Genomic DNA, 57,671 nt, shown 5'->3' with positions numbered 1-57,671 from the left:
ACGTGCACCGCGTGTTCTGGCGACTATCTCGGCAAATCGGATTACGGCAGGAGGGGAAACGAGATGGCCCACGGATTCATGATCTTCGTCACCGTTTCGCCGTCCAGACCCTGATCAACTGGCATCGCGCCGGCGAAGATGTGGAACGCGAGCTGCCGGTTCTCTCGACCTTCCTCGGCCATGCGAATGTTCGCGACACCTATTGGTATCTGTCCGCCACGCCGGAACTGATGAACCATGCCGTACGGCGATTGAATAAGCGCTGGGAGGTACGGTCATGAGACGCACGAAAGACCTGGCCGTGCTGATCGAGCGGTGGTTCACAGATCGGCTCATGAAGCATCGAGGTGTAAGTTCTAACACCATCGCCTCCTATCGCGACACCTTCAGGCTCCTGTTTGCGTTCGCACAGACGCGCCTTGGGAGATCCCCATCGGAGTTGACGCTGCGGGATTTGGACGCTCCCTTCATCGGCGCATTCCTGGAGGATCTTGAGACGAAGAGATCCGCCTCGGTGCGGACCCGGAATCTCCGCCTTACAGCCATCCGCTCTTTCTTCCGATATGCGGCGTTCGAGGAGCCGGCACATAGCGCCCACATTCAGCGTGTGCTCGCGATCCCCAGCAAGCGATGTGACAAGCGGCAGCTTCAGTTTCTAACTAGGCCCGAGATTGAAGCGATCCTGGACTGCACGGATCGAAGCACGTGGCTGGGACGCCGCGACTACACTCTGCTGTTACTGGCCGCCCAAACGGGGCTGCGGGTCTCGGAGATCATCGACCTTGACCGAGATTCGGTAATGCTCGGCCGCGGTGCGCATGTGCAATGCATCGGCAAGGGCCGCAAAGAGCGAAGTACGCCGCTCACAAAGGTTGCACAGCAAGCCCTCCGTTATTGGCTCAAGGAACCAGGGAAGCGAGGCTCAACAGCCCTCTTTCCGAATACGCACGGTGGCAGGCTCAGCGCCGACGGCGTGCAGGCACTGCTGAACAAATATGTCGCCAAAGCACGTGAGCACTGCGTCTCCCTTCGCTCAAAGCGGGTGTCGCCCCATGTCTTGCGGCACTCTGCTGCCATGGAGTTGCTGCAGGCGGGCGTCGACTGCTCCGTCATTGCCCTGTGGTTGGGCCATGAAGCGATGGAAACGACGTTGACCTATCTTCATGCGCATCTCGAACTGAAGGAATCTGCACTCGCAAAGCTGAAGCCGTACGAAGGCGCCAAGGCCGAGCGATTTCGACCAAGCGACCGGCTTCTGGAATTCCTGAACACCCTCTGAGCATGAGAACTATGCCGAGTGCCAAACAACGGCGACCCGCCAAACTGGCTCGGAACGCACGGTTTGCCGTTCCTGCCAGAAGACGCACTCGGCATAGTTCGCCGGTCGGCATAAACGTGTAAGCTCAATACTGTCGATCCGCTTGCCTATTTGACCTGCACACTCACCGCCATTGCCAACGGTCACAAGCAGCGCCAGATTGAGGGTCTCCTGCCGTGGAATTACTCCTTAGCATAATGGGTGTTTGAAGGCTTTCGTCGGCCCGTTAGCGAAACGACGACGCAGCTATGTGTTTGGCTCTAGATTCGGTCTCCAGGAACTGGGTAAAATTGATCCTGTGCCTTTAACGACCTGTTTCTTGATCACCGTTACCCTGCCCAGGTGGCCGTTCGGCGCTAACCAATACAGTTCCAGAGAGGCGGAGCGTGCAGCAGATTCATTATCGCTTATTTCGCTGTGTGCTTTTTGCTGGCCTTCTCGTGGCGGCTTCGTGCTCGGACAACAGGGCGACCGCAGTAGTGAGCAAATTTGCCGAAAGCGAACTTCACTACATTGGGACTGGATGTGAGGGGCCATTCTGGGCCATTCGAGACGGCAACTTCGTCGCCTTCGACGGGGCGGCGTATCGGGTCCAGATGGAGAATGTCACCCTTGAGGATATCGGTTCGCATCGCGTTTCCATGTCCTCGCCATTGCCAAAAGGGAACCTTGTTACGACATTTGTTGGTTTCCACGCAGAACTGAGCCGGTTAGGCGCATAATTTCCATTGAGAATTGAGCCATGTGAACCTTCCCCCAACGCGGAGAGCGACGGGGGCAACGGAGTGATCCACATGGGACTTTTAAACATCATCCGTCGGATGGCGCTGCGCGAGAAGCAGTCGATCCGCGAGATCAGCCGGCGCACTGGACTGTCACGCAACACGATCGCGAAGTATTTGAGTGCCGGTACGATCGAGCCGACGTTCACGGTACCGGAACGACCGAGCAAGCTTGATCCTTTTGCCGACAAACTTGCTGGCTGGCTGCAGACCGAGGCCGGAAGGTCGCGCAAGCAGCGCCGAACGCTGAAGCAGCTTCATGCCGATCTGGTGGTTCTCGGCTTTACCGGCTCCTATGGACGGGTCGCCGCGTTCGCCCGTGAGTGGCGGGTTGAGCAGCAGACGGCGGGCCGCGGCATATTCGTTCCGCTGTCTTTCCGCCCAGGCGAAGCATTCCAATTCGATTGGAGTGAGGACTATGCCGTAATCGGCGGCGAGCGCACGAAGCTTCAGGTCGCCCATATCAAGCTATCACACAGTCGCGCCTTTCTGGTCAGAGCTTACCTGCTGCAGACGCACGAGATGCTCTTCGACGCTCACTGGCACGGGTTCCGCGTGTTCGGCGGCGTACCTGGTCGCGGCATCTATGATAACATGAAGACCGCGGTCGATCGTGTTGGCCGCGGCAAGGAACGGCAGGTCAACGTCCGCTTCCAGGCGATGACGAACCACTACGTCTTTGCGCCCGAGTTCTGCAATCCCGCCGCAGGCTGGGAGAAAGGCCAGGTCGAGAAGAACGTCCAGGATGCCCGACCACGGCTGTGGCAACAGATGCCGGACTTTCCAGATTTAGCGGCGTTGAACGCATGGCTGGAACAGCATTGCCAGGACCTGTGGCGCGAGACACCGCATGGCACCTTGTCCGGTTCGATCGCAGATGTTTGGGGTGATGAGCAGCCTGCCTTAATGGCATTGCCCGCCATGTTTGACGGCTTCGTCGAGCAGAGCAAGCGCGTCTCACCGACATGCTTGATCACCTTCGAGCGTAATCGTTACAGTGTGCCTGCATCATTTGCGAACCGGCCCGTCAGCCTGCGGATTTATCCCGAGCGGCTGGTCGTTGCAGCCGAGGGCAATATCCTCTGCGAACATCCGCGGATCATAGAACGCAGCCACGACAAACCACCACGGACGATTTATGACTGGCGGCATTACCTTGCCGTCATCCAGCGCAAGCCCGGTGCTTTGCGCAATGGCGCACCCTTCCTGGAATTGCCGCCGGGCTTTCGACAACTGCAGGATCAGATGCTTCGCCGCCCCGGTGGTGATCGGGAGATGGCCGACATCCTCGCTCTGGTTCTTCATCACGACGAACAGGTTGTCGTCAGGGCTGTGGAACTGGCTCTGGATCAAGGCGTCGCGACCAAGACGCATGTGCTGAACCTGCTGCATCGTCTGATCGATGGGAAGACGACTGATGGTCCTGACATCGACACGCCACAGGCGCTGACCTTGCTGCTTGAACCCAAGGCCAATGTAGAACGCTATGACGGTCTGCGGGTCCGGATCGTAGGAGGTCGTCATGCGTCATGATCCTGCCAGCGCCGCCGTCGTCATCATGCTGCGTAGCCTGAAGATGTATGGCATGTCTCAAGCCGTCACGGACCTGATCGAGCAAGGGGCTCCAGCGTTTGATGCAGCCGTGCCGATCCTGTCCCAATTGCTGAAAGCCGAAATGGCCGAACGCGAGGTCCGCTCCATCGCCTATCATATGAAGGCTGCCCGCTTCCCGGCCTACAAAGACATCTCCGGATACGACTTCGCCGCCAGCGAAGTCAACGAAGCGACGGTGCGCCAACTAAACCGATGCGAGTTCATCGACGGAGCGCAGAATATCGTGCTTGTCGGCGGGCCGGGCACAGGCAAAACACATGTCGCGACCGCCCTCGGTGTCCAGGCGATCGAGCATCATCGCCGAAAGGTCCGCTTCTTCTCGACCATCGAATTGGTCAATGGGCTCGAGCAGGAGAAGGCCAAAGGAAAAGCAGGCCAGATCGCCGAGACACTGGTTCGCCTCGATCTGCTGATCCTCGATGAGCTGGGATACCTTCCGTTCAGTGCTTCGGGTGGAGCGCTGCTCTTCCACCTCTTGAGCAAGCTTTACGAGCGCACCAGCGTCATCATCACCACCAATCTCAGCTTCAGCGAATGGGCCACGGTCTTCGGCGACGCCAAGATGACGACCGCTCTGCTCGATCGCCTGACCCACCGTTGCCATATCCTGGAAACCGGGAACGACAGCTTCCGCTTCAAAGCCAGCTCGGCCGCCGCGGCACAAAAGAGAGGAGAAAAGGCCAACCCATTGACCAAAGCATGATCAGAAAACCATACTTAGAGGTGGCTCACTTCTCGGTGGAAAAACCGGCTCAGTTCCGCGTGGAAACCAACAGACATTCTTGCTCAAGCACGATGATACAGTCGCCATAATCGAAGGCATTCGCCCGGTTCCAGATTTCACGCCTGAGCAATGGGCATCGGCTTATGGCGCTCAGATGCGACAAGCGTCAGAGACATTAAGAGCGAGCCCCTCATTGGTTTTATGCCCGGCTTCGAAAAGCTAGAGTAGGACTGCAATTGGCGCGATGCAGTCGTCCCCGGCCTCGCAAGACAGTTCGAAACGCCTAAAGCATCTTGATCGAGTGCGACCGGGACCCCGCTTACTCTTCCATCACTGATGAAACAACGTGACATCGCCCCCCCCGGCGCGCAAAATACCACGCTCCATCCATGAGGGCGCTCGCGACATGGCTCGCGATATCGCCAAAACGGAAGCCTATGTCACTTCGAGGCGGGAGAGGAAAAAGGTCGAGATGCTCTTTGCTCACCTCAAACGCATCCTCAGATTGGATCGCTTGCGACTACGAGGGCCGAATGGAGCTAGAGATGAGTTCCACCTCGCAGCCGCAGCCCAAAACCTCCGGAAACTCGCAAAGCTACAAAGCTAATCCCGACGCCGATGCCGAAACCAGCATAAAGGGAGCTACACCTTGGCGCGCCAGCCGCAATCCAGATGCTGCCGCACGATCTCGACGCGACTTTATCAATGGTATCGGCCCATTACCGCCATCCCGACTATTTCTAGGGCATTGGCTTCTGATTGGGATTCGCGGCCAGGAATTCGCCAAGAGCCCGGTCCTCGGCATGGCGTTTCTGCTGATCGATAATCACGAAGTTGGTACCCAACTCGACCTGAAGCAAAAGCAGAAGCTGGTCCACATCGCTATTGAAGCGGTCGCACCTGGCTTGCGTCCAGAGGCTTGGATCAGGTGGATACAATGGGTTGAGGTAGCTAAGATATTCTTGATCAAGACGGTTGATGAGCGAGTGAACGTTGCTTGGCAATAAAAGCCGGGGGAAGTGCGACATCCCCTTGAAGGTCATACACGGTCGCATCAAGCGGTCCGACGCCTAATTTGGATCGGGTAGCATCATCACCCGCCCACAAGCATCCGCCAGCCCCAAAATCAAAGAAAAATCGTAGTGTACCTTTTGTCATGGTGGGAACAGTCATGTTTTACGAAATGTCCGCAAGTGGCGCATCGTTGCCATCTCTATCACAGCGGTATTACTCGAAACAGCAATACGCGCACGGTCAAGGTGCGAGGCAAACAGCGCTAACTCCGATGTGTGGGCGCCTGTTCGTGTTCCGCGGGCGTGGCGGCGGCCTGATCAAGGTCATCTGGCATGATGGTCAGGGAGCCTGCCTGTTCACGAACGATCGGCGTTCATACTACACCTCTTTCCTCGCCAGTTGATGTTTTTGGCTCAGTTTGCGTTTCTCGATACGCAGCAGCGCGATTCTTGAGGGGTTCCATCGGCTGCATTGCTTTTGCGGCAGGTCTCCATCGGCGATTTCGTACAGGCTATAGTGCCCGTTATAGGCATGTCTGGTGATGAGGCCAAATTTGGCCCATCTGGCGACGGTTTGCTCGCTGATATTGAGATGCGCTGCCGCTTCCTGTCTTGTCAGCATTCCCCGCTGTCGCAGTCGATCATATCGTGATCGCAGCTTATATTCGTGGATGAGATAGGCGACTTTGAGGGGTGTAAAGCGGGCGTCCTGGCAGCCGCGACGTGCGGTTCCACCTGGGCGATGTCCCTGCTCGTTTAGAATCTCGGCGATCTCGGGATAAATGTAATCGTCGAGAAGCCTATCGACCAGTTCAATGATACTGGGCTTTGTCTTGATCTGCTGAGGAGAGGATTTTGGGTTCATGGTGGTGAGCGTCTGGATTTTGCCGCCCTTGAAGCGAACGTGAAGCTTGGTGGTTCCTTCCGCTGGCAGCTTTAAGAGAGTGACATCCTCAATGATGTGGGCCAGTAATCGCTTGCGTTCGCGGCTTAGGGTATCCGGCTCTTTCCAGAGCTGGTTGAAGTCGGCCGTCATCGCGACTAACCGTTCGTGGACAGCTTTATCGAGGATGAATTGATCGTGCTCTCGGCCACGTTCGCGCTCTTCGCGGGCACTGGCCAGCGTGCGAAGCTTCTCGTTCCATTCACCTTCGAGCGTGTCGGCGACGAGGCGGTTACTAGGATCGACAAGCATGAAGCGGCGCTGAGCGAGCTCGGCTTCCGTTTGGGCGCGTTCGATTGCGCGACAGCGCAGCCGGTCTGCTTCTTCATGCCGGGCTTGGATCTCCTTGCGGACTTCGAGAGCGAGTTCGACGGCCGCCGGCGTCATTTGCTCGGCAATCAGCATACCGATGGCTTCATCGACGGGAGGCCCGGCGATCGACTGACACATAGGCTCCCCACGATAAATGCGGGCACGATTACAAATGTACCAGGCTTCCTGCCGGCCACGCCGCGCCGCATAGCGAACCCTAAGATGGCTGCCGCACTGCCCACATACGGCCCGGCCTTGCAGCAGTGCCGGTCCCTCCCTTGGGATTGAAGCTCGTGCCGCTTCAAATCCACGGCCATTCGCCTTGAGGATCTTCAGATTCTCCTGATGTCGCTCCCAGCTGATATAGCCGGGATGAGCATCGGGAATGCAGGCCGGCCAGTCATCAATGTCGCGCGCACGCAGAGTCTTTTTGCCGTCGATGGTGCGTCGAAACTGTCGTCGGCCATAGGTATAGGCGCCAGCGTAGCGCGGATTGTTCAGGACACGCATCGCCGTCGATGCGGTCAGCGGCCGAAACAGCGTGCCGCCGTTGTGTAGGCGCGATGGAAACAATAGGCCTTCATTGCGAAAGACCTTGACGGTCTGGGAGGCGGACCCGAGGCGAGAGAACATCTCAAAGAAATGAATGATCGTTTCTCTGACTTGCATGTCTGGATCGAGCGTCACATTGCCGAAATGGTCATAGACCAACCCAGTCGGCAGGAGGCAACGAAACTCGCCGCGCCGCACCTTGTTGAGAATGCCGCCGCGTAGCCGGGCTTTGATCACATGCAGTTCGGCCTCACTCATTGTTCCCTTGAGGCCGAGCAGGAGCCGGTCGTTGAAACTTGCCGGATCATAGACGCCGTCCTCGTCGAGGATCAGGGTGTCGGCAAGGGCGCAAATCTCCAGCAGACGCTGCCAGTCGGCATTGTTGCGCGCCAGACGCGAGACCTCCAGGCCCATGACGATCCCGGCATGTCCCATGCCGACGTCGCTGACCAGCCGCTGAAACCCCTCGCGCCACACCGCCGATGCACCGGACTCTCCTTGATCGTTGTCGATGACGATAATCTGCTCGTCGCGCCAGCCGAGGGCGACAGCGCGTCCCCGAAGCGCATATTGCCGCCTGGCGCTCTCGACGTTCTCGACGACTTGCCGCATGGAAGACTGGCGGATGTAGAGGTAGGCGCCACGTTCGAGGTGATGAGGCTGGACTTTGAGATGTACATTCATGGTGACCTCCGATCGTTGGTGCTCATAGCGATTGTCGCAAGGACGTGAACGACGGCGCTGTGTCCGCCGCGCAGCGGCCAAGCCATTGACGATGGGTAATTCTGCTCTGGCGGGGTGACTGCTGTTGCGGTCAGCGCCTGAGCCCATCCCCACATGCCCCGGCGCAGAAAGAGCATCAGGCCGCTACGGGCCATAAGTGGCAGCGCTGCGCCGAAGGCGGCCTTGCGCAATACCTCGTACTGGGACGCGATGGTCGACGGTTGGGTCGGGCATGCCGCCGTCGCGGCAATGTTTACGTGTCGCTTTTTTTAGAACCCGCTCGATCGATCTGGGATGAAGCTCGATATCGAGTTCCTGGCGGAGCAGCTTGGCCAGTTCCCGGGCGCGAACGGGTTCTCCTGGGGCGGTCTGCGCCTGCAGAAATGCCAGGACTTTGTCGTCGATCTTGTGGGGACCGCGGGGGCCCGGCTTTGTCGGCACCAGTCCGGCAATCCCGGCCATGTCGAAGTTCACCTTGGCCTGGTAATAGGTTGGCCTGGAAACACCGTACTCGTCGGAGGCCTCCGTCACCGACACCTTGTCGATGGACACGCGACGCAGCATCTCGTATTTGACCTGCACGGCGTCGTGCGGATCGAAGAACTCGCTGCCCCGAAACTTTGGATCGCGCACCTTCTCGGGGGTGGGATTGAACGTGCCCTCTTCGATGAGGACATCCATCTTTGTGCGCTTGCTCTCGTACTTCGCAGACATCAATGGCTCCGAGGACATGAAGCGGCGTTAGCGTAATGCTAATTATGCCGCATTCTGCTACCTCGTCAAGGCGATGTTTATGGTCTATCTGACGCGATATCTCGTATTTGCAGGCGTACCATCTCATAAAAACGACCTCTTGCGGCATAATCCACTTTACAGATGCGACATATTTACCTTTACACTTCAGCGCGTCAGCGCGGGCTCGATTTGCTCGAAAGGCGCTCCACCAGAGTGGCCAACTCCATTAAGTCGACAATCCGCAAGAGCAATCGTCCGTTGCTCATGACGACTTCGGGATCCAGGCTCACAAGATCAGTCCATTGCGGAGGAACCGACCAAACAGTGGCGTCCTCGGTCTGCAGCAAAAGGCGTTCACCATGCCGGTTGTAGCGCTTGCCGATGCACGGCAACTGTCGTGGGAATAAAGGATGAAACGGATGCGTTACCCGCACTAACTGCGTATCTGCGTTGGCAGTGGCTGCATTCTGTTGTGAGGTACAAGAAGTTGGAACGTGGACGTTTCATATGGCCGTCGGCGGCCGATGGAACGGTCGTGATTACGCCTGGGCAGCTCGGTTATTTGCTGGAAGGTATCGACTGGCGGATGCCGCAAAAGACCTGCGACCAACCTCGGTCGGATGAGCAAAAATACTGGAATAGCGGGGGCGAATATGATTCCATCTCGCCATGAACAGCCCTGTCGACCAGCTTCCAGATGACCTTGCCAGTGCGCTCGCACTGCTGGCCGAAGAGCGAGCGCTGCGTGTTGCTGCCGAGGTGGAAGCGGCGACAGCCAAGGCGGAAGCTGCCAGCGCAAAAGCGCTCGTGTCACATTCCGAGGCGCTGATCGCGCGGCTGAAGCTGGAGATCGAGAAGGTCCGCCGAGAGCTTTACGGCAGCCGCTCTGAGCGCAAGGCGCGGCTTCTCGAACAGATGGAACTGCAACTCGAAGAACTCGAAGCTGATGCCGGCGAAGACGAACTCGCGGCAGAGATGGTTGCCAAAAGCTCGACCGTCAGGGCCTTCGAGCGCAAGCGTCCGTCACGCAAGCCCTTTCCTGAACACCTGCCGCGCGAGCGCGTCGTTATTGCCGCCCCATCCAGTTGCCCATGCTGTGGATCGGCCAAGCTGTCGAAGCTCGGCGAGGATATCACCGAGACCCTGGAGGTCATTCCGCGTCAGTGGAAGGTTATCCAGACGGTGCGGTAGAAGTTCACCTGCCGCGAGTGCGAGAAGATCACGCAGCCGCCAGCACCCTTCCATGTGACACCCCGCGGCTTTGCCGGCCCGAACCTTCTGGCGATGATCCTGTTTGAGAAGTTCGCGCAGCATCAGCCGCTCAATCGCCAAAGCGAGCGCTATGCCCGAGAGGGGATCGATCTCAGCCTGTCGACGCTTGCCGATCAGGTCGGCGCGTGTGCCGCAGCCCTGAAGCCCATCCATTCGTTGATCGAGGCCCATGTCCTGGCGGCCGAGCGGCTGCATGGCGACGACACGACCGTGCCGATCCTGGCGAAGGGAAAGACCGATACCGGCCGCATCTGGACCTACGTTCCGGACGATCGGCCGTTCGGCGGACAGTCACCGCCCGCCGCCCTCTACTATTCCTCTCGGGATCGGCGGCAGGAGCATCCAGAGCGACATCTGAAGACCTTCACCGGCATTCTGCAGGCGGATGCCTATGGCGGCTATAACCCGCTGTTCAAAGCAGATCGCGATCCCGCGCCTCTGCGCCAAGCACTCTGCTGGGCACATTCGCGCCGCAAGTTCTTCGTGCTGGCCGACATTGCCACGAACGCCAAACGTGGCAGCAAAGCCGGACCGATCTCACCGATGGCATTGGAGGCCGTCAAACGGATCGATGCCCTGTTCGATATCGAACGGGAGATCAACGGTCTTAGCCCCGAGCAGCGCCAGGAGCGCCGCCGCAAAGACAGCCAGCCGCTCGTCGAAGAACTGCATGACTGGCTCCAAACTGAGCGGGCAAAGCTGTCGCGCAGTTCTCCTGTCTCTGAGCCGATCGACTACATGTTGAAGCGCTGGAACGGCTTCACGGCCTTCCTCGAAGACGGCCGGATTTGCCTGACGAATAATGCCGCCGAACGCGCGCTCAGAGGCTTTGCTCTCGGAAGAAAGTCATGGCTCTTCGCCGGATCGGATCGTGGCGCTGATCGTGCCGCCTTCATGGCCACGCTGATCATGACGGCATTATGCCGCGCGCGGCATAAGGCAGTTTATGCCGACCGGCGAACTATGCCGAGTGCGTCTTCTGGCAGGAACGGCAAACCGTGCGTTCCGAGCCAGTTTGGCGGGTCGCCGTTGTTTGGCACTCGGCATAGTTCTCATGCTCAGAGGGTGTTCAGGAATTCCAGAAGCCGGTCGCTTGGTCGAAATCGCTCGGCCTTGGCGCCTTCGTACGGCTTCAGCTTTGCGAGTGCAGATTCCTTCAGTTCGAGATGCGCATGAAGATAGGTCAACGTCGTTTCCATCGCTTCATGGCCCAACCACAGGGCAATGACGGAGCAGTCGACGCCCGCCTGCAGCAACTCCATGGCAGCAGAGTGCCGCAAGACATGGGGCGACACCCGCTTTGAGCGAAGGGAGACGCAGTGCTCACGTGCTTTGGCGACATATTTGTTCAGCAGTGCCTGCACGCCGTCGGCGCTGAGCCTGCCACCGTGCGTATTCGGAAAGAGGGCTGTTGAGCCTCGCTTCCCTGGTTCCTTGAGCCAATAACGGAGGGCTTGCTGTGCAACCTTTGTGAGCGGCGTACTTCGCTCTTTGCGGCCCTTGCCGATGCATTGCACATGCGCACCGCGGCCGAGCATTACCGAATCTCGGTCAAGGTCGATGATCTCCGAGACCCGCAGCCCCGTTTGGGCGGCCAGTAACAGCAGAGTGTAGTCGCGGCGTCCCAGCCACGTGCTTCGATCCGTGCAGTCCAGGATCGCTTCAATCTCGGGCCTAGTTAGAAACTGAAGCTGCCGCTTGTCACATCGCTTGCTGGGGATCGCGAGCACACGCTGAATGTGGGCGCTATGTGCCGGCTCCTCGAACGCCGCATATCGGAAGAAAGAGCGGATGGCTGTAAGGCGGAGATTCCGGGTCCGCACCGAGGCGGATCTCTTCGTCTCAAGATCCTCCAGGAATGCGCCGATGAAGGGAGCGTCCAAATCCCGCAGCGTCAACTCCGATGGGGATCTCCCAAGGCGCGTCTGTGCGAACGCAAACAGGAGCCTGAAGGTGTCGCGATAGGAGGCGATGGTGTTAGAACTTACACCTCGATGCTTCATGAGCCGATCTGTGAACCACCGCTCGATCAGCACGGCCAGGTCTTTCGTGCGTCTCATGACCGTACCTCCCAGCGCTTATTCAATCGCCGTACGGCATGGTTCATCAGTTCCGGCGTGGCGGACAGATACCAATAGGTGTCGCGAACATTCGCATGGCCGAGGAAGGTCGAGAGAACCGGCAGCTCGCGTTCCACATCTTCGCCGGCGCGATGCCAGTTGATCAGGGTCTGGACGGCGAAACGGTGACGAAGATCATGAATCCGTGGGCCATCTCGTTTCCCCTCCTGCCGTAATCCGATTTGCCGAGATAGTCGCCAGAACACGCGGTGCACGTATTGATGCAGCAATCTGCCGCCCTGTTCGGCGACGAAGAAATAGGGACTACGCGGCGTACCAAGGTGTGCATCGCGTCGGGCGGCATAGCCTGAAAGGACAGCAATTGTCGTGGCATGCAGCGGCACCAGCCGTGACTTGCCAAACTTTGTCTCTCGGATGGTGAGGACGCCCTGGTCGAGATCTACATCGGCCCGGAGCAGGCTGAGCGCTTCGGAATGGCGCAGTCCGGCGACCGCTATCAGCCCGAACAGGCAGTGATATGTCCAGCGCCGCAGGGCGTTGGCCGGCGGCAACGACAGTGCTGCCGCCAGAAGTGCCTGAATCTCGACCTCACTATAGATGTAGGGTTTTGTCCGCCGTGCCGGCGCCACAGCGTCGCTCGGTGGCACTTCCGTCAAAGGATCGAAATGACTGAGGTGCTGGGCAAAGCAGCGCACATCAGCCAGTCGGATTGACCAACTCGGCTGCCGGCCCATCGAGGTGACCCACTCCATTGCCAGGTCCGCCGTGATGGTCTCGGCGCCGCGGGCTTCCATGAAAGCGACGAACTCCGACAATCGTTTTGCCGGACCGTCATATTCGTATCCCAGCCCTTGGCGCATGCCGATGTAGCGCTCAAGCGCGGTGCGAAGCCGGCTCATTGGACACCTCCCGGCCAGGGTAGGCTCAGTTCCCGCAGCTTCTCAATATCGAGCTTTGCATAGATTCTTGTACTGTCGATGCTTCGATGGCGGAGCAGTTGACCGATCTCGGCAAAGCTGGCGCCCGACCGCAAAAGGTCGGTCGCAAGGCTGTGGCGGAAAAGATGGGCACCGTGATGCGCATAGCCGTCAATGCCTGCCCGTTCGAGTGCCTGCTTCGCGATCATCGTGATGGCGCAGCCGGAGGCAAAGCCCACATGCGGCGCAAGTGTTCGCAAGAAGACTCGCCGACATGCCGAAGCTGGGCGCCCATGCCGGATATAAGCGACGATCGCTGTTCCGACGTCGTGACGCAGCGGCATAGTCGCTTGTCGTCGTCCCTTTCCGTGTACGAGGATCGTGCCCGACTGCCAGTCGATATCGTCAAGATTGAGGGTGGCCACTTCGCTGGCGCGCAAACCGAGCTTGGCGAGGATCATCAGAACCGCATAGTCCCGACGACCCATTGCCGTCGTCCGATCGCAGGCATCGAGAACCTTCTGGACTTTCTCGGGCGGCAGGAAGGTTGGAAGGCCGGCAAGTCGCCAGCGGCGGATGGACGGCACACAGTCAGCGAGCGGCGTCGAGATGAAGCCCTTCAGATGCAAATAGCGCAGGAAAGCACGCACAACCCCGCACATGGCTTTGCCACTGTCGGCGGAACCGTCGAGCGCATGTCGCTCGACATAACCGATAACGATCTCCGGGGTGAGCGCTGCAAACTCGTCTGCGCCGAAAGGACACACCTCCCGGAGAAATCGAAGCGACAGAAGCTTGTGGCTCCCCACTGTCGCGGCGGCGAGCCCTCTCTCATTCGAGAGATATTGCCCGAATACATCGACGATCATCTCGTGCTCACTGCGCTGAATCGGAAGCGCGGCTGGTATTAAGCCTTTCTCCCGTAACGCCAAAAGCAAGCGGCGGAGCGCCGATCGATCGCCCGAGTCGGGCTTCCAGTGTTTGAAACGATGCTCAAGAAAGCGGTCGGCGTGAACCTCATTCAAATCCTGCGGAGCATGTCCATTGCCAACATGCCAGTCCATCAGATCCCGAAACAGGCTCAGCGACCGCCACGTGCATTGCCGCCCCAAACCTTCGTTCGACATTTTGGCGGCGTAAACGCCCGCAAACTCCCGATACGGACCGTAGACCAGCTTCCGGTATAGGGCGCTGCGATTCAAATAGTCAGTTGCGTTCATGTGTCCTCTCCTTCGCGACAATTGCGACGGAGAGACCCTAAGCTATGCCGACTAGGCGGCCGCTATGGTGCTGGAAACGTTGGCAAAAAGTTGATTAATCGGCATAGTTCGCCGGTCGGCATAAACCGCCAAGCTCAATGACATCGACCCACAGGCTTGGCTCGCCGACGTTCTCGCCAACATTGCCGACACGCCGATCAGCAGGCTGGAGCAATTGCTGCCGTGGAACTGGAAACCGACGCAAACAGCAGCCGTTGCGGCATAGGATCAACGATGGATCGCAAAGCCAACCGAGCTATCATTCGGAAAATATTGCTCACCGAGTGGGACCCCATCGGGGTGTCGGACATTCCTGAAGCGCAAGACGAATATGATGCCTATGCCGATACCGTCTATGGCATGCTGGCCAATCAAACCGCCTCAGTTGATGCCATCGCGCAGTATCTCTTCAAGATCGCGACCGAGCACATGGGGCTCTCATACCCAGAACTTTCAGAGCGCTGCGACAAGGCGGCAAGAGCCGTCGGGGCACTTCAGTCAGACCGCTGAACCTACACACCATCAGCGCCAGGTGCGGCAATCACCGGATGCTTACGAAAGCAGATCCGGCCCAACGACTTCTCCGTGTTGGGGTCCAGTATCGCGATTTCTTGAAAGCTAAGCGAACGAGCGAGACAACAAAGAGCCGTAGCCTGCAGATCAGTCCGAAGTACACGGTCGCGTTCTGGCGCGGCCTCGAACTGGATCCCGACAATCCGAAACAGGAGGAGTGGCTGAAAGCAGTCGATGTCCTAAGGGATCGCATACAGGGCCGATTTATCAAGCCAGCGCAGACCCTGATCGATGTCGATAAATCTAACCACCAGCAAACATATGGCTTTGCGATCCTCGCCCTGGATTGCCTCGTTCTCGAAACAATTCAAGGTTTCCGTGAGGGCATGACCAACCATACACGTCAAAGCGGTCGGCTGTTTAGAGAGTTCCTGAGCAACTGGCAGCCATTTATCAATTGTCTCGGCGCTGGCATGGTGGCGACGAAGAAGGCTGACGAGTTCTATAGCCAAGGGCGATGCGCACTCCATCACAGCGGGCGACCGAAAAGATGACGGTCGGGGTCAGCGGCCCAATAATGCGCTTCGATAATGGTCAAATCACTGTGAACCGCACACTATTCCACACAGAATTGGAAGCGGAGTTTGATCGATATCTGGCAACCTTGGCCGGCCCGCACTCTGTAGATCTTCGAAAGAAGTTTCTCCTAAAAATGAACACCATATGTGGACTATAATAGCTGCGACGGCATCCGGTCCGTCGCACCTGCCAACTTTGGAACCCAAGCCGTTGCCGTCGTAGCATTCTCATAGACCAATATATCACCGGACGGCCTTTGCCGAAGCCCCAAACGAGAGTAAGGATAAGGTGCCGGAACACCTGACCTGACGTCCGAGCAGGGCTCTAGTAGCCGTTCGCAACGAGGCTCTCATACTCCGAGACAAAGTCCTTTCTCAGATAAAAGCTGAGATATGCGTTCTTTAAGGTGTCGAAATACGCCTCCTTGTCCTGAAAAGCATTCCGCACCATCAAAGGCGCGGCCGGCCCTTCGTCACTATGATAGTCGTTGTACTTTACAATATCAGCAAAGCTGAAGCCAAGCTTCTGCAGATCGCGATAAATCGCAGACCTGCTGACCTTGCCCCCAAGTTTTATCCAGTTTTGCGTTCGCTCCAGCGGTTTTTGGTTGCTGTTGTTGGTTCGGTAGCGGCGGGTTGCGGTGCGGAGCCATTTCGGCTGCGCAGCACCGCATCACGTCGCGGGTTGAGTGTCTGAGCGAATTCGGCCGGTGTCAGCCAGCCAAGGCCTGAATGCGGGCGTTGATCGTTGTAATCGCTACGCCAGTTTGAAAGCGCAGACCGGGCGTGAGCGAGCGACGAGAACAGAGTTTCATTCAAGAACTCGTCTCGCAGCCGCCCGTTGAAGCTTTCGATAAAAGCGTTCTGGATAGGCTTGCCAGGCGCAATGTAATGCCAGTCAACCTTGGTCCGGTCCGCCCATTGCAGGATCGCGTTGCTGGTGAACTCGCTGCCGTTGTCGGAGACGATCATCCTCGGCTTGCCGCGCTCCTCGATAATCCGGTCAAGCTCCCGTGCGACGCGAAGACCGGAAAGTGATGTATCGGCGACGAGCGCCAGGCACTCCCTCGTGCAATCATCGACGACGGTCAGAATCCGCAGCCTGCGCCCATCGGTGAACTGATCCGACACGAAGTCTAGCGACCAACGGTCATTGGCCACCATCGGCACCAGCATCGGCGCTCGCGTGCCTATCGCTCGCTTGCGACCGCCGCGCTTGCGCACCGTCAGTTTCTCCTCCCGATAGAGCCGGAAGAGCCTCTTGTGGTTCACGAGGTGACCCTCCCGCCTCAGCAGCACATGAATGCGTCGATATCCAAAGCGGCGGCGTTCATGCGCCAACGCCTTCATTCGCTCGCGAAGCTCATGATCATCGTCGCGCCTGGTCTCGTAACGAATCGTCATTCGGCAAAAACCAATGGCTTTACACGCCCGCCGTTCGCTCATCTCATGATGGATCATCAGATGCGCGACAGCTTTCCGCTTGGCCGCGGGCGTCACCACTTCTTTCCCAAAAGGTCTTTCAAAGCGGCATTGTCGAGCATGGCATCCGCCAGAAGCCGCTTCAGCTTCGTGTTCTCGTCCTCCAGCGTCTTCAGCCGCTTGGCTTCGGATACCTCCATGCCGCCGAATTTGGCCTTCCATTTATAGATGCTGGCATCGCTGACGCCGTGCTTGCGGCAAAGCTCCGAGACCGGCGTGCCAGCCTCGTGCTCCTTCAGAATGCCGATGATCTGTTCGTCTGTGAAACGATTGCGCTTCATTCCCTGGTCCTCTCAATGGGCCAGAGCTTACTTCAAAATGGATTATTTCAACGGGGCAAGGTCACTGCTGTCGGACATTTCAGCAGGAGATGGGTCGCGGGAGTTCTCAGCAGGTAAGAAAATACCATCGAGATCTTGCGAGAGCTGCTTGTAGCTGAGGTAGGCTTCCACTTCTCTACGATCAGTCAAGGGACTGCTTCGGAGCTTCGAAGCCGCGTCAACAAAATCCTTGTAGATCGCAAAATAAGCGAGGCTGACACCTGACCGCAGAGCGAACGCAATTGTTTCGTTGGCGCTCTCGGCGCTGTCATGTTGCCCACCGAGGATGAAGTACCCTTTAGTCTTAATTCCTGCGGCTTTGAGGCGTAGAATCAATGCACATATGTCGTCATTACTGAGTGCCGTCGAAGTCTTGTTTGCTTTCAGCTTTTTCCGCTGCGTCTCATTGCCATGTTCGATCCCGAAGGCCAACATGCTACAGCCCGATCTAACAAGTTGGCCGATAAAGTCGGGAACCTGCTTCTCATATTCGATGAAATCCTCAAAGCGGAAGATGCCCCGCCAACCAAAGCCGCAGGGCGCGCCTTCACGAACGTCGACAAGACCCGCCAGGAAGTCCTTTGCCCATTTGAGATCGTGCAACACGGCAAGCTCACTGTCAGGAGGTCGAGCGGCGATCTGGGGCAGAAGATTGTCGTCGATGAACTGGATACGCAGGTCTTGATGCTCTTGTGCCAACGCCATCAGTTCACTCAGTACAGATCCGGTGGAGCGCCTTCTTTCGCCCCCGCTTAGATTCCTGCGTTCGGTGCAAAAAGTACACTTCCATTCGCAGCCTCGCGACATGACGACGTGCGCTTCTTTATAGGTGCGATTCTTCTTGCGGGTGGGCGCTGGCTCGTAAGCGCCATCTGGACCTCGGAAGACGCGCCTGTCGAGCATCGCAATCGGTTCCCAGGCGTCCGGCAAAGCGTTCTCGATTGCTTTAGGATAAAAGTGCCATTTCTCGCAGTGGGTGTCTAAGAGTCGTTGATTCTTTGGATTTGCGATTACGTCGGCGATTTCCGGCCACGCGCCTGCACTACCCGTCAGAGCCACCAGATCGACGAAATTCTGCTCCGCATTTCCCCTGACAATGAAATCCCAGTCAGCTTGGCCTGCTCCTGAAACCGAAGTTTGCCAGACGCCAAGATTTGCTGCCGGTCCGCCTATGGCAATCATGACATCGGGGGATCGAGCCTTGATGTCGGCAACGATTTGCTGAGTGGACTTTACGGTGCTCAAAACAACATTGAACCCTACCCAATCGAACTCGCCCGCTCGATCCGCTAACTCTTTGGTCAGTGATGGAAAGCGATGACAGTCGGCAATCTCGACAAAATGTCCGGCACGACTGAGCGCGCTCGCAATGAGACCGAGGCCCAACGGGGGCGTGGTGGTGCGAGATGCATTTTTTCGTTCGGCGCTACCTGCGATCTCGATCGGCGGTAGCACGAGCAAGATTCGCCTCACATCTGCAGCTGCGGCTTTTCGAACATCTTCGACTTCCGGGTGCAGCTTCGGTCGAGCTTTGTCCGTCGTCCGATAAAAACTCGCGCCCAGCAGCTCACGCGACCTCGGAAAGTCATTCAAAGTGAAAGGCGTGAAGCCGCCGCGCCAACCTTGCTTAACCTCCTCGTGATAGAGCCTAATGAACTCGCGCTGAAGCCACGGATGAGATCCATCGTAGCGTACAGCGGAGTCAATAATTTCGCCCAGACGCGTTGTCAGGTTCGTACCGGCTATGAACGGTCGGCTCTTATACGTAGCCTCGACACGCGAGCGAAACGAGCGCGAGAACGCTACATCGACGCACGCCCAGCGAATAGTCTCGTCTTCATCGGTTGAGAATGCCCCAAGCACGCGAAGCGCTTTGTCGACCGGCAGGGCACTCAGCATTGCCGCCACCGGGAAGCGCTTATCGCCTCGCCAACGTCTAGGAATTGAACCGGTTCCGAGCGCCTCCCTGATGAAGTCCAGCGTGAAGTCAGGGGAGTATATCCCTTGAAGGGCGCTTTCGCTTGCTAGCCACAGGAACGTAGCAAAGTGCTCAGGTTCGACTTCTGCAAAATCCAGCTGCTGAGCCTGAAAGGCAGTTATTACGGCGGCGAACCTAGGCAACTGGCTGTAGTAATCGCTCTGTCTCAACACGTCTAGCAAAACTGAATGCTTAAGGCCCAACCGGGCAAGCCGTGTCTGAAAATCGCCATCCGCCAGTCCCCGTCGAATGACCTCCTCGATTTTTGTGGTCACCTCATAGTCGTGGGACTGGAAGTCGTTGTCAAATCTGCAGAGGTAGAAAAAGAATTCCCGTAGCAGGAAACCATCGCTGCAAATCTGCCGCCAAACATTAGGCCTTACGAGATTGATAAAATCGTTGATCGATCCCGACACGCTTGACGCGGCCGCCAGGAAGCGCCAGATGACATCCAGTTCCCCCGAGCTGCGCAGGGAGAAGGTCACTCCCCGTTGACTTTCCAGCATTGTATCAAGCGTCAGCGACAATTGGTCGAGATATGCAAGAGCTTCAAGCCCGACTACTCCGTGTTCGATCTTTCCTCGCGCACTAAGTATGTTGAGGGCGGTACAAACGCGCTCCCACTCGGCATAGACCAAGCCGTTCGCGACGATTTCCTCCGCTTGGCGTATGAGCCCGTCTTCAGTTTCAGGATCCTGCAGGGTGATCTTGGCGACTGCCTGTCTTTCCTGCCATGCGACTGATGTCGCAAGTGGCCAATCGCACGCGCTCGCGAATGCTTTCGCGCAGGCTGACCATGTATAGTGCGCTCTCAAGAACGATGCGAGTTCCATGGCACCATGCTTGCGTCGGCTATAGTTCCCAGTGAGGCCAAGGATAGCTTTGCTCATGGTCTCAGCATCGACGGCCTTTTCGCCCGTGAGGGAAATTTCAACCACCCCCTCGCTGCTAACACCGACATTTCCGCCCCAAACGTTGGCCTTCAAGAACTGGAAGAGGCCGGAATGGCTGGAACAGATCAGTGGTACGCCGAGACTGAGAGCTTCCCAACCGGAAAGCCCAAAGCCCTCGTGCCAAGATGGCATCAAGGCGAAATGAGAATTCGCGAGTGTCTTAAATAGACGTCCCGCATCAGCTGTGTACGAAACCGGATCGAGTGAGATGTGCTCGCCATACTCAGAGAGGTTTGCCGGCTCGGCTGCTTCGGGACCAGCTCCGAACAACGTCAAGCAACCTCGATTTAGAAAACGGCTATCCCTGCCCTGATGGACCTCTTTCGCCTTTCGATAAGCAATGGCAACCGCAGAAATTGCTAGCTGCGCGTTCTTAACCCGGTCGTCCTGCTGGCCGAGACGGCCGCTCATAAAGATCTGCCAAGCCGGTTCGTTATTTTCCATGGCGGGCTCTAACGGCGGCACACCGGGGATGAGCATGCTTACGCGCTTTTTGCCAGTTGCGCCATAAGAGCTCTCAGCGAGAAGTGGCCCAACCGCCAGGACGAGGTCCGCACGATCAGCCAATTCAGTCTGCCGAGCTTCCTTCTCCCCTCGCTCTTCGAGGGAAAGCCCTTTCTGTAGGTCGTACTGCTTGTAATGCATATGCTTGATTACAGCAGATCGGACCGTCGGAAGCTTAAGCCCCCTCAGATAGCCAACGGTATCGATTGCCAGGAAACCTGTATGCACGTCATGTCCGACTACAATGACGTCGTTCTGTAAGTTATTAGAAGCCGCAAGTGCCGCGTGGATACGGTTCGCGATGGCCTCCGGGCACCCGAGTTCCTCTCCTGTTTCGACAATAACCTGATCCTCGACCGAGCTTGCCCTCGGCCCCATCACGAGACAGTGGCACAACCCGGTCGAGCCCAGCTCCGCGGCTACCGCCTTGGCAAGGTCCTGATTGAAGACGTTGATACCGCCGTGTGCGCGTCCCCAGTGCGTGGCGAGAAAAAATGCAGAATAACTCATCGTTTACCGCCGGCACCTGAACAATCATCGGATTCGCTTTCGATCGTGACTACCACAACCTGACTCGTGCGAAAATCCATTTGGCAAGCGAGTTTAGGCCAGAAGAAGAACCGGCGCATCGCGGAAATTGTGAGTATTTGTCCTCGGGTTGATTAGGGCCTGCCTTTTTTCTGCGCTCGAGTGCATCGACGGAATTTAGCTTCATGTGGTTTTCCGAAGGCGCGGCGGAGTGGATCGAGGAGGTGCTGCACGTAGTGTCGGACATGCGGCAGTGCCAATCCTGCTGAGCACCAAGACGTGCGCTGCGCCGTATGCGCCGTCCACGCCCCATTGATTTTTCAGTTTCCGCTACTGGGTAGTGCTGGCTGAGGGCTGGATGTGAGCTCACCGAATAGTATCTGACGAGCTCATTGTGAGGCTTTGATGCGGGCGTCATAGGCCATGGCATCAGGGCATCGATGTCTTTGGCGAGGTGGCCGTGGCGGCAGGAACTTCTAGGGATGGAAGCGCTCGATCCCGTCCGGCGGTATGTGAGGATCGGTGAACAACCGTCGACGTGGGGTTACTCCCGCCGCCGGCTCTACGCGCATGACGCACTGTTCCGTGAGAACTCCGATGTCTACGAGGTCCTTCACGAATTCGACTTCGTCTACACGGAAGACAAGAGGCTGTTCTTCTTTCTGGCGATCTTTGGAGAAGAATACGGGATCGATATGAGCGATCCCGACGCTGCCAGTTGTTTCGACTTTCTTGAAAAGCAAAATGGCGGAAGCCCGCTTTACCCTTCGACGGGCTAGCAATGGTCTAATTCTGAGAACCGGCGTTTGTATCAAAGGCATCACACGAACTCCAACACGAGGGGTGGGTTGTACTCCTTTTTCATTTTGAATCCTGGCCCTTTGCATCCGTGTCTGTACAGATGGTATAGTTGTGCGTACTCGGATACTGAGCAGGCGATCGATTGCCTGTCGAGCGCCTGGGCTGCCTTTCCCCAAGCTGACCGCCTATGAACACAGAAGCAAAGATGAAGATTACTGAACGTGCCGTCGCTAAGCTTGCCAATTCAATGCGTATCTACGCAGAAGCGAATGCCAGGTTCAACGAGCTAAAAAAAGTAGACCTAGAGGAAGCCATCGATAATCTCGATCGCGCATTCGAGGCGAAGCTAGAAGCTTTTCACAGCGTTTATGACGTAGATCGAGCGGTTTTCAATTATTTTGATCATGCCGACACCGCGCTTATTTTAATGCTTAGAAATGCGATCCATCACAGAGATCACGAACTGTTCTCCAGCTGGAACAATACGATGGCGCAGGATGGAGGCCCCCATCGGTTCAGCGGCGCCGAATTTTTGATCGCGAGCCACACCTTGGTAGGCGAGGCACATGTCGGACGCCAACTCTACAAGGCCGAAGATTTCCTGTTTCGCCTCGACCCCAGTCAAAATTCACCTGCTCTAGAAGGCAAAATGAGTGCTTTGAACAGAAGCAAGCTTCTGGGACAATTGAAAGCTGACCTCAGCTTCAGCGAATTTTTCTCGAAGGCACGGCGAGAGGGCTACCCTGACAAACAGCTCTATTTCAACGTTATACCTCTCTTCATATCGGCAGTTTGCCGCGTGTTTCGAAGCTTACGGGCAAGAGGCGTGCGGTTCGTGGGATACGATGCGAATGCATATGAGATGCATTTCACGGACGAGCTGAAAGTAGACTTGTCATCCCTGTCCTACGCTACCATCAGGATCAACTGAGTTGATTCGATTCATCGGCTCAATGTGGAGGTTATTTCGTTTAGCCACTTCGCTACGAAATCCCCCACGCTCGAAACCTCCCCCTGCCCGTCATCTCACGCAAGCCCAGCTCCAAAACAATCCGCCGCGCCGCCTGCGGCGTGACGTCGAGCGTCTTCGCCACCATCCCGGCCGACACGAGCGGCTTTGCCATGACGAGCTCGACCAGCTCCGGCAGCTTTGAAGACGTCCGGCGCCCGTCCAGCTTTCGGTCCATCATAGTCTTCGCCAGCACCAGCCGGTCATGCTCTTTCATGCCGATCTCGGCCGCCGCCAAAAGACCTCGCGCGATGGCGAGCATTCGAGTTTCCCGGTCGCGATGGCGGCGCCGATCGACGGGAATGGTTTTGAGGCCGAGGTTAATGGCGGCCAGATGGGCGCCGGTGGTGATGCCGGCCTGGCGCAGGATTGAGGCGCAAAACAGCCGGCCGAGCCAGGGCGCGTGCTGAAGGACGGAAAACTCGTTCCAGGCATCGAGGGCGACAATCGCCTGCAGCACCACCGGCAGGTGTTCGGCCTGGCGGAGCACCCCGCGCCATTCGTCGAGCCGGGCATCCTCGTCCCAGTCGAGATCATAGACCAACGCATTGCGTTCGCGGATCTCGGCTCGGCCCGGCTTTTTCGCCACCGTCGGCATCGTCCCCCTCCCCTTCCCGAACCGGAGCAGGCTCCACGTCGGCTTCCCTTTCAACCTCGCCACCGCCACCCAAAGATGGTCCAGGCCACGCCTGGCGCAGCGAGCGGATGCCGTCGGCAGAGAGCGCCCAATCAGGAGATTGGCCGGCAACCCGCCGGCGGGTGCGCAGCACGTCGCGGGCGATGGTCAGCTCATGGGTGGGTGTGCGAATATCGCGGGTGGCGTCATGGAGGACGAGGTCTTCCAAGTGGACGAGTTCACCATCGATCCACAGCGAGGCGCAGGCGTCGGTATAGTGCGATCGTTCGATCCAGCCTTGCCCGACCGGTGAACGGGCGATGCGCTCGTCGAGCCGCACCAACAGGTCGCGTCAGCAACCGGTCGCTGAAGGCTGGTCATGAGGATTTTGGACAAATCATAACGCATTGAATTCATGGTAAATGATTTGTTAAACGGACGCTATTGCGGAGTTAGCATCCGTCACTGGTCGACATCGTTGAGACGACGCCTCACTTCCGATAAGTACTGCTTATCGGAAGTGATTGCTATAACGCCGCAAATCAGCGAAAACGGTATCAATGGAGGGCCAATGCGGCCGTGCTGACACCCGGTTTTCGCGCCTCAGGAGGCATTTTGGACATTCTTGCTGCGAACACGGCACCAGACGCGATCGCCCGGCGGGCCGAAACCCTCGACACCATTGCCGCGGTGCTGCCGATCGACCGGCGCGACAAACTCGCCGAAATCCTGTCCGACCAGGACGTCGAGACGCTCAAACATCTGGTCAACGAAGGCATGGGTGCCAACACGCTTCGGGCGCTGACGTCCGATTTCGCTTACCTCGAGGCCTGGTGCTTAGCGGCGACCGAAAGTCCGCTGCCCTGGCCGGCACCGGAAGCGCTGCTGCTGAAGTTCGTCGCCCATCATCTCTGGGATCCGACGCGGCGCGAAAGCGATCCCCAGCACGGCATGCCGCCCGAGGTGGACCAGTCCTTGCGAGACGGGGGCTTTCTCCGGTCGGCCGGGCCGCATGCGCCGGCGACCGTCGGACGACGGCTCGCCAACTGGTCGACGCTGACCAAGTGGCGCGGCCTCGACGGCGCCTTCGCCTCCCCGACTTTGAAATCCGCCATTCGTCTCGCCGTGCGCGCCGTCCCCCGGACGCGCCGCCGCAAGAGCGCCAAGGCGGTCACCGGCGATGTTTTGGCCAAACTGCTGGCGACCTGCAGCGGCGACAGCCTGCGCGATCTGCGCGACCGGGCCATACTGATGGTCGCCTTCGGCTCCGGCGGCCGCCGGCGCAGCGAGGTGGCCGGCCTGCGGAAAGAACAGCTAACGATCGAGCCGCCGGTGACTGTCGAGGATGGAAGCCCCCTCCCCTCGCTCTCCATCCACCTCGGCCGCACCAAAAATTCCGGCGCCGGCCAGGACGAGGTCGTCTATCTGACCGGCCGGCCGGTGGAGGCGCTGCATGCCTGGCTGGCCGCCGCCAAGATCGACGGCGGCAGTGTGTTCCGGGCGATCGATCGCTGGGGCAATGTGTCTCGCCGGGCGCTCGATCCGAAGGCGGTCAATGATATCGTCAAGTTGCGCGTCGAAATGGCCCGATTGGAGGTGGGGGAGTTTTCGGCGCATGGATTACGGTCGGGGTATCTGACGGAAGCAGCCAACCGCGGCATCCCGTTACCCGAGGCGATGGAGCAGTCGAGGCACCGGTCGCTTCAGCAAGCGTCCAGCTACTACAACAACGCGACGCGGCGAAGTGGGCGGGCGACTCGCATAATGGGATGACGAAACATCCGTCCGACGGGCTTGGACGGGTTTAAGAAGTTCATTCTGCTGCCTCCAAGGCCTAAGCCGGATTATGCGAAGAGGCAGCGTTGGTCGACCGAGTTTAGCCGCCTCGTCTTGACTATGCGTGACTTGAGTCGTTGCGCGTCCAGACCAACAGTCTATGATTCCAACCCGGGGCTGAGTTACGCGATGACGGCCGAAAACTGGTCAGTCTCTACCAACTGCCAGCCCTTGCTCGTTGCGAAGTAAATCTCGCCGGTAAACCCGCCGCTTGAGCGGGTTTTGTCCACCAAACAAGCCGCACACCAGTTGCCAGAAGGTTCTCTTTTGAATGATCCGTCAGCCATATACCTTAGGTGTGCAAATGGGCGACCACAGTAGTCACACCCGGCTGGTAGTTGACCAAGCCAAAACTTGTCCGTTTTTGTCGCGCGAGTGGCCGATATGACCTGTTTGAGAAAGGCCTCAGCCTGAACTATTTTCTGATAGTGGTAACCTGCGATGGCGTTTTCAAACCCGGTGTCGGTCTCATCAAAAAACTGCGCCAATTCGGCGACGGCCTCCTGGGCATATGTGACAAAATCCGGAAGCCCTTCCTTTGCTGATTGTACGACCATTTCTTTGCCTTGCAGGCGAACGCGATGGAAACTTCTTTCGGAGGTCTTTCCGATCGAATAGCGCAGGCCAAGATCCGACATGACATCCATGTTCCGTGGTCGGTGCGAGCCCCAAAATTTCTCCGAAGCATAGTCGCGCGCGTGATCTCCGAAGTGACGACGTATGACGGATCGAACGTCTACCGGTGCTCCATCCCATTCCAGGAAGCCCTGGAACACCTCGCGGCGGGTCACAAACTCGATCTCACATTGGAGTGCAGGGGTGTAGAGGCTAGCCTCGTAGTACTCCGCTGCCAGAACGCGGAGAATATCGTCATTGCTGTAGATTTGAAGGCGTATCACCGCCGGTCCACCTGCACTCGCGTATTCGAAGAGCTCACGCAGGGTCGCATGCCACTCGTTGTTAAATTGAAGCGCACGCTTCACAGATGCGGCCAGCTCTCCCATCTGTGCATTCGATTCGGTCGTGGCAACAATATCGAGATCATTGAACGAATCCGTTACAACGAGTTCTTTGATCAGCTCCGCGTCAGTCATCGATACATCGATGAACCTGCCGTAACGCCTGATCTCGGCCTCGCTAATACGATCAGGCGTGAACCATTCGCCTGCCCGCTCCGGGTACGAGATCGTAGAGCTGATCGATCTCAATCTCGAATGGACAAGTTCGAAACCAGGTTCGTACATCCTATCAGCTGCGACAGCCTCTTGATCGATTTGGAGGACGTGACCCTCTACGTCATCCTTGACTTCTCGAAACGCCGCTCGCGAAAGTCGTCTCTCGAGATCGTTCAGATAGAACTCCTTCGAGTTTTGTTGCTGAGCAAAGTATAGGTAGTGCATGTCATCGGCGGGTATTTTGGAAAAAATCAGAATGAAATCTTCGACACCGCTGGTGTTCATGTGCTTTGCGATGAGCTTTATGGCTCGGTCGATGTCCGGTTGAGACCCAAACCGCCACATGTAGTGCCTTCGAGCAATGCGACGATTGAGAACACGCGGATTCGAAACAACCTTTTCGATGCGAGCCGGAAGTTTATTTTGCCCCAGCACAATTCGTCCAGCCGAAACGTCATAGGGGCAGTTCCGCATCCACTCGGAAAACGGGACATGCAGATCCACCCAGTCCACAGATAGAAGGATAAAGCGGTATTCCCGCTCCTTGACTAGAAGCTTGTGTCGAAGAAGTGCGGCATATTTGATCAGTTCATGCACTGCATCGCGCGATGCACTTCGCGTCCGTTTGATCTCAATGATTACATACTCACCTCCCGGTGCGACCGCGAATATATCGAGGAATCCGTCTGAGCCATTTGGGTTCCTGAGGTGGTGTTCCTTACCTAGAAATTTCAGGTTTGGTTCCACCAGATCCAAATTGTCGATCAAATAATCCCTGATTTGATCCTCATTCACACCAGACATGATCGACTCTCGCGAAACCGCTAAATGCCGATTCATATCGGGACAATTGTTACGATACAGCAAACTCCAGCCCAAAATGCCAAACGACGATCAAGCCGCGGGTGGAAACCGCTAGCCTGGATCGCGGGGAGTTTTCCCCTAATGGATTGCGGGCCGGATGATCACGGTGCCGCCAATCGTGGCTTTTCCTCCTCCCGTAGGCGATCGAGGAGACGCTGCATCGACAAGTGCTGCAAGCCTCAAGCTATTTCAATCACGCTGGCCGGCAGTGGGCAGCTGCCTGAATGCAGATTGCCTATTATTCGAGGCACGTAATCGGCCGCAGCTAAGACGCCTTGCAATTAGGAGTAGGGTAATAGAATTTCGGCTACATAAACTTTGATAGGGTTGCCCGATGTCCGAATCCAATAATTTCCGAGATTTTGTCCTCTACCTTGAAGCGGCATGGGACAATCCAGGAAGAACCGAGCTTCCTCCACCTGCCGTCGCGTTTCGTGACGAGGAGGAGCAACTTAACGCAATGCTAGCAAAAGTTCTTTTGGACGACGGAAGCCCCTTTTCAGTGGCCGACCTGCGAAAGCTTATCCGCTACGCAGCATTGTCAAACGCCCTCACGGGGAGAGACGGCGCGCTGCTCTTCGTGTTGGAAAAGATCGCGCAGCGCTTTCCTGTCTCACAAGGTCTTATCAAACCAAGCCACGAACGATGGCACATTGCGCTTGATGTAGGTAGGCGGTTGTTAGCCTTAAACAACTTCAGAACGCCCGATTCAAAGACGGAAAACATGGTCGCTGCCCTGCAACGCTTGCGTGATGGCGGCCACAGTTTCTCGCTCGACGAGACGGGCATTGACCGCAATTCGGACGGTTTCCTGACCGTCACACAGCAGATCCTTGCGCGATTGACAAGCGTTGGCCGGACAAAAGCTTTTTCCTTCTTGGAAGGCTTAGCAAGGCGCCTTTATGATTATGAGTTCGACCAAGTCCTATACTCACGCAATCCAAAACAGCACCCAAGAGAATCCTCCGTGCCCTTCGGATTTCTCTGGCAGCTGACGGCCCGCGTGGAAGGTTTGACGTCCATCGTAGCTGACCATAATGATGTCCTGCATCAGGCTGTGGCGCTGGCCCGCGATCTTGTAGCCCTGACCGGCATAGAGAGCTACGGCCAGTTTTGGGCGTTGAGCGTGTCGACTAGGGATATCGACCAGTGGCTCGCTGACGCGACGCTGCATGATCACCTATTTTCGCTGCAGCAATGGACGCCGTTCATTACTCCCATATTTCTCCGTAGCTTCTTTGGCACCGATCAGGATTCAAGGCTGCGCGGTCAGTTGGGATGGGGAGTGGAGGACGCAGCAACCGCATCAGAGGCCCTGATAAGAGAGGTAGCAACCAGTCCTGGCGTTTTAACTGAGAGCGCATTGGAGTTCGTTCTTCCTGCAGAAACGGTGTCTGCGTTGCTTCGTGACCTGACGCATCAAGCTCCAACCCCGAACAACAACTACGTATCTCCCTTCTCAGCACCCGAAGCAGATCTCATGTTCAAGCCTTTCTGCAGGGCAGGTTCGACCGCGGACGTGTTTATCCCGACTCGATCGGCATTTGGCCCTGCCTGCTACGAGGCCGTCGCTGCTGGCCTTCGCAAAGTGCTCACAAAAGATGAAATTGGCGCATTGACGGGTGAGGGCCTCGAGCGAACCACCGGCGCAATCCTGAAGTTTCGAGATGTCCATCCGACGATAGAAGCTAAATCGTACCAGATGGCCGGTGCCGATGGAGAGTGCGATCTGGTTCTCGAGGATGACAATACGATCATATTTATCGAGTGCAAAGCCAAACCCATTACGCGCACCGCCATGTCGGGCAACGCAGCCGACGCGATACTTCTTTATCTTGAGGGCATCGTTGCCTCACAAGCGCAAGCCCTCCAGCATCAATCCATGCTTGAGAGCCATGGCCGGATTGTTTTCGAGGACGGTTTCGTTCTGGAGCACCGCGCCAGGAAGATCATTCGTCTTTCCATGACCCTTTTCGACTATGGAACCCTGCAAGATCGATTTGTCTTCGCACAGCTTTCTGCTGCTCTAACAGATAGCGAGCTGGTGGCGAAAGATCCTTCGGCCAAGAAGAGAGTGAAGAAGGCAAACGAAACGCTCGAAAAGCTGCGAAAGACCCTGGCCATCGCTAATAATCTGAATGATGACGTATCGAGGCAGATTTGGATTCGCTCACTCCCTACGGCATCGCTCTCTATTGGGCAATTGGCTGCGCTCCTAGTCGAACAGAACGATGTCGCGAAACTCGCCCGCGTCCTTTCCCGACCGGCGAGTTTCGCAACGGGAAGCGTACTCAAGGAATACCACTACTTGCGAATGCAACAGCTAGTCTAACCATCCCGGTGTATCGCTCCAGTCCTTTCGCTGGTTCATTCACACGAACCCCCACCTCGAGAGTGCCGTATCGGAGTAAATCATACGTCCGTGACCCTGACCCTTTCTCGGCTTTTGCGACGAGCGCTTCATAAGGGGTCGCCGACCCGTAACGCCAGAAGTTCGTAGGTGAACCACGCAGCAAATGACTGCAATGCGACGCTCACGATTTCTCCGAACCGTTGCCATATCGGTGAAGGCCTGCATGTGTATCAGCCCATCACGCATCGCGGATCTTTGCCTTCAATAGGAGCGGGCGAAATGCGCTAACCAAAACCCTGACAGCTGTCAGGGTTTTGTCTGTGGGGGCCTTAGGTGTTTAGTCCCGGCATTTGATGGATGGGATCGATGATGAATCGATCTGGCTCCAAAGTCCATCGTTTGCATATGAACTCGTAAGGCGTGAGGCCCTTTAGCGTCTTGAGCCGGCGCCCGAAATTGTAGGCGTCGATAAAGTCGGCGAGATGTTTTTTTAATTGCGCATGATCGTCGTAGTGGAAGCGCTTGACGGTCGCCTCCTTGATCGTTCGGTTCATCCGCTCGACCTGTCCGTTGGTCCAGGGATGCTTCACCTTTGTCAGGCGATGCTCGATGCTGTGATCGTCGCAGACCCAATCGAAGATGTGCTGGAAGGCATTTCGATCACAAGCTCGGTTAGTGAACTGAATGCCATTGTCGGTCAAAACGGTGTGAATGGTGTAGGGCACTGCCGCGATCAGATTGCGCAAGAACTGGGCGGCATTCATCTTGTCGGCTTTGTTGTAGAGCTCTGCGAACGCGAACTTGGATGTTCGGTCAATTGCGACAAAGAGATAGAGCTTGCCCTCAGCCGTCTGCACCTCGGCAATATCGATGTGGAAGTAGCCGATCGGATAACTTTTGAACTTCTTCTTCGGCTCCTTGTCGCCTCCGACCTCCGGCAGACGTGAAATGCCGTGGCGCTGCAAACACCTGTGCAACGACGAACGCGTCAGATGTGAGATGGTAGGCTGAAGAGCGTAGAGGCAATCATCGAGCGGTAGCAACGTATGCCGGCGGAAGGCGACGATAACGGCCTCTTCTTCGAGGGAAAGGGTCGTCGAGTGCGGGTCCTTCGGACCTGTAGGAAGATCGACCAACGATGTCCGCTTCTTCCATTTCGCCACGGTTTTCTGGTTGATCCCGTATCGCTTCGAAAGCGTTCTCAGGCTCTTCTTCACTATTTTGTATTGCTCGACGGATTGCCTCTGTCGTCGTGGCGCTCCCGTGTAGAACTATGGCCCATAGTGCTTCCCTCCATGCCAAGAAAAATATTGCACCATCAAATGCCGGGTCTAAACAACTAGCCCACTGCGCGCTCGCCTTGTCCGTGAACTCTTAGCAGCGCCATGAGAACCGGCCCTAACGAAAATTCGCCCCGTGCCGCCTTGCGTGTTAAATCTCGGAGATATCCTCCTGGCGCGTTGATGTGCCCTGCCCGCTCGAGGATGCAAGCGATCGCCGTCGCCGCGTTTTCCGGCCCCATCACGTCGCATGCCTCTTGATAGGCCGACGGGCTGACGCCCAGCATCGATCGGGCGACCACCGCTGCAATCATCATTGCGCGCCAGCTGTCGATCGTACCGCCCGGCCCATACATCGAGATCTCGGGGCAAGCCCGCATCACCATGCCAAGCGGAAAATTCCGGACTGGCTCCCGCTTTGGCCGACCATCGTTCACGGCCTTTGCGCCCTGCTCGTTCCTAGAGCTAGGTTCAAATTCACAGCAAGATTCGGTATTTGAATTCTGTATGTGCTGCTCATGATGGTCACCATTGGTGCTAACATTTTCATCTTTTTGATGCATTTCCAGGATGTTGATGATCTCCTGCTGCAGAAGCTCCATCTCGTCCAGGATTGAATTCACATCACTGAGCGTCGGAGAGCGCGGAATCCTGCCCACGAGACCGGTGTAGATCGCTTCGATGCTTTCCCAGTTGCCCGACGCACCTTCCTCGATCGCAGCAGAAATGAGCTTTCGAACGTCGCGCCTGCATATCGTTAAATTTTCCTTCGCCCGACGGAGGGCAAAACGATCGGCAACGACTTGTTCCGCCATCATTGCAAGCTCATCCACCCGCATGAGCAAGGGTGACAGATCAAAGCCGAATGCGCTATCGATCTCACCTGCCTTGTCCTTCCGGGCATAGCGCTTCCCATTCGCGCTGTCCTTGCGAACGATCAGTCCGGCCTCTACGAGAAGAGCCAGATGTCTGCGAAGCGTGGCGCCAGCGATACCGTGCGCCCGAAGTGTCAACTGGGCGTTGGACGGAAAAACGATGAGCTGCGCATCTTGGCGCAATTCGTTGTCGGGATAAAAGCTCAAGAGTGCGTCGAGGACGGCGAGGCTGCGATCCTGCAACCCAAGCAACTCCCTTGCTTCGGAGGCGTCCCTAAAGACCTTCCATTTGTCCGCCGTCTTGCCTGGCTTAATCTCACTCGCCTCAATTTGCCGCTTCACCAAGGCAAGCGTCATCGGCCGTCGCCCAAAGGGCGTCGTCACACTTCCAATCTGCATTTTTTTCACCTTCAAAAAGGCAAAAGAAACCCGCTCACCAAAATTACGGTGCCAAAGACTCTTGACTGGGATTCGGGGAAATGCGATTCTCTAGTTGTCACACATTGAGAGAGGCTTCCACGACGGCAACGTTTGGGGGCCTTTTTCTTTTGCAGCGCTTCCTTTCTTCCGAACCCTGACAACTGTCAGGGTTCCTCGTTTTCTCGCAGGCGGGCAAAGCGCTCAGTCAGCGCTGGGAGCTCCGCCTCAACAAACTTCAAAAATTCAATCCCAAGCGTGCCCTCAGCCGAAATTCGAACCTCTTTCGAGGACATCGACAGGGTGCCGAGCTTCGTTCCGCTTTTGTCTTCAATCGGGATTGGCTCCCGACGACCCGTCGATACCGGCTTGATCGCGTTCAATGCACGCTGAAACCTCTGATCGGAGGTCTCTGCAGCATCGCCTTTTCTATCCAGCGCCGCCCGTAAGGCGTCGAGCGTTCCCGCGTCACCCGCAACCGTCTTGGCAAGATCGAGCCAACGTGGCCGCCCGATCTTTGGAGCCCGCCCAATGGCCTCGATGATATCTGCCGGAACGACCCTGTAGACATTCCGCATCCGAGCCAGTTCTGCGTCTTCGATCGAAAGCGCGGCGTATATGTGCCGAGGCTTGATCCCCGCATCATCCATTCGTGATGCAAATAGCGCGCGCTCGATCCAGGTGAGGTCTTGGCGCGCCGCGTTTTCAATACCTTGTGCGAGAACCAGGTCGAGGTCGGAAATCTCGACTTCGAGCGCGCGAACAGGCCTCTTAAGCTGCATGGCAGCGAGCCAGCGTCGATGCCCGTAGATGATCTGATAGCGACCCGGCGACGAGGGGTGTTTGCGGACTTGGACCGGAACCTTTTGCCCCTCAGTCTCGATCGACCGCTTGAACACCTCGAAGCTCGCCCCGTCATCGTCCGGCAGCCTGTCCGGATAAGGGGAGGGGTCGATGAGTGACGGATCCAACTCGCGAACCGCACCACCGCCCGACTCAACGATAGCCTTCAAGCGATCTCGCTCGGTTCGAATGTCGTCGATCGCTCGATGAGCAGCACCGATCACACCTGCTCCGACACGATTGCCGGGAGCCGGGGCAGGGGTCTGCGACGGCTGCTGTTGATCCGCAGCCTGATCACTCTCCAACTCCGCGGAAAGCAAACCGAAGCTGGCGACAATCGACTTGCGAGGAGATTTACTCATGTCCGCCCCCAGCTGTCATTGACGAGGCGAACAATCGCCTCGTTCACAGCATCTACTGCCTCGCGGGCACGCTTATGAGTATCGCGCCCGATCTGCCCCAATTCGAGCTCGTATACTGAACGTTTCGCCAAGCCGGCTGCCTCAACGGCGGTGCTTTCAATGGCGGTTGGCAATAGTACATCGGAGCCGAACAGGTGCCGAAGCATCGCAACGACTTGCGACTGTGGCGCGTCATTTGTGTCGTGCCGTGTGACCAGATACCGAATGAAGTCCTGGTCCAACTGAGCGCCGCTCTCGTTCAAAACACTAATCAGATCGCCCATCATGAGAAGAAACTGGCTCATTGACGCGACGTCCAGCATGGCCGGGTGGACCGTGATGATCATGCTAGTCGCGGCGTATATCGCGCTCAACGTCAGAAAGCCGAGCGACGGCGGAGTGTCGAGAATCACGATGTCGTAGTCCGCCTCGACTTCCGAAAGGGCGAGTTTCAGTCGCTCAAAGAAGATCGCGCCGAGAGCTGGACTTGTTCGCCAATATCCGTGGCGTTTCGTGCTCATACTCCATGACTTCAAGATTGCCAGGAATGAGGTCGATGCCATCGAAATATGTCTTGCGAATTATCTCGCGGATTGGACGACGTTCGGCATCGTCGTAACGCAAAGCGGCATAGATCGTTTCATTCGAGCCGACGTCAACCTCGGGCTGAGCACCGAACAAAGCGGACAAGGATGCCTGCGGGTCTAGGTCGAGCGCGAGGACGCGATACCCATGCAGGGCGAGATAGTGGGCAAGGTGGACGCAGGTTGTCGTTTTCGCGCTGCCGCCCTTGAAGTTGGCTATCGCAAGAACCTGGAGGTGCTCGCCGGCACGACGTCGAGGAAGGAATCGCAAGGCGTCTGCAGGTTTCTGCATCGCGAACAATTCACGCAGTTCATTGATCTGGGCTAGCGTGTAGACGCGATGGTTATTCTCCAGCCTGCTGGGAACCGGACCACGTCCTTCGGTCGACATCAGCTTCAGGGTCGAATCGGGTATAGACGTCAGCTTCGACACTTCATTGGTCAGAAACGGACGCAGAGTCTTTTCTGACTTTGGCGGATACATACGAGTTCTGAGCTGCTGCAATTGCCCGGACAAGAGCCCGGCATGGCGCATGATTTTGCTGCCGGCATCTTCCTTCGAGCCAACAACAGTTTCTACTCGGTTTGCTATCGCCATCTGTCCCTCTTGGCGGCTTTCTACCGGTTTACCGGCCACTGCCCGCCAAAGATAGAACACGATTCTCCGAACCGGTCCAGAAGTTTAGGGTTAACAGAACGTTAACGACTGGGGACAATCTGCATGAAGCTATTCGGGTTTTTGCTTTTTTGCTCCGTAAGTTAGCTCACATCACCGAGTCCTTGATCCCGGATTGTTCTCCTGTGAAATCCTACAAATCCGAACAGCATAACAACAAGGAGATTCGGAGGTTCTGTAGCACCACACCCCCCTTGAACCGCGACTCACCTCGCAACGCGCATGTTGAATCCTACAATTGCCCCTCGATTCCAATCTGTGCTGATTTCCGGCCGTCCAACAAACGACGGAGAAAATCATGCAGATTCTCGCGATCTCAACGCCTCGGACGATCCTAGAGGCGCACCTCCTTCACATCCACTATCAGCTACGTGCGCGGGTCTTTTCCGATCGCCTGGGCTGGGAAGTCAACGTGACGGCGGGGTGTGGGTCCGATGATTTTGACGCGCTTCGGCCGACCTACGTTCTCGCCATCGCAGAGACGGGCCAACTGGCGGGGTGCGTGAGGCTCCTTCCCACGCTTGGTCCGACAATGGTAGCCGACGTTTTTCCGTCGCTTCTCCCCGACGGTCGACTCAACGGTCATGCCGCGATGATCGAGAGTTCTCGCTTCTGCGTCGACACGGCTCTCGCGGAGGGGAGGGGGGACGGCTTCGTCCACGAAGCCACGCTGACCATGTTCGCGGGCATCATCGAATGGTGCATGGCGAATGGCTACACCGAGATTGTCACGGTAACCGATATTCGGTTCGAGCGGATCCTCGCTCGCGTCGGATGGCCGCTCAAGCGTTTGGGCGAGCCAAAGAAGATCGGCGTGACGATGGCCGTGGCTGGGGTCCTGCCCGCCAATGCGGCGACGTTCCTCAGCCTCCGCCCTTCCAATTACCGTTCTGAACTCACCCCTCTCAGCCAGGCAGCTTAAGGAGAAATCCGTGAACCAGCTTCGCTCCCACCCGCGGCTTGTCCGCAAACTGCAAGAAGCGCTTGGCGATCAGCTCTGCGTGGCGCTGGACGACGCGAATGTTGTCGAGATCATGCTCAATCCGGACGGAAAGCTGTTCATCGAACGCCTCGGTCACGGCGTTGCGCCCGCCGGCGAGATGTCGTCTGCCGCCGCGGAGATGGTGATCGGGACCGTGGCGCATGCGCTTCAATCCGAAGTGGACACGGAACAGCCGATCATCTCCGGCGAGCTGCCGATCGGCGGCCACCGCTTTGAGGGTCTGTTGCCCCCAATCGTCGCCAAGCCTGCCTTTACCATTCGGCGCCGCGCGTCACGCCTCATTCCGCTCGAAGATTATGTCCGCACCGGCGTCATGAGCGAGTACCAGGCATCGACGATCCGCAGCGCCATTTCCGCGAGGCTTAACATTATCATTTCCGGAGGAACCGGTTCGGGCAAGACGACGCTTGCAAACGCTGTGATCGACGCGATCGTCAAATCTGCGCCGGAGGATCGCCTGGTCATTCTTGAAGACACCGCGGAAATCCAATGCGCGGCCGAAAACGCCGTTCTCCTCCATACCAGCGATACGATCGATATGGCGCGGCTCTTGAAGAGCACCATGCGGCTGCGTCCCGACCGGATCGTCGTTGGCGAAGTCCGCGACGGCGCGGCCCTGACGTTGCTCAAGGCCTGGAACACCGGCCACCCCGGGGGCGTGGCGACCGTTCACTCCAACACTGCCATGTCGGCGCTGCGTCGCCTTGAACAGCTGACGGCCGAAGCAAGCCAGCAGCCGATGCCCGAGGTGATCGGAGAGGCCGTCGACCTGGTTATCTCGATCGAACGGACGCCGCGTGGGCGTCTTGTTCGAGACATCATCCAAGTCGAGCGGTTCATCAACGGACGGTACGAGATCGAATCCGATCAGCTCACCGAAGAACAGGAGGCGCGCCATGTCGCGTAAGCATGCTCTCATCGTTGCCGCGCTCTGGGCGGTGCCAATCGTTCTTGCCTCGGTCGCGCCGGCGCTTGCCAGCTCCGGCGGCAGCCTCCCATGGGAAGGGCCGCTGCAACAGATCCAGGAGTCGATCACAGGTCCGGTCGCGGGTGCGATCGCGCTTGCAGCCGTGGCCATTGCCGGCGGCATGCTCATCTTCGGCGGCGAGCTCAACGATTTCGCGCGGCGACTTGTGTACGTCGTTCTCGTCGCCGGCATCCTGCTCGGCGCCACCAACATCGTCGGCCTGTTCGGTGCGACGGGCGCTTCGATCGGGCTGACGGACGATCAGATCACAATTGTTTCGAACGGAGGAGGGGAGGGCGATCATGGTTGAGTCCCTTTCCGGCCTGCGGCGCAACCGAATCCACCGCGCGCTTTCGCGCCCGAACCTACTGATGGGCGCCGACCGGGAGTTGGTGCTGATCACGGGTCTTGCAGCGGTGATCCTGATCTTCGTCGTCCTCACTGTTTATTCGGCGCTCTTCGGCGTCGCTGTATGGGTCGTGATCGTCGGGCTGCTCAGAATGATGGCGAAGTCCGACCCGCTGACGCGGCAAGTCTATATCAGGCACATTTCCTACAAGCCCTACTACAAGGCGACCACTTCGCCGTGGCGGCGGTATTGAGGAGGCGGCCATGGTAGCTCTCAAACGCTTCCGGGTGACCGGCCCATCCTTTGCCGATCTCGTTCCCTACGCCGGCCTCGTCGACAATGGTGTCCTCCTGTTGAAGGACGGAAGCCTGATGGCCGGCTGGTATTTCGCTGGCCCGGACTCCGAAAGCGCGACCGACCTCGAGCGCAACGAGCTGTCGAGGCAGATCAATGCCGTTCTGTCACGGCTTGGAAGTGGCTGGATGATCCAGGTCGAGGCCATCCGCATTCCGACGGTCGACTATCCCTCGGAAGACCGTTGCCATTTCCCTGACCCGGTGACCCGTGCGATCGATGTCGAGCGCCGGGCGCATTTCGCACGCGAGCAGGGGCATTTCGAGAGCAAGCATGCGCTGATCCTTACCTACCGGCCGCTCGAGTCCAGGAAGACTGCTCTCAGCAAATACATCTACTCGGATGAGGAAAGCCGGAAGAAATCCTACGCGGACACTGTGCTCTTCGTGTTCAAGAACGCGGTGCGAGAGCTTGAGCAGTATTTTGCCAACACACTTTCGATCCGACGAATGGAAACCCGCGAAACGGTCGAAAGGGGAGGGGAGAGGATTGCCCGATATGACGAGCTCCTCCAGTTCGCCCGATTCTGCACCACCGGGGAAAGCCATCCAATCCGGCTTCCCGATGTTCCCATGTATCTCGACTGGATCGCCACCGCAGAGCTCGAACACGGGCTGACGCCAAAAGTCGAAAACCGTTTCCTCGGCGTCGTTGCGATCGATGGTCTGCCGGCCGAAAGCTGGCCGGGCATTCTGAACAGCCTAGACCTGATGCCGCTGACCTACCGATGGTCATCGCGCTTCATCTTTCTCGATGCCGAGGAGGCCCGACAGAAGCTCGAACGCACACGCAAGAAATGGCAACAGAAAGTTCGGCCGTTCTTCGACCAGATATTCCAGACACAAAGTCGATCCGTCGACCAGGACGCCATGACCATGGTGGCCGAGACTGAGGACGCCATCGCGCAGGCCTCATCGCAGCTGGTTGCCTATGGCTATTACACACCGGTCGTCGTGCTGTTCGACAGCGATCGCGAAGCACTCCAGGAGAAGGCCGAAGCGATCCGCCGGCTGATCCAGGCGGAAGGTTTCGGGGCGCGGATCGAAACGCTCAACGCCACTGACGCCTATCTCGGTAGCTTGCCAGGCAACTGGTATTGCAACATCCGTGAGCCGCTGATCAACACCAGCAATCTCGCCGACTTGATTCCGCTGAACTCCGTCTGGTCCGGAAATCCGGTCTCCCCATGCCCCTTTTACCCACCGAATTCCCCGCCCTTGATGCAGGTCGCGAGCGGCTCGACAGCGTTCCGTCTGAACCTGCACGTCGATGATGTCGGCCACACGCTGATCTTCGGGCCGACCGGTTCAGGCAAGTCTACTTTGCTCGCCCTGATCGCGGCACAGTTTCGCCGGTACGAAAATGCGCAGATCTTCGCCTTTGACAAAGGCAGTTCACTTCTGCCCCTGACGCATGCAGCCGGCGGCGATCTCTATGAGATCGGTGGTGACAGTGCGGAGGGAGAAAGGGCGTTGGCCTTTTGCCCCTTGTCCGAACTCAAAAGTGACGCCGACCGGGCGTGGGCGACAGAATGGATCGAGATGCTGGTCGGCCTGCAGGGTGTCACCATCACCCCCGATCATCGTAACGCCATCTCTCGGCAGATCGGCCTGATGGCGAGCGCATCCGGTCGGTCGCTGTCTGATTTCGTCAGCGGCGTGCAGCTGCGCGAGATCAAGGACGCACTGCATCACTACACCGTCGATGGTCCAATGGGCCAGCTTCTCGATGGGGAAGAGGACGGCCTCACGCTCGGCGCCTTCCAGACCTTCGAGACCGAACAACTGATGAACATGGGTGAGCGAAATCTCGTGCCAGTGCTGACCTACCTGTTCCGTCGAATTGAGAAGCGTTTGGATGGGTCCCCAGTCTGATCGTGCTCGACGAGGCGTGGCTGATGCTCGGCCATCCTGTATTCCGCGACAAGATTCGCGAGTGGCTGAAGGTGCTGCGCAAGGCGAATTGCGCTGTCGTTCTTGCGACCCAATCGATCTCCGATGCCGAACGGTCCGGGATTATCGACGTGCTGAAGGAATCCTGCCCGACCAAGATTTGCCTTCCGAATGGCGCCGCCCGTGAGTCGGGCACGCGAGAATTCTACGAGAGCATCGGCTTCAACGAGCGACAGATCGAGATCGTCGCTACCGCCATGCCGAAGCGCGAATACTACGTCGCCACGCCAGAAGGCCGGCGGCTCTTCGACATGTCGCTTGGGCCAGTCGCCCTGAGCTTCGTCGGCGCGTCGGGCAAAGAGGACCTCAAACGCATCCGCGCGCTGAAATCCGAACATGGCCGCGACTGGCCGATCCACTGGCTTGAAACGAGAGGAGTTCACGATGCCGCATCGCTACTCAAGTACGAATAGATGGCTTGCCCGCTTGGCGGCCGCCGCTCTCGTGATCGGAGCTGCAGGCTCAGTGCAAGCCGGTACAGCCACCGGCGCTGCGACCGAATGGACGCAGCTCGCCAACAATGCGCAGCTCGTGGATCTCATGAAAAGCTCCGGCATCCAGGTCGACAATCAACTGACCCAGATCAGCCAGCTTGCAGAGCAGATCCAGAACCAGCTGAAGATCTACGAGAACATGCTGCAAAACACTGCGCAGCTTCCTCACCATGTCTGGGGTCAGGTCGAAAGCGATCTCAACCAGCTGCGCAGTATCGTCGACCAGGGACAGGGCATCGCCTTTTCGATGGGGAATGCGGACGACGTTCTTCAGCAGCGCTTTCAGAGTTATGCCGATCTCAAGACGAATTTGCCGGACAACGCAACGTTCTCCTCGACCTACCAGTCCTGGTCGAACACCAACCGCGACACAATCGCCAGCTCGCTGAAAGCGGCGAGCCTCACGGCCGACCAGTTCGATAGCGAGGAAGATTCGATGTCGTCGTTGAGGTCGATGTCCGAAACGGCTGACGGGCAGATGAAGGCCTTGCAGGTCGGCCACGAGATCGCCGCCCAGCAAGTCGCGCAAATGCAGAAGCTTCGCGGTCTCGTCTCCCAACAGATGACAATGATGGGAACCTGGCTTCAGACGGAACAGACCGACAAGGACCTGGCGCAGGCGCGGCGGGAAAAGTTCTTCAACGCGGAGGTCAAGAGCGTTCCGGAAGGCCAGAAAATGGAACCGCGATGGTGAGCCGCCCCGTCCTGATTGCCTTGCTGGTGGCTGCCGCCGCTGCATCGTCTGCAGCGACTGTGCTAATCCTCAATTCGCGAAACACAGGAATAACTGCGCTAACCGAGGAGCAGCGCGCCGTCCGGGAAAAATTCTTCGGCTCCGACAAGGAACTGCCGCCGATCAAGGAAGGCCAGGAGATGCGCCCGAGATGGTGAAGGTAACTGTTGCGCGTTCGTTCCTGATTACAGGCCTCTTCTTCCTCGCCTATGCAGTTCCCGCATTTGCGCAGGAGGGACAGGTCCTCACGGAACTGGAAAACCAGGTCTCGTCCGCTGCGAAGGGGTGGGAGACCACCATCATGGAGGCGGCGAAATCCCTATTCTGGATTCTCGCAACGATCGAGATCGGCATTGCCGCCGTCTGGTTGGCGATACAGTCAGCTTCACTGGACAGCTGGTTCGCCGAACTGGTGCGGCGGATCATGTTCATCGGGTTCTTCGCATTCGTTCTGACCCAAGGTCCGACCTTTGCGCGAGCAGTAGTCGACAGCCTTTTCCAGATTGGCGCCGGCGGGGGTTCAGCTTCGCCCGCTGAAGTGTTCGATGCAGGCATCCGCGTCGCCTCCCAAATGTCGCAACAAGCACAGTTCGGGGTGTTCGAAGACAATGCGCTCGCGATTGCCGCCGTTCTCGCCATGGGCATCGTTGTCATCTGCTTCTCGCTGGTTGCGGCTATTTTCGTGTCGGTCATGGTCGAAATGTATGTCGGCTTGCTCGCCGGCATGATCATGCTCGGACTGGGCGGCTCTTCCTTCACGAAAGACTTTGCTGTTCGCTACCTCGTCTATGCCTTCGGCGTCGGCATGAAGCTCATGGCCTTGGTGATGATCGCCAAGATCGGATCGAACGTGCTGCTCGGCCTCGCTCAAGCTCCGACTGCCTCGTCAGATCAGTTCGTCACCACCTTGGCCATCGCCGGTATTTCCGTCGTGGTCTTCATTATCGCCATGTATGTCCCGAACATCATTCAAGGCGTTGTCCAGGGCGCATCGGTTTCCGGAGGAATGGAAGCGATCCGCCACGGCGGGCAGGCGGCCTCTTTCGCCGCGGGCGCTGGCTTCCTCGCTGCCGGCGCTGCCGGCGCGGGCTTTGCGGCCGCTCAAGCCGCACGAGCTGGCGGTTCATCCGTCGCTGGTGCCGCTCTACGGGGGATAGGTGCAGGCTTCGGTTCCGGCGCGCAAGCAGCCGGATCGGCCGCGAAGGAAAAGGCGATCGGTTCGCCCGGCGCCTATGCGGGGTCCATTCTCGGACTGGCCAACGCCAAGCTCGATCAACAGCGCGGCGGTCATAGCGGACCGAAACCTCCTCCCGAACGCAACGACAAACCGTAATCGAGACAAGGGAAGAATAAATGGCAGCGAACCGCGCCCCGGAAAACCCGTATCTTGCCGCCCGCCAGGAATGGAGCGAACGTTATGGCTCCTATGTGAAGGCCGCAGCCGCATGGCGCATTGTCGGTGTCCTCGGCCTGGTCATGGCCGTCATCGGCTTCAGCTACGCGATGTATCTGAGCACGCAAGTGAGGCTCGTGCCTTACATCGTCGAGGTCGACAAGCTCGGAGCCGCAGTCACGGCAGGCTTTCCCGAGCAGATCGAGTATGCCGATGTCCGCGTGGTGCGCGCCACACTCGGCAACTTCGTCACAAGCTTTCGCTCGATCACGCCGGATGCGGTGGTGCAGAAGCAATATATCGACCGCACCTACGCCCTTCTTCGCACCTCCGACCCGTCAACCGAGAAGGTCAACGCCTGGTTTCGAGGCAATTCTCCATTCGAGAAGGCGAAGTCCTCGACCGTTGCCATCGAGGTCAACAACATCGTCGCGCTCTCGAACCAGACCTATCAGATCGACTGGACGGAATACGAGCGGGACCGCAAGGGCAAGGAAACCGGCACACGCCGTTTCCGCGGGATCGCAACGGTGACGCTCACCGCGCCACAGGATGAGGCGACGATTCGCCTCAATCCGATCGGCCTCTACGTCCGGGATTTTGACTGGACGGGACAGCTTTAAGGGCAGGGATTCTTTCAATGAAAAAAACGGGATTGATCGCAGCCGCCGGCTGCATGGCCGGACTCTTGCTTGCGGCGGGCGCGCAGGCGCAAAGCATGACGACGAATGAGGTCAGGGGAACAAATCTTTCCAGAAAGTGGCGTGGCACGCCGGGACTGGTTACGACAGGTCCGGACGGCAAGGTGATCTTTCTGTTCGGCGAGACCCAGCCGTCCGTCGTCTGCTCGCCGCTGCAGGTCTGCGACATCGAACTTCAGGGTGGCGAGATCGTCCGCGACGTCCTCGTCGGCGACACCGTGCGCTGGAAGGTAGAGCCTGCGACGTCGGGAGCGACAGGCGGGCAGGCCATCCACCTGATCGTCAAACCCTCCGAACCTGGGCTCGTTACCTCGATGGTCGTGACGACATCGCGGCGCACCTATCATATCCAGCTCAAGTCCCACCCCAGCCAGTACATGGCGCGCGTTGGGTTCGAATATCCGGAAGACGTGTCGACCAAGCTCGCCGACATCAACGCCCGTCTCGAAACCGGTGGCATTCCGGGCGCCGCGCCGGACAAGCTGAATTTTTCCTATTCGATCAGCGGCAGTGCTTCTTGGAAACCGAAACGGGTCTATTCGGACGGGGTGAAGACCTACATCCAGTTCCCGAAATCGATCTCCGGCGAGGACGCGCCGGTGCTCTTCGTCGTCTCCGGCGGTCAAAATCGCATCGTCAATTATCGGATGAAGAACGACGTGATGACCGTCGACTATGCGATCGACAAGGCGATCCTCGTTTCCGGCGTCGGTTGGCGGCAACAGAAGATCAGGATCCGGAGGGGAGGCTGACCATGCGGAGGCTTCTCGCGTTTTTCATCGCGGTCGCGCTGCTCTCCGGCTGCCAAACGGCGGGCGACGCACTGACCACCAGTTCCACGCCTGTGGCCGTCACCGGACCGGCTGCAAGCGCCATCGCCGGCGACATGGCAAGTCGCCTGGCTGAACAGATCGGCCCGGCCGGTGCTACGAACACGATCAAAATGGAAAAGGATACGTCTGAATTCGCGACCGCCCTTGAGGCGGCCCTGAAAGGGTGGGGCTATACAGTCGCCACCGACGGCAAAACGGCCAAAGACGTCAAGCCGGTCGAACTTGATTATGCAATCGAGGGCTTCGACGGGCAGGTGCTGGTGCGGCTCTCGACGCCTTCCATCGCTCTTGGCCGCGCCTATACGCCGACAGAGGCCGGCGCCACGCCGGCCAGTCCGCTTTCGATCATGCAGCGCAATTGACGGAGACAAACATGGTCCAGTCGCTCCAGCTTGGCACGCCCAGCCAAGCCGACGATCAGAATGGCATGCGCCGGCTCAACCGCCTGCCGATCATCGTCGCCATCATCGTCATCGTGCTATTCATCGGCGTCGTCGTGATTGGTCTATCGCTGCGGGGGCTCTCCTTCAATCGTGGCGACATCGAGGGTGCTTCCAACACACCGGCGACGACTTTCGGGGACCAACTCAAGCGGGGTGTCACGGATGGCATTATCGGTGAACCAGAAAAGCAGGAGGTGTTTCAGCCGACACCCGTCGTGGTGGAAAAAAGGAGACGCAGGAACCGGTCGTCGAGCGCCGACCTGAGGAGAGACAAGACCGTCGCCAAAGGCTCGAGTCAGAGGAAGAGTGGAAGGCTCGCCTGAAACGGGAGGAGGATGAACAATATATGCGCGAGGCCCAGCGCCAACGGATGGCACGTCTCCAGGCTCGCGCGACGGCGCTCGAATCGCCGTTGCAGGTAGACATCTCCGACGTCGAGAAGGCCGCAAACTCCACCAACGACACCGGCCGTCAGCCGACAAATATCGCAGCAAACAGCGCGTCAGACCTTTATGCCGCCGCCATGAAATCCGGCCTGATGGGACAGAACGTCGATCAGAACGGGCAGACGTCGAAGGAGGACTTTTTCAATCAGGACATCAAGGATCTCGGCTACCTGCCGAACCAGGTCGTGCCGCAGATGTCGCCGTATGAGCTGAAGCGTGGCTCAGTCATTCCCGCCACCTTGATCACCGGCCTCAACTCCGACCTGCCGGGGCGCATCAGCGCGCAGGTCAGCCAGAACGTCTATGACAGCGCCACCGGCTATCGGCTCCTGATCCCGCAGGGTGCCAAGCTCTTTGGCCGTTACGATTCCAAAGTCTCGTTCGGCCAGGAGCGTGTCCTCGTGGTCTGGACCGACCTGATCTTTCCTAATGGATCGACCCTGCAGATCGGCGGCATGGCCGGCACGGACGCCGAGGGATATGGCGGCTTCAAGGACAAGGTCGATCGGCATCTCTGGCGCACCTGGAGCTCGGCAGCACTCGTCGCGTTGATCGGAACTGGGATCGACATGTCGATGCCGGAGAGTTCGACGATTGCGACGCAGGACACGGCGTCCGATGCGGCTAGGCGGAATTTCGCGGAAAGCTTCGGGCGCGTCGCGGAGCAGACGATCTCGAAGAACCTCAATGTCCAGCCGACGATCCAAATCCGCCCGGGCTACAAATTCAACGTGCTCGTCGATCAGGATATTATTTTTCCGCAAGCTTATCGACGGTAGCAACTGTGATGAATTCTCTTATCACTGCACATGCTCCAAAAATACTCGCGACGATAGCGGCTTCCACAGTATATGGGCTTTTTCCGCCCTTAGGGGTTGCATTTAGCGACTGGCTCGGCGATTCTGGGGTCACTAACCCGCAAACGATAATGACTGTTACGGAAAGAAGCATGCAGGAAAACGAGCATTCGCCAACCTATCCCAACGCTTTCAGCGCGATGAAAAATGCGGCGACAGTGGCGTCCGCTTTGGATGAATTCCAATCGCACTATCCCATTGATTTCGTCACATTCCATCTTGCGAGGACAATCGTCGATAGCGTTGACGCGCCATTTGTACGAACCACCTATCCCGATAGCTGGGTTTCGCGCTATCTGCTTAACGACTACATAAACGTCGATCCAATCATTCGAGAGGGTTTTTCTCGACAGCTGCCTTTCGATTGGCGCGAGATTGATATTGCCGAGACCGCGCAGGAGTTCATGGTCGATGCCGAGCTGCACGGAATCGGGAGCAACGGGGTCTCTATCCCGATTGTTGACAAATCGCGTCGTTCGCTCCTTTCGATCAACTCCCAGAAGAGCGATGATGAGTGGGCGTTCATCGAGCGCCAATTTTTACCGGAGTGGCTTGAGCTCGGATTCCTTCTGCACCGCAAAGCAGTGTTCGAACTCCACGGAGAGAATGATCCCGTGCCTGCGCTAGGATCACGGGAAATCGAGTGCCTTCATTGGGCCTCGCGCGGTAAAGATAGCAAGGACATTGGCAAGATTCTGGGATTATCCGAGCATACGACGCGCGGCTACCTGAAATCGGCACGCTATAAGCTGGGTTGCCCCACATTGTCGGCCGCCATAGCCCATGCAGTACACCTGAACCTCATCACTCCTCATCTGGGTACCCCAACCTAGGGGTATCAGTCCGGGGGATTTATCTCCGCGCATTCCCGCTGCATGTTCGGACAGCCCGACGAACAGAGGGAGAGTGGGATTGAACGACGCGTTGAGGAATTTGATCGATACGATAGAGGCGTCGCAAGATGAGGTAGCGATCAAAACAGCGTTGCGTAACTACGGCAATGCATTCGGGCTTGAGCGATATGCTTATGTCGACGCGTCAGGCACCGAAATTCGCACCTTCAACAACTATCCAAAAGAATGGCAAGAAACATATTTAGCCAATCATTATTCACGCATCGATCCAGTCGTAACTGAAGCCAGGCGCCGACGCGAGGCCTTTGTCTGGACCGCAGATGATTGGCCGGCTCGAGGCATGTCCCAACTTCGAAAGTTCCGAGATCAGGCGTTCGATCACGGGATCCGTCGCGGCGTCACAATCGGGCTGAACGGCAGTTTCGGTTCACACATGATGCTGACGTTTGCAACATCGGAGGCACGAACAGATTTCCATGAATTGCAGCAAACACTTCCAGCTTTGCAGGCTTTGATGGTCATTCACTACCAATTGAGGTTCATCGCTGCGAAGATGCGCCTCGCCCCAAAGCAAACGCTGTCACCGCGTGAAGTGATGTGCCTTATGTGGGCGACGAAGGGAAAGACCGCACCCGAGACGGCGGTGCTCACCGGCATCAATGCTAGAACCGTGCAACACTATCTCGACAAGGCGCGTGAAAAGTTTGACGCCCAGTCCGTGCCGCAGCTCGTCGCAATTGCCAAGGATCGCGGCTTGGTCTGACGTTTATCCGTCACTCTCAAGTGGCACGTCCGGAACGTAGCCGAGCGCGTCCAGGATTTTCGAGAGTTCCTCTTGCTGGTTCTCGGACTTCTTCTGGCGCGCGATGTGTTCGTTTTGAAGGGCTTGAAGCACCGAACCGGAGATCGACGGGTCGTCACTGGCGAGAACCCACTCGTCATATACGGCTTGATCGGCTGCGAGGAGCCGACGGTGTTCGCGGATCGCCGAAACAGCCAGCGTCTCCAAATCCGATTTTCGCGCTGAACTGTAACGAAGTTGTCTTCCATTTTTGTCGTCTGCGCCGGATGAGCTGGCGTCCTTCATCCCCGTCTCCTCAAATTGCATACTGTGACGTCAAGACCCGAGGCCGCATACGCTCGCGATTAAATACCAGATCGTCACAGGATGGGAGGGAGTTCGTATTTTGAGCGGCTCAGCACTCGCGCGAAACTAACTTTCTGACGCTGCTGCATCATCTTGATTCGTCAACGGAATGTCTTTGTAGAGAATACTCCGTGGTGAAATACTCTACAAGCCGATGCTCTCTCGATCATGGAGATTCGAGAGGTATTTGCACGAAATCTGAAAGCCGCGCGGCTGGCCAAAGGCCTATCGCAAGAAGAGCTTGCTTTTCGAGCAGATATCGATCGCACTTACATCAGCTCCCTCGAGCGCAGCGTCTACAATGCGAGCATCGATGTGGTGGACCGCTTAGCAGCGATTTTGGAAGTAGAAGCATCTGATCTGCTGAAGCGGCCGCCGGAGAAGAAGTGACCCCTCCTTACTGGTCTGACGGGTCCCTGGTATCGAGAAGCTCCGTCAATCTTTACGGGCGATGTCAGCTGCATTATATATTCTCCACAAGGAGAATGATTATGACCGACACCTCACACGCCTACACGCCCGCCGAGGCCGCGGCTGTCAGCGAGATCGCTGTGAAGTCAGTGCACAATGCGATCGACAAGCGGATCATCGCGACGCATCTCATTGGCAGCCGGGGTCGAGCGCTCACCGATGAGGATCTGCTTCGGTTGAAGCTCTGGTACGGCGTCGGATCGATCTTGTCTGCCGAGCGCCGCAAGCGCTTATTCGATACGATCGACCAGAACCCGCATGCCGAAACTGTTAGGGCAGACGACTATCTCATTATCGACGTTGCGCGGGCACGAGAACAATTGGCCGCGCGGGCCGAGGCGCTTCGAGAGGCCGAACGAATGATTGAAAGCGTGAAAGGGGTCGTGGGCGGCGAGCCGGTGTTCAAGCGAACCCGTGTTCCCGTGCGAACGATTGCCGCGATGAAGACCCAGGGCGCAAGTACCGCGGAAATCGTCGAGGGTTATCCTGCGGTCACCGAGCGTATGGTGGACCTTGCCGAGATCTGGGCTGCGGCCCATCCCGGCAGGGGCCGGCCGCGGAAGCTTTCGGAACAGGGCCTGACGGTGAAATCCGTGAAGCGTCTGCGATTTCGAAACGACAGCGCTCCCAAACCCTCCGGCTCGACCTCGTGAAGTTCCTTATCGATGAATGCCTCCACACATCGCTTGTGGCCGTAGCGCAAGCGCATGGCCACGATTGTTTTCATGTGAACTGGCTGGGACTGAGCGGCGAAACCGACTGGGATCTGATGCCTCGGATCATCGAGGAGGATTTCACGTTCGTGACGAACAACGCCCGCGACTTCCGGAAGCTGTACGCGAAAGAGGAATTGCATGCGGGCCTGGTGATCATTGTCCCGCAGGTGCTTCCCGCGCAGCAACGAGAATTGTTTGCCCCTCATACTGCAGGATTTGGCGGGAGAGCAGGCTATGGTCAACGAAGTCATCGAAGTGACCCTCGATGGCGAGGACGCTGTTCTCACGCGCTATTCGCTTCCGGAGGCTTAGCGGCCTTCATTTGGCATCATTTGCCCCCAATCCTCGACAGGTCAATCCGCATCTCCGCTGATCCGACGCTTTCGGCATCTGTATCCGCAGGCGGCAGGTCGACGGTGGCCTTGTCCTGGTGTGCAGGCAACACGTTGTCGATCGTGACGCTTTTCCCAGGATCTTCCGCCTGAAAAACGCTCACCCCTCGAACTCTCCGGTCTTCCAGGCATAGACCGCATCGTCGAAGATCTGCGGGAAGACATCGTCGTTCTTCGGATTGCCGTACCACTTGGCGACAATCCGCAAGACCTTGGCAAACATAGCCGTTCCCTTGCGGAGGTTTTCGCAAGGATCGACGAGATCGGGCTTCAGATCAGCCGCGTCCTTCACACCGACGCCAGCCGGAAACTGCGTCAGGCCGACACGCACCACCGCCTGGCCGACATACTGCCGGACGATCGCCATCGCCTCATCCTGCGTTGTCGCCTTCGGAACGAGGATCAATCGGCCACCTGATTTGACGGTGACGGCGAGCGGACCATTTGCGCCCGCCGCGGTCACGAACTGCTCGACGATTGCGGGCTTCAAAGAGGGGTCGGCGCATTGTTGGATGAGAGCGGCGTCGAGCATCAGGTCTCCATGGCATTCAGGTGTTGAAGGAGAAAACGACGGGTTTGTCGAACAGACGCGCCCAAGCGTTTGTGCTGGCGCGCTGGATAGCCACGATGGACGTCCCCTTGGTCCACCAACCGTTGCCGACGGCAATGACGACGTCCGGATCGTGGAGCATGGATTGGAGAAGGGGCCAGACGATCAGTTGCTCGTAGCAGATCAGGGGTGCGGCCCGCCTGTAGGCAATTGTCGCGACCGGGTTCGCGAAGAAATGCGCTCGCGCTCCGCCGCTCTGACCGAGGAGGGGCCGCCAAGGCTGCCACATCGAACCTGGCACCGGCATGCGCTCGCGATAAAGGAGGCGAGCCCCGTCGCTGGAGATGGCGATCAGAACATTGTCGTATCCGCCTGCATCTACGACAGCGGCGCCGGCGATAACGGTGGCGTCAGTTGCCTGCAAAGCTCGCACCCATAGCCGCTCGACGGTCGGCGTCCAGAAGCCAAGAGCGCTTTCGGGAAGAACAATCGAGCGGGCGCCGCCCGATGCCCGATCCGTGACCGTGGCAATCAGATCACGGTAACGCTGCAAGCTAGTGTCGCGCCCCAACGACGCTCCCATTTCGAGATCGACCCCCTGCCAACCTTGGGGTAGCGTCGATTCGTCCCAGGTTGCGGCGGACCCGATCCAAAAGCCTGCCAGGACGATCGCGACAGCTCGCCACATGCGGGTTACGAGGCCCATGAGGCCGGCTGTCACGGCAACCAGCCCCCACCATCCCCATCCTGGAAACAGCACGCCCGCGGCCGTGATCGGATGAGCCCAGCCGGTGATGCCGAATGGCGGAATGGCCATCAGAGCCGCTGCCAGGAAATAGTGACACGGACGAGCACCCGTCTCCTTCGTCCAGAGGACGGTGTACACGATGACGAAGCCGGTGGACGCACAGAGCCAGAGCAATAATCCAGGCCAGAGGTCAGACGAATAGAAGGTGGCTACGCCCTGCGGCAGACCGCGTGACGCAGCGAGAAAATAGCCGGCCGAGACAAACGCGGCCGTCAGCCTCGTTCGCGCAAGCGCCCAGAGAACCGGAAACGCGAGCGCGACCGGGAGAAGGAGGACATGTCCACTCCATCCCACCGTCCCGGCGACGATTGAAACGGCCATCAATGCGGTTGGCTGGAGGTGCTCACGGCGCATAGGTGAGCACCGGTTGCGCCAGACCGAGGATTCCGGAGGCGGGCAGGGGGCCGAAATAGCGGGAGTCATAGGAGCTCCTGAACGGTGAATGGAGAAAGACGCTTTCGTCGGGCACGACGCCGCCGGGAAATGGCTTCATCGACCGGCCATTGCCGTCCCGCTCTGCCAGATCGGAAAATGGGATTGGATGCCCATCGATTGTCACTCGGGCGCCGATTTGAACATGCTGCCCGGGGACTGCGACGACGGTCTTGATGAGCGGCGCTACGCCGCCCGGGCAGGTGCCGGAGCGGAGATAACCACGCTCTCTCGCCGCCATCATCACCGCAGTTTGCGGAGGGCAAATGAAGACAAGGTCTCCGGCAGCGGCCGGGCGATCGAGCGCCACGATCCGCCAGAGGCCGAGGGGTTCGCTCGGTGTCAGGTTGATGCGGAAACCGCCGACGATTGCGGCAGCAACACCGCTGCCAACGATGGATGCCGCCAAGGCCAAGAGCACGACTGCATGCGCCCTTCGAGCGCGTCGCGTCCCAAACGCAAACACGGATGTCTTCATTTGAGCGAGAGCCCCTGGCTCTTCGTCTGACGCAGGGTCTCCGCTTGCTTCAGCGCCTCGGTCGTGCGCTCATGAGCGGCGAGTTGCTGCACCGTCCGCATCGAATTCCACGCCGATTGCACCTCCGTCTTCTGTCCGGCCGTCATTCCCGAAGTGACGGCACTGAAGGTCTGTCCATTGGGTTCCTTCGCGGCAAGCGACAGGAAGGTTCGCTCGCCGAACCGCTCCGATACCGCCTTGGCGAAACCCTCCAGTTCCGCCTTCACCATTTTGTCGGCGAGCGCGTATTCGAGACCGGCGGGCAGGTCGTTCCGGTCGATCGCATCGCGAACGCGTTCCAATGTTTGTTTTGCGTTTGGCGACAGTGCGGGAATATCGATCGAGACCTTCAGCCGGACGGCACGTTCTTCGACCTCGAACTTGCGTTCCGCCTCCGCCCGCTGGCGCAGATAGCGCTCCAAATTTCGGGCCAGCGCCGGCGCATTGGTCCCAGCCTTCTCGCGCTCCTGTCTGTCGGAGCGGCTGGCGAGGATCCCGGTCTTGCCCTTCAGCGCGCCGAAGCTTTCGGGCTCCGACCCAAGCTTGGCCAACGTGGATTTCTGGGCGGTCTCGTCCTTCAGCATTGCATCGACATTGACTGCCTTGAACGCGCTTTCCGGCTGGGCGTAAACGAGGTGGAAGCGGGTCGAGACCTCCTCCCATTGCTTCTTCAATCCTGGATCGGCGGCGATCTTGTCCTCGATCGCCTGGTCGACCGATTTGGCGAAGGTTGTGATGCCCGAGACCATCGGCTTTGCCTCCTTGGTGTTGTTTTGGGTTGGGGACTGCGCGGCGCCGCGGATGAGGCCGAGCTTGCCGGCGACGGCGGCAAGGCGAGCGCCGAGATTGGCAAGTTTTTGCTTTTGGCTGACGACCCATTCCAGCCGGTCGCGAACCAGGGTTCGGGCGACGTTGACCAGATGCAGACCGCGTGCTTCGGCAAAACGAAGCGCCTCGCGGTAGAAGTCACTTTTCTCGTAATCGAGAAGTCGTTTCCTTCGCGTTCCTTCGCGACAAGATCGGGATCAACCCACCGTTCTTCGCGAAGGATCTACGGCCGTAGTAGACGGTCAGGTCCTCACGATGACGGGTCATGGCGACATAGGTGAGATGGCGATCGAGCGAAAGGGAAGCGAGCACCTTGACCTGGTCGACCGTCGCGCCCTGGCTCTTGTGGATGGTCGTGGCATAGCCGTGATCGAGGTTGTTGTAGAAGCGCTGTTCGACCAGCACCTGGCGAGCATTCTCCCTCTCGCCGATCCGCGCGGTGATGCGTCCTGGTCCCGTCTCGACGACCTTGGCCAGCATGCCGTTCTTGACGCCGAGCGATCCCTCGTTCTTCAGGAAAACGATCTGATCGCCGACGGCGAAGTTGCGTCCGCCATCGGCGGTCTTGAACATGGTTCCCTGGTCGAGAACCCCGCGTTCGATAAGCTTGATGCGCGCCATTTGGTTGAGCATGCGCACGTCGCGGCGCAGATGAGCGAGGATAAGCGACGTCTTTGCCGGATCGTAATCGCGGTCCCAGGCAGCGATCAGGTTGTCGACTGCGTCGGCTTTCAGGTCCGATCCTATTATCTTGCCATTGGCACGGTAGGCGTCGACCGCCCGGCCGACCTTACCGCGCGCGAGATCGAGCGAGGCATAGCGCATCCATTGCTGGCGCTGGCGATAGATCGTTTCGAGTTCGGCATAGCCGATGCGATCGGCGATGGCGCGGAAGGCAGCCCCAGCCTCGATCGGTTGAAGCTGTTCGGGATCGCCGACGAGAACGAGCTTGGCACCGGCTTTCGTCACCGCTTCGACGAACAGCGCCATCTGCCTAGATGACACCATGCCGGCCTCGTCGAGAACGAACACCGTCTTGCCATCGAGCTGGTCACGGCCCTGGTTCCAGCGAAGGTCCCACGATGCAAGGGTCCGAGAGATGATGCCCGCTTCCTTCTCCAGGCCCTCGGCCGCCTTGCCGGCAAGTGCTGCGCCGACGACCCGATAACCGGCCGCTTCCCATGCCTCCCGCGCCGCCTTCATCATCGTCGTCTTGCCGGCGCCGGCGCGGCCGATCACGGCGGCGATCCGCTCAGGTCCCGCCACATGTTCGATCGCGGTCCTCTGCTCGTCAGATAGACGTTCATGACGCTCGAATGTCGCTGCCAGCACTGCGTCGCGAACGCCATGCGAAGAGCGCTGAGACAGCCAGATGGCGCGATTGGCCATCTCGGCTTCGAGCCGGATCATGTCGCGCGTCGTGTACTTGGCGGGCACTCGGATACCGGTGGCAAGGTCGATCCGCTCGCGCTCGATGCGGAAGGTTTCGGGGTGCAGAATGATCCGTACCATAAGGCTTTGGAACAGATCCGCGTCGTCGACGTAGCGGTGGAGGTTCTTAGCCACGTCGCGCTCGTCGAAGACGCTCTTCTCACGCGTGATCAGGTCGAGCACGAGCTTCGGATTATGGTCGATTCGTCTCGCGTTCTCGGCCCTGCGAGCCTCCTGCAGTTCGAGGCGTTCGAGCTCGACCGGGTCGGACGCACCATCTGATTTTCGCTCGATCGCCTTCGTGCCGACGCCGAGATGGATAGTCGGCTCGAGTTCAATCCCTTGCTTCTCGAAGGAGCGGCCATCGACGTAAATGTCGAGGCCGGCGAGCGCCAGGTGCCTGTTCTGGCAGGCAAACCAGCCGTCGCGAAACGCGTTGAAATCGTCGATGCTTCCGGCCCAAAGCTCATAGACGATTTTGCCGGCGTCGTTGCGGATCGGATTGCCGTCCGGTCCTGTTACCGGGACCTTCTTGGCTCCAAAACCGTCCGCGGTCAGCGGCCGCAAGGTCGTCATGAGATGAACATGCGGATTGCCGGGCGCATCATGGTAGACCCAGTCGGCCACCATGCCCTTCGCCGTGATGTACTGCTCGACGAAATCCCGCACCAGCGCGATGTTCTGCTTGGGCGTCAGCTCGACCGGCAAGGCGATCGTCACATCCTTGGCGAGCTGCGCGTCGGAGCGCTTCTCGAAATCTTCGACCTTGTTCCAGAAAGCCTCGGAAGCGCCGGACACCGAACGATCGGCAATCATCGAGCGCAGCCATTGCGGCGCGTCGGCGGGAATGACGAACTCCTCATGGAGCAATCCCTGCTTGCGGGTGTAATCGATCGTGCGGGCCTCGCGCTCGAACTCCATCTTGGCGCAATGCCGGTAGGCCGCTGACAGCACGGCGCTGCGGCCTGAGCCGCGGGCGACGACGCTGACGGAGAAATGGGGGACGGCCACGGCGGAACTCTTTCAACAGGTTCTGTCCAAGAGCGGCAGGCCCGCTAGGGGCCTCAAGCAAGGACGTCGCACCAGCGACGTATAATTGCGCCCTTCGGATCCGCTCCTTCGGAACGGCCGGGATCATTCACGAAAGCATCGCCCTTGGCGATTGTAGGATTCACAGTAGTGCGTTCCGCACTCACCTCCGGGACATTGGGTACGAAAGACAAGCTTTCTCACCCAAGGGAGTTAGACGGAATGAAGAAGCCATCCTCGAAAATCCGCGACGAAATCGCCAAGCTCCAGGAGCAGCTCAAGGCCGCCGAGACCCGTGAGGCAGAGCGCATCGGCCGGATCGCCCTCAAGGCTGGACTTGGCGACATCGAGATCGACGAGGCGGAGCTGCAGGGCGCCTTCGAGGATCTGGCCAAACGGTTTCGCGGAGGAAAGGCCGCGACGACCGGAGGGAAGAGGGGAGCTGACGTCGGCGAAAGCAGCGCACCGTCCACGCAGAACCCGTCTGTCGCGCCTGCGGGCGGGACTGCTGAGGCTTGAGCGGATGGCGCGCACGACAATATCCGACGCCCGCAAGAAGGACACGCGGGAGAAGATCGAGCTTGGCGGTCTGATCGTCAAAGCCGGTCTTCGCTACGAGAAGCGGGCGCTTCTGCTGGGCGCGCTGATCGATTTGAGCGAGCGGCTCAAAACCAATGTACAGGAACGATCGCGGCTTCTGGCAATCGGTGCGGAGGCCTTTGGGAAAGCCGATGAGTAGGATCATGCTCTTCATCGCCCCCGTCGCGCTCATGATTCTCGTCGCCGCTGGTTTGACCGGGATCGAGCACTGGCTGTCCGGGCTCGGAAAAACGGAAGCCGCACGGCAGACGCTTGGTCGGGCCGGGATCGCGCTGCCTTATGTCAGTGCAGGGCTCGTCGGCATCGTCTTCCTGTTTGCCAGCGCCGGCGCGATCAGGATCAAGACGGCTGGATGGGGCGTCGTCGCCGGCGGTGCGGCGACGATCCTGATCGCCGCAATTCGCGAAACGATGAGGTTGTCTGCGCTCACCGATAAGGTTCCGGCCGGTATGTCCATTTTCTCCTATGTCGATCCGGCGACGCTGATCGGAGCGGCGGCGGCGGCGATTGCCGCATGCTTTGCTCTGCGTGTCGCGTTGGCCGGCAATGCGGCATTCGCCAGCGCCGAGCCGAAGCGCGTCCGCGGCAAGCGGGCGCTGCATGGCGAGGCCGAGTGGATGAAGCTGCCGGAAGCGGCAAACCTGTTTTCGGATACCGGCGGAATCGTGATCGGTGAGCGATACCGTGTCGACAAGGACAGCACCGCAGCGCGCTCGTTTCGTGCCGACGAGCCGGAAACATGGGGCGCCGGCGGCAAATCACCGCTGCTCTGCTTCGACGGCTCGTTCGGTTCGTCGCACGGTATCGTGTTCGCCGGTTCGGGCGGTTTCAAAACAACATCGGTGACGATCCCGACCGCTCTGAAATGGGGCGGCTCGCTGATCGTTCTCGATCCATCGAACGAGGTGGCGCCGATGGTCTCAGCCCACCGGACGAGCGCGAACCGGGATCTGTTTGTCCTCGACCCGAAGAACCCGGCAACAGGCTTCAATGCCCTGGACTGGATCGGCAAGTTCGGCGGGACGAAGGAAGAGGATATCGCCTCCGTCGCCTCATGGATCATGAGCGACAGTGGCGGCGCGCGCGGCGTGCGCGATGATTTCTTCCGAGCCTCGGCATTGCAATTGTTGACGGCGATGATCGCCGATGTTTGTCTCTCCGGTCACACGGAGAAGGAAAACCAAACGCTGCGCCAGGTTCGCGCCAATCTCTCTGAGCCCGAACCGAAGTTGCGGCAACGTCTGCAGGAGATCTACGACAATTCGGACTCGGATTTCGTCAAGGAGAACGTCGCGGCCTTCGTCAATATGACACCCGAAACCTTCTCTGGCGTCTATGCCAACGCGATCAAGGAAACCCACTGGCTGTCGTATTCGAACTATGCCGCGCTGGTTTCGGGTAGGACGTTTTCCACGGGCGATCTCGCCGATGGGAACACCGACGTCTTTATCAACATCGATCTGAAAACACTGGAGACGCATGCCGGCCTCGCGCGCGTCATTATCGGCTCGTTCCTCAACGGGATATATAACCGTAATGGGACTATGCCCGGCAGAGCGCTCTTCCTCCTCGATGAGGTGGCGCGGCTCGGATACATGCGGATCCTGGAAACGGCGCGCGATGCCGGCCGAAAGTACGGCATCACGCTCACCATGATCTACCAGTCGATCGGCCAGATGCGCGAAACCTATGGCGGGCGCGACGCCGCCAGCAAGTGGTTCGAGAGCGCGAGCTGGATCAGTTTTGCGGCGATCAACGATCCGGAAACGGCGGATTACATCTCGCGCCGTTGCGGCACGACGACGGTCGAGATCGACCAGGTCAGCCGCAGTTTCCAGGCGAAGGGATCCTCGCGCACGCGATCGAAGCAGCTGGCCGCGCGACCGTTGATCCAGCCGCACGAGGTGCTTCGCATGCGCGCCGATGAGCAGATCGTCTTTACCGCGGGCAATGCGCCGCTCAGATGTGGCCGCGCGATCTGGTTTCGGCGCGACGACATGAAGGCTTGCGTTGGGACGAACAGGTTTCACAGGCTCAGAGGCACGCCGGAAGCCTCTCGGATCGAGCCGGCGCGCAGTGCAACGAGCAAGGCCGATCCAGAACAATGAAGAGTATCGGAGAAATCAGCATAGCGGCCGCACGAAAGGGCGGGATTTCGGGAATTCTCGTCGTGCGAGGAGCGGGAAACAGCGCAGCCGCAGGAGCCTCAACATAGTGGCCCGGAGGGGAGGCGGGACCGACTGCGCCCCGCTCCCGCACACCATATTGCCGGCCCGACTGCAGGTCGAGGCCGTGCGTCTCCGTAAACGCAGATGAAACCGGGGTCGATATAGGATGAGGCAAACAGGAAGGGAGCGGGCAGGTGGCGAAATCGAATGTGGTTCCGTTCAGAAGGCCGCGGAAATCCGGCGGCAAGAACGATCGCCGTAGCCCGCAGAGAAAATCCCGAACGGGATGGAAGGGTCCACGCATATCGCTGATGGCAGTCATCTCAGCTATTGTCATTGCTGCGGCAGGCTGGCTTGCCTTTGGCGGCGCCG

The 57,671-nt window shown here is 58.3% G+C and carries 43 protein-coding genes and 13 pseudogenes (2 of these 56 only partly in view); 38 read left to right on the top strand and 18 right to left on the bottom strand.

The annotated features are described in order from the left end of the window. From MF410_RS01070 to tnpB (MF410_RS36545), 8 genes and pseudogenes are all read left to right on the top strand, one after another. Nucleotides 1-281: the final stretch of a tyrosine-type recombinase/integrase gene (locus tag MF410_RS01070; protein ID WP_086083856.1), read on the top strand. 643 nt of this gene lie to the left of the window's left edge; the window shows 281 of its 924 coding nt (coding positions 644-924); its start codon lies beyond the left edge, outside the window; its stop codon occupies nt 279-281. Beyond that, nucleotides 278-1,279, top strand: coding sequence for a tyrosine-type recombinase/integrase (locus MF410_RS01065; protein WP_096772358.1), 1,002 nt, complete (start codon nt 278-280; stop codon nt 1,277-1,279). Before MF410_RS01070 ends, MF410_RS01065 begins: the two co-directional genes overlap by 4 nt. Before the next feature lie 425 nt (nt 1,280-1,704). Next, nucleotides 1,705-2,040, top strand: a complete 336-nt coding sequence (locus MF410_RS01055; protein ID WP_096772308.1) for a hypothetical protein — start codon at nt 1,705-1,707, stop codon at nt 2,038-2,040. 72 nt (nt 2,041-2,112) lie between these two features. After that, on the top strand, nt 2,113-3,633 hold the full coding sequence (istA, locus tag MF410_RS01050; RefSeq protein WP_141399585.1) for an IS21 family transposase: 1,521 nt from the start codon (nt 2,113-2,115) through the stop codon (nt 3,631-3,633). Further along, nucleotides 3,623-4,417, top strand: a complete 795-nt coding sequence (gene istB, locus MF410_RS01045; protein WP_096772310.1) for an IS21-like element helper ATPase IstB — start codon at nt 3,623-3,625, stop codon at nt 4,415-4,417. Before istA ends, istB begins: the two co-directional genes overlap by 11 nt. A gap of 382 nt (nt 4,418-4,799) precedes the next feature. Further along, a pseudogene (locus MF410_RS01040) lies at nt 4,800-5,045 on the top strand (transposase); the annotation flags it as partial. Continuing rightward, on the top strand, nt 4,984-5,445 hold the full coding sequence (locus MF410_RS01035; protein ID WP_141399586.1) for a hypothetical protein: 462 nt from the start codon (nt 4,984-4,986) through the stop codon (nt 5,443-5,445). The pseudogene MF410_RS01040 and the gene MF410_RS01035, both read left to right, overlap by 62 nt. A gap of 149 nt (nt 5,446-5,594) precedes the next feature. Beyond that, a pseudogene (tnpB, locus tag MF410_RS36545) lies at nt 5,595-5,813 on the top strand (IS66 family insertion sequence element accessory protein TnpB); the annotation flags it as partial. 17 nt (nt 5,814-5,830) lie between these two features. Here tnpB (MF410_RS36545) and MF410_RS01025 read toward each other — a convergent pair. Both MF410_RS01025 and MF410_RS01020 read right to left on the bottom strand, forming a co-directional pair. Continuing rightward, nucleotides 5,831-7,942 carry a recombinase family protein gene (locus MF410_RS01025; RefSeq protein WP_239619765.1) on the bottom strand — a complete coding sequence of 704 codons (2,112 nt, stop codon included), beginning with the start codon at nt 7,940-7,942 and terminating at the stop codon, nt 5,831-5,833. Between the two features lie 183 nt (nt 7,943-8,125). Further along, on the bottom strand, nt 8,126-8,695 hold the full coding sequence (locus MF410_RS01020; RefSeq protein ID WP_239619764.1) for a helix-turn-helix domain-containing protein: 570 nt from the start codon (nt 8,693-8,695) through the stop codon (nt 8,126-8,128). Between the two features lie 502 nt (nt 8,696-9,197). On the opposite strand from MF410_RS01020, the pseudogene tnpB (MF410_RS01015) reads away from it, so the two are divergent. Both tnpB (MF410_RS01015) and MF410_RS01010 read left to right on the top strand, forming a co-directional pair. Continuing rightward, a pseudogene (gene tnpB, locus MF410_RS01015) lies at nt 9,198-9,389 on the top strand (IS66 family insertion sequence element accessory protein TnpB); the annotation flags it as partial. Then, a pseudogene (locus MF410_RS01010) lies at nt 9,386-10,906 on the top strand (IS66 family transposase); the annotation flags it as partial. The pseudogenes tnpB (MF410_RS01015) and MF410_RS01010, both read left to right, overlap by 4 nt. A gap of 140 nt (nt 10,907-11,046) precedes the next feature. On the opposite strand, the gene MF410_RS01005 reads toward MF410_RS01010, so the two are convergent. Genes MF410_RS01005 through MF410_RS00995 form a run of 3 tightly spaced genes read right to left on the bottom strand, consistent with a single transcriptional unit; the run spans nt 11,047 to nt 14,206 of the window. Further along, nucleotides 11,047-12,048 carry a tyrosine-type recombinase/integrase gene (locus MF410_RS01005; protein WP_096772358.1) on the bottom strand — a complete coding sequence of 334 codons (1,002 nt, stop codon included), beginning with the start codon at nt 12,046-12,048 and terminating at the stop codon, nt 11,047-11,049. Next, a complete protein-coding gene (locus MF410_RS01000; RefSeq protein ID WP_239619763.1) occupies nt 12,045-12,968 on the bottom strand; it encodes a tyrosine-type recombinase/integrase in 924 nt (307 codons plus the stop codon). Before MF410_RS01000 ends, MF410_RS01005 begins: the two co-directional genes overlap by 4 nt. Further along, nucleotides 12,965-14,206, bottom strand: a complete 1,242-nt coding sequence (locus MF410_RS00995; RefSeq protein ID WP_096772357.1) for a site-specific integrase — start codon at nt 14,204-14,206, stop codon at nt 12,965-12,967. Before MF410_RS00995 ends, MF410_RS01000 begins: the two co-directional genes overlap by 4 nt. 124 nt (nt 14,207-14,330) lie before the next feature. Here MF410_RS00995 and MF410_RS00990 point away from each other — a divergent pair. The 3 genes and pseudogenes from MF410_RS00990 to MF410_RS00980 form a co-directional block, all read left to right on the top strand. Beyond that, nucleotides 14,331-14,471, top strand: a pseudogene (locus tag MF410_RS00990) (transposase domain-containing protein); the annotation flags it as partial. Next, nucleotides 14,429-14,755 carry a hypothetical protein gene (locus MF410_RS00985; RefSeq protein ID WP_239619762.1) on the top strand — a complete coding sequence of 109 codons (327 nt, stop codon included), beginning with the start codon at nt 14,429-14,431 and terminating at the stop codon, nt 14,753-14,755. The pseudogene MF410_RS00990 and the gene MF410_RS00985, both read left to right, overlap by 43 nt. 38 nt (nt 14,756-14,793) lie before the next feature. Beyond that, nucleotides 14,794-15,312 (top strand): hypothetical protein, encoded by a 519-nt coding sequence (locus MF410_RS00980; RefSeq protein ID WP_096772377.1) that lies wholly within the window; start codon nt 14,794-14,796, stop codon nt 15,310-15,312. A gap of 597 nt (nt 15,313-15,909) precedes the next feature. Here MF410_RS00980 and MF410_RS00975 read toward each other — a convergent pair. Both MF410_RS00975 and MF410_RS00970 read right to left on the bottom strand, forming a co-directional pair. Next, nucleotides 15,910-17,099 (bottom strand): IS3-like element ISRle4 family transposase gene (locus MF410_RS00975; protein WP_096772380.1). Its coding sequence is split into 2 segments (ribosomal slippage): nt 15,910-16,850 and nt 16,850-17,099, totalling 1,191 coding nucleotides; the frame shifts between segments, so codons are not numbered across the junction. Nucleotides 17,100-17,141: 42 nt separating this feature from the next. After that, complete coding sequence (locus tag MF410_RS00970) at nt 17,142-21,083, bottom strand: cobalamin-dependent protein (RefSeq protein WP_096772335.1); 3,942 nt, start codon at nt 21,081-21,083, stop codon at nt 17,142-17,144. A 500-nt stretch (nt 21,084-21,583) separates the two neighbouring features. On the opposite strand from MF410_RS00970, the gene MF410_RS00965 reads away from it, so the two are divergent. Then, nucleotides 21,584-21,880, top strand: coding sequence for a hypothetical protein (locus MF410_RS00965; RefSeq protein ID WP_096772334.1), 297 nt, complete (start codon nt 21,584-21,586; stop codon nt 21,878-21,880). A 227-nt stretch (nt 21,881-22,107) separates the two neighbouring features. Then, nucleotides 22,108-22,833, top strand: coding sequence for a hypothetical protein (locus MF410_RS00960; protein WP_096772333.1), 726 nt, complete (start codon nt 22,108-22,110; stop codon nt 22,831-22,833). Nucleotides 22,834-22,885: 52 nt separating this feature from the next. Here MF410_RS00960 and MF410_RS00955 read toward each other — a convergent pair. Beyond that, nucleotides 22,886-23,944, bottom strand: a pseudogene (locus MF410_RS00955) (RHE_PE00001 family protein). Nucleotides 23,945-24,142: 198 nt separating this feature from the next. Between MF410_RS00955 and MF410_RS00950 the strand changes: the two are divergent. Beyond that, on the top strand, nt 24,143-25,300 hold the full coding sequence (locus tag MF410_RS00950; RefSeq protein WP_096771498.1) for a site-specific integrase: 1,158 nt from the start codon (nt 24,143-24,145) through the stop codon (nt 25,298-25,300). A 185-nt stretch (nt 25,301-25,485) separates the two neighbouring features. Here MF410_RS00950 and MF410_RS00945 read toward each other — a convergent pair whose 3' ends face one another. Then, nucleotides 25,486-27,342, bottom strand: a complete 1,857-nt coding sequence (locus MF410_RS00945) for an endonuclease NucS domain-containing protein (RefSeq protein ID WP_064843629.1) — start codon at nt 27,340-27,342, stop codon at nt 25,486-25,488. A gap of 394 nt (nt 27,343-27,736) precedes the next feature. Here MF410_RS00945 and MF410_RS00940 point away from each other — a divergent pair, with 394 nt between their 5' ends. After that, entirely contained in the window at nt 27,737-29,734 is a 1,998-nt protein-coding gene (locus MF410_RS00940; RefSeq protein WP_239619761.1) for a hypothetical protein, read from the top strand. 350 nt (nt 29,735-30,084) lie between these two features. Here the strand turns inward: MF410_RS00940 and MF410_RS00935 are convergent. From MF410_RS00935 to repA, 4 genes and pseudogenes are all read right to left on the bottom strand, one after another. Beyond that, nucleotides 30,085-31,052 (bottom strand): annotated as a pseudogene (locus tag MF410_RS00935) (IS481 family transposase). A gap of 42 nt (nt 31,053-31,094) precedes the next feature. Then, a complete protein-coding gene (repC, locus tag MF410_RS00930) occupies nt 31,095-32,309 on the bottom strand; it encodes a plasmid replication protein RepC (RefSeq protein ID WP_239619760.1) in 1,215 nt (404 codons plus the stop codon). A 185-nt stretch (nt 32,310-32,494) separates the two neighbouring features. Continuing rightward, a complete protein-coding gene (repB, locus tag MF410_RS00925; protein ID WP_064843806.1) occupies nt 32,495-33,532 on the bottom strand; it encodes a plasmid partitioning protein RepB in 1,038 nt (345 codons plus the stop codon). Continuing rightward, nucleotides 33,529-34,753: pseudogene (gene repA, locus MF410_RS00920) on the bottom strand (plasmid partitioning protein RepA). The gene repB and the pseudogene repA overlap by 4 nt, the downstream one beginning before the upstream one ends. 376 nt (nt 34,754-35,129) lie before the next feature. Here repA and MF410_RS00915 point away from each other — a divergent pair. The 14 genes and pseudogenes from MF410_RS00915 (at nt 35,130) to MF410_RS00850 (ending at nt 46,973) form a co-directional block, all read left to right on the top strand. Then, the gene (locus tag MF410_RS00915; RefSeq protein ID WP_141399552.1) at nt 35,130-35,753 is read left to right on the top strand and encodes an acyl-homoserine-lactone synthase; all 624 of its coding nucleotides are present in this window, start codon (nt 35,130-35,132) and stop codon (nt 35,751-35,753) included. Nucleotides 35,754-35,763: 10 nt separating this feature from the next. Next, nucleotides 35,764-36,741 (top strand): P-type conjugative transfer ATPase TrbB, encoded by a 978-nt coding sequence (trbB, locus tag MF410_RS00910; protein ID WP_064843803.1) that lies wholly within the window; start codon nt 35,764-35,766, stop codon nt 36,739-36,741. Next, on the top strand, nt 36,731-37,111 hold the full coding sequence (locus tag MF410_RS00905; RefSeq protein WP_064843801.1) for a TrbC/VirB2 family protein: 381 nt from the start codon (nt 36,731-36,733) through the stop codon (nt 37,109-37,111). The genes trbB and MF410_RS00905 overlap by 11 nt, the downstream gene beginning before the upstream one ends. Then, nucleotides 37,104-37,403: a conjugal transfer protein TrbD gene (locus MF410_RS00900; protein WP_064843799.1), complete on the top strand. Its 300-nt coding sequence runs from the start codon at nt 37,104-37,106 to the stop codon at nt 37,401-37,403. Before MF410_RS00905 ends, MF410_RS00900 begins: the two co-directional genes overlap by 8 nt. A gap of 10 nt (nt 37,404-37,413) precedes the next feature. Next, a pseudogene (locus tag MF410_RS00895) lies at nt 37,414-39,869 on the top strand (conjugal transfer protein TrbE). Then, the gene (gene trbJ, locus MF410_RS00890) at nt 39,841-40,644 is read left to right on the top strand and encodes a P-type conjugative transfer protein TrbJ (RefSeq protein ID WP_064843797.1); all 804 of its coding nucleotides are present in this window, start codon (nt 39,841-39,843) and stop codon (nt 40,642-40,644) included. The pseudogene MF410_RS00895 and the gene trbJ overlap by 29 nt, the downstream one beginning before the upstream one ends. Further along, complete coding sequence (gene trbK, locus MF410_RS00885) at nt 40,641-40,841, top strand: entry exclusion protein TrbK (protein ID WP_081284279.1); 201 nt, start codon at nt 40,641-40,643, stop codon at nt 40,839-40,841. The genes trbJ and trbK overlap by 4 nt, the downstream gene beginning before the upstream one ends. Continuing rightward, nucleotides 40,835-42,016, top strand: coding sequence for a P-type conjugative transfer protein TrbL (trbL, locus tag MF410_RS00880; RefSeq protein WP_088395896.1), 1,182 nt, complete (start codon nt 40,835-40,837; stop codon nt 42,014-42,016). Before trbK ends, trbL begins: the two co-directional genes overlap by 7 nt. A 20-nt stretch (nt 42,017-42,036) precedes the next feature. Beyond that, a complete protein-coding gene (locus tag MF410_RS00875; RefSeq protein ID WP_088395895.1) occupies nt 42,037-42,699 on the top strand; it encodes a conjugal transfer protein TrbF in 663 nt (220 codons plus the stop codon). A 17-nt stretch (nt 42,700-42,716) separates the two neighbouring features. Beyond that, on the top strand, nt 42,717-43,529 hold the full coding sequence (trbG, locus tag MF410_RS00870; protein WP_088395894.1) for a P-type conjugative transfer protein TrbG: 813 nt from the start codon (nt 42,717-42,719) through the stop codon (nt 43,527-43,529). A gap of 2 nt (nt 43,530-43,531) precedes the next feature. Beyond that, entirely contained in the window at nt 43,532-43,972 is a 441-nt protein-coding gene (gene trbH / locus MF410_RS00865; protein ID WP_088395893.1) for a conjugal transfer protein TrbH, read from the top strand. A gap of 11 nt (nt 43,973-43,983) precedes the next feature. Next, nucleotides 43,984-45,278, top strand: a pseudogene (gene trbI / locus MF410_RS00860) (IncP-type conjugal transfer protein TrbI). Between the two features lie 170 nt (nt 45,279-45,448). After that, on the top strand, nt 45,449-46,189 hold the full coding sequence (locus MF410_RS00855) for a LuxR family transcriptional regulator (protein ID WP_096764645.1): 741 nt from the start codon (nt 45,449-45,451) through the stop codon (nt 46,187-46,189). A 79-nt stretch (nt 46,190-46,268) separates the two neighbouring features. After that, nucleotides 46,269-46,973, top strand: a complete 705-nt coding sequence (locus tag MF410_RS00850; RefSeq protein ID WP_088395890.1) for an autoinducer binding domain-containing protein — start codon at nt 46,269-46,271, stop codon at nt 46,971-46,973. Between the two features lie 3 nt (nt 46,974-46,976). On the opposite strand, the gene MF410_RS00845 is transcribed toward MF410_RS00850, so the two are convergent. Next, nucleotides 46,977-47,297: a transcriptional repressor TraM gene (locus tag MF410_RS00845; protein WP_088395889.1), complete on the bottom strand. Its 321-nt coding sequence runs from the start codon at nt 47,295-47,297 to the stop codon at nt 46,977-46,979. Between the two features lie 228 nt (nt 47,298-47,525). Here MF410_RS00845 and MF410_RS00840 point away from each other — a divergent pair, with 228 nt between their 5' ends. From MF410_RS00840 to MF410_RS00830, 3 genes and pseudogenes are all read left to right on the top strand, one after another. After that, on the top strand, nt 47,526-47,747 hold the full coding sequence (locus tag MF410_RS00840) for a helix-turn-helix transcriptional regulator (protein WP_088395888.1): 222 nt from the start codon (nt 47,526-47,528) through the stop codon (nt 47,745-47,747). A 101-nt stretch (nt 47,748-47,848) separates the two neighbouring features. After that, entirely contained in the window at nt 47,849-48,481 is a 633-nt protein-coding gene (locus MF410_RS00835) for a DUF433 domain-containing protein (RefSeq protein WP_088395887.1), read from the top strand. Continuing rightward, nucleotides 48,478-48,856, top strand: a pseudogene (locus MF410_RS00830) (DUF5615 family PIN-like protein). Before MF410_RS00835 ends, MF410_RS00830 begins: the two are co-directional and overlap by 4 nt. Before the next feature lie 16 nt (nt 48,857-48,872). Here MF410_RS00830 and MF410_RS00825 read toward each other — a convergent pair. The 4 genes and pseudogenes from MF410_RS00825 to traA all read right to left on the bottom strand — a co-directional run bounded on the left by MF410_RS00825 (nt 48,873) and on the right by traA (nt 54,513). Then, nucleotides 48,873-49,468: pseudogene (locus MF410_RS00825) on the bottom strand (TraH family protein). Nucleotides 49,469-49,484: 16 nt separating this feature from the next. After that, nucleotides 49,485-50,648 (bottom strand): conjugal transfer protein TraB, encoded by a 1,164-nt coding sequence (locus MF410_RS00820; protein WP_088395885.1) that lies wholly within the window; start codon nt 50,646-50,648, stop codon nt 49,485-49,487. Further along, nucleotides 50,638-51,204, bottom strand: coding sequence for a conjugative transfer signal peptidase TraF (gene traF, locus MF410_RS00815; protein WP_239619759.1), 567 nt, complete (start codon nt 51,202-51,204; stop codon nt 50,638-50,640). The genes MF410_RS00820 and traF overlap by 11 nt, the downstream gene beginning before the upstream one ends. After that, a pseudogene (gene traA, locus MF410_RS00810) lies at nt 51,201-54,513 on the bottom strand (Ti-type conjugative transfer relaxase TraA). The gene traF and the pseudogene traA overlap by 4 nt, the downstream one beginning before the upstream one ends. Before the next feature lie 240 nt (nt 54,514-54,753). Here traA and traC point away from each other — a divergent pair. The 4 genes from traC to MF410_RS00790 form a co-directional block, all read left to right on the top strand. Continuing rightward, on the top strand, nt 54,754-55,050 hold the full coding sequence (gene traC / locus MF410_RS00805; protein ID WP_088395915.1) for a conjugal transfer protein TraC: 297 nt from the start codon (nt 54,754-54,756) through the stop codon (nt 55,048-55,050). A 4-nt stretch (nt 55,051-55,054) separates the two neighbouring features. Beyond that, on the top strand, nt 55,055-55,270 hold the full coding sequence (locus MF410_RS00800; RefSeq protein WP_040140151.1) for a type IV conjugative transfer system coupling protein TraD: 216 nt from the start codon (nt 55,055-55,057) through the stop codon (nt 55,268-55,270). After that, nucleotides 55,263-57,239, top strand: a complete 1,977-nt coding sequence (gene traG, locus MF410_RS00795) for a Ti-type conjugative transfer system protein TraG (RefSeq protein ID WP_096771503.1) — start codon at nt 55,263-55,265, stop codon at nt 57,237-57,239. Before MF410_RS00800 ends, traG begins: the two co-directional genes overlap by 8 nt. A 254-nt stretch (nt 57,240-57,493) precedes the next feature. Continuing rightward, nucleotides 57,494-57,671, top strand: the start of a protein-coding gene (locus tag MF410_RS00790; protein WP_088395881.1) for a thermonuclease family protein. The gene runs 401 nt beyond the window's last position; only the first 178 of its 579 coding nucleotides appear in the window; the start codon lies at nt 57,494-57,496; its stop codon lies beyond the right edge, outside the window.

It is taken from the genome of Rhizobium sp. C104, assembly GCF_022354505.1.
GTDB classification, from domain to species: Bacteria; Pseudomonadota; Alphaproteobacteria; order Rhizobiales; family Rhizobiaceae; genus Rhizobium; species Rhizobium redzepovicii.
Note: the sequence above shows the minus strand (reverse complement) of the source record. Positions and strands in the feature narration are given on the sequence as shown.

Coding starts and splice junctions, on each gene's coding strand:
- MF410_RS00855 (WP_096764645.1), top strand. CDS start 45,449: ATGCAGGAAAACGAGCATTCGCCAACCTATCCCAACGCTTTCAGCGCG.
- MF410_RS00905 (WP_064843801.1), top strand. CDS start 36,731: ATGTCGCGTAAGCATGCTCTCATCGTTGCCGCGCTCTGGGCGGTGCCA.
- MF410_RS00800 (WP_040140151.1), top strand. CDS start 55,055: ATGGCGCGCACGACAATATCCGACGCCCGCAAGAAGGACACGCGGGAG.
- istA (WP_141399585.1), top strand. CDS start 2,113: ATGGGACTTTTAAACATCATCCGTCGGATGGCGCTGCGCGAGAAGCAG.
- MF410_RS00900 (WP_064843799.1), top strand. CDS start 37,104: ATGGTTGAGTCCCTTTCCGGCCTGCGGCGCAACCGAATCCACCGCGCG.
- MF410_RS00840 (WP_088395888.1), top strand. CDS start 47,526: ATGGAGATTCGAGAGGTATTTGCACGAAATCTGAAAGCCGCGCGGCTG.
- istB (WP_096772310.1), top strand. CDS start 3,623: ATGCGTCATGATCCTGCCAGCGCCGCCGTCGTCATCATGCTGCGTAGC.
- MF410_RS01000 (WP_239619763.1), bottom strand. CDS start 12,968: ATGAGCCGGCTTCGCACCGCGCTTGAGCGCTACATCGGCATGCGCCAA.
- MF410_RS01065 (WP_096772358.1), top strand. CDS start 278: ATGAGACGCACGAAAGACCTGGCCGTGCTGATCGAGCGGTGGTTCACA.
- MF410_RS00845 (WP_088395889.1), bottom strand. CDS start 47,297: ATGAAGGACGCCAGCTCATCCGGCGCAGACGACAAAAATGGAAGACAA.
- repB (WP_064843806.1), bottom strand. CDS start 33,532: ATGAGTAAATCTCCTCGCAAGTCGATTGTCGCCAGCTTCGGTTTGCTT.
- MF410_RS01020 (WP_239619764.1), bottom strand. CDS start 8,695: ATGTCTGCGAAGTACGAGAGCAAGCGCACAAAGATGGATGTCCTCATC.
- MF410_RS00835 (WP_088395887.1), top strand. CDS start 47,849: ATGACCGACACCTCACACGCCTACACGCCCGCCGAGGCCGCGGCTGTC.
- trbG (WP_088395894.1), top strand. CDS start 42,717: ATGAAAAAAACGGGATTGATCGCAGCCGCCGGCTGCATGGCCGGACTC.
- MF410_RS00945 (WP_064843629.1), bottom strand. CDS start 27,342: ATGTCTGGTGTGAATGAGGATCAAATCAGGGATTATTTGATCGACAAT.
- MF410_RS00970 (WP_096772335.1), bottom strand. CDS start 21,083: ATGAGTTATTCTGCATTTTTTCTCGCCACGCACTGGGGACGCGCACAC.
- MF410_RS00875 (WP_088395895.1), top strand. CDS start 42,037: ATGGCAGCGAACCGCGCCCCGGAAAACCCGTATCTTGCCGCCCGCCAG.
- trbJ (WP_064843797.1), top strand. CDS start 39,841: ATGCCGCATCGCTACTCAAGTACGAATAGATGGCTTGCCCGCTTGGCG.
- MF410_RS01035 (WP_141399586.1), top strand. CDS start 4,984: ATGAGTTCCACCTCGCAGCCGCAGCCCAAAACCTCCGGAAACTCGCAA.
- traF (WP_239619759.1), bottom strand. CDS start 51,204: ATGAAGACATCCGTGTTTGCGTTTGGGACGCGACGCGCTCGAAGGGCG.
- MF410_RS00980 (WP_096772377.1), top strand. CDS start 14,794: ATGCTTACGAAAGCAGATCCGGCCCAACGACTTCTCCGTGTTGGGGTC.
- trbH (WP_088395893.1), top strand. CDS start 43,532: ATGCGGAGGCTTCTCGCGTTTTTCATCGCGGTCGCGCTGCTCTCCGGC.
- traG (WP_096771503.1), top strand. CDS start 55,263: ATGAGTAGGATCATGCTCTTCATCGCCCCCGTCGCGCTCATGATTCTC.
- MF410_RS00820 (WP_088395885.1), bottom strand. CDS start 50,648: ATGCGCCGTGAGCACCTCCAGCCAACCGCATTGATGGCCGTTTCAATC.
- trbL (WP_088395896.1), top strand. CDS start 40,835: ATGGTGAAGGTAACTGTTGCGCGTTCGTTCCTGATTACAGGCCTCTTC.
- MF410_RS00965 (WP_096772334.1), top strand. CDS start 21,584: ATGGAAGCGCTCGATCCCGTCCGGCGGTATGTGAGGATCGGTGAACAA.
- MF410_RS00915 (WP_141399552.1), top strand. CDS start 35,130: ATGCAGATTCTCGCGATCTCAACGCCTCGGACGATCCTAGAGGCGCAC.
- traC (WP_088395915.1), top strand. CDS start 54,754: ATGAAGAAGCCATCCTCGAAAATCCGCGACGAAATCGCCAAGCTCCAG.
- MF410_RS00960 (WP_096772333.1), top strand. CDS start 22,108: ATGAAGATTACTGAACGTGCCGTCGCTAAGCTTGCCAATTCAATGCGT.
- MF410_RS00940 (WP_239619761.1), top strand. CDS start 27,737: ATGTCCGAATCCAATAATTTCCGAGATTTTGTCCTCTACCTTGAAGCG.
- MF410_RS01005 (WP_096772358.1), bottom strand. CDS start 12,048: ATGAGACGCACGAAAGACCTGGCCGTGCTGATCGAGCGGTGGTTCACA.
- MF410_RS00995 (WP_096772357.1), bottom strand. CDS start 14,206: ATGAACGCAACTGACTATTTGAATCGCAGCGCCCTATACCGGAAGCTG.
- MF410_RS01025 (WP_239619765.1), bottom strand. CDS start 7,942: ATGAATGTACATCTCAAAGTCCAGCCTCATCACCTCGAACGTGGCGCC.
- repC (WP_239619760.1), bottom strand. CDS start 32,309: ATGCAGATTGGAAGTGTGACGACGCCCTTTGGGCGACGGCCGATGACG.